Below are 54637 nucleotides of genomic sequence, written 5' to 3'. Positions count from 1 at the left end.
CATCGAACGCGGCTGGAGCAAGCACGCCGAAGGCTCCGTCCTCGTCTCCTTCGGCGACACCAAGGTCCTCTGCACCGCCTCCGTCACCGACGGCGTCCCGCGCTGGCGCAAGGGCAGCGGCGAAGGCTGGGTCACCGCCGAATACGCCATGCTGCCCCGCGCCACCAACACCCGCGGCGACCGCGAATCGGTCAAGGGCCGCATCGGCGGCCGCACCCACGAGATCAGCCGCCTCATCGGCCGCTCCCTGCGCGCCGTCATCGACTACAAGGCACTCGGCGAGAACACCATCGTCCTCGACTGCGACGTCCTCCAGGCCGACGGCGGCACCCGCACCGCGGCCATCACCGGCGCCTACGTCGCCCTGGCCGACGCCATCGGCTGGGCCCAGGGCAAGAAACTGATCAAGCCGGGCCGCAAGCCCCTCACCGGCACCGTCTCCGCCGTCTCCGTCGGCATCGTCGGCGGCACCCCGCTCCTCGACCTCCGCTACGAGGAGGACGTCCGCGCCGACACCGACATGAACGTCGTCTGCACCGGCGACGGCCGCTTCGTCGAGGTCCAGGGCACCGCCGAGGCCGAACCCTTCGCCCGCGACGAACTCAACACCCTCCTCGACCTCGCCACCGCCGGCTGCGCCGAACTCGCCGACCTCCAGCGCAAGGCCCTCGACACCGCCCTCGAACGGTAAAGAGGACACCAAGAAAACGACGCCCGGCGCGCAACTCCACCGCCCGCCGCGGCGTCTTCGGCAGTACGGGCGTACGGTCCCATCGCCGTACGCCCGGCACAGCACCGCACACGGGCCGCCCGGCCCTGTCCCAAGGGGAGGACCGAGACCCATGGCCGCGACCCGACGCCGCCGCCGTCGCCGCACCGCATACGCCGCCGCAGCCCTGGCGACCGCCGCCCTGACCATGGGCCTGACCACCGGCTGCGACGCCGTCGACAAGGCACTCGACTGCGTCCGCACGGCCGACGCGATAGCCGACAGCGTCACCGAACTCCAGCAGGCGGTGGAGAACGCGTCCGACCCGACGCAGCTCGAGGAGTCCCTCGACTCCATCGACAAGAACCTCGACAAGATCGGCGACCAGACCGACAACACCGACGTCAACAAGGCCGTCGACGACCTCGGCAAGGCCGTCGACAACGTCCGCACCTCGGTCCACAACGGCGACAAGACCCCCGACATCAGCCCCGTCACCGACGCCGCGGGCGAACTGACGAAGGTCTGCACGCCGTAAAGGCAGCGCGCGAGGTCCGGGATACTGGGCCCATGACCCGCCTGATCCTCGCCACCCGCAACGCCGGAAAGATCACCGAACTGAGGGCCATCCTCGCCGACGCGGGCCTGCCCCACGACCTCGTCGGCGCGGACGCCTACCCGGAGATCCCCGACGTCAAGGAAACCGGCGTCACCTTCGCCGAGAACGCCCTCCTCAAGGCCCACGCCCTCGCCCAGGCCACCGGCCTGCCCGCCGTCGCCGACGACTCCGGCCTCTGCGTCGACGTCATGAACGGCGCCCCCGGCATCTTCTCCGCCCGCTGGGCCGGCCGCCACGGCGACGACAAGGCCAACCTCGACCTCCTCCTCGCCCAGATCGGCGACATCGCGGACGAACACCGCGCCGCCCACTTCGCCTGCGCGGCGGCCCTGGCCCTGCCCGACGGCACGGAGAGGGTGGTCGAGGGCCAACTCCGCGGCACCCTCCGCCACGCCCCCGCGGGCACGGGCGGCTTCGGCTACGACCCGATCCTCCAGCCGGACGGCGAGACCCGCACCTGCGCGGAACTGACGGCGGAGGAGAAAAACGCGATCAGCCACCGAGGCAAGGCCTTCCGGGCGCTGGTGCCGGTGGTGCGGGAACTGCTGGGCTGAAGGCACAGGAAAAGTCCCCGGACCCAAGAACGAGGTACGGGGACTTCTCGCGGTGCGCCCGGTCGGATTCGAACCGACAAACACAACCACCTAAAGATTGCCGCTCGGCCGTTGGCGTACGGGCGCCCGATCGGCCCTACTCTACTGGGGAGGAAGGGTGCGCCGCTGCCCACCTCGGCACCAGGTGTCTGTCGAGGCATGGCAGTTCGGACAGAGCAGCTGCAAATTTTCCCGTCGGTCGTCACTCCAGTCGCCGTTGACGTGATCGATCTCCAGCGTCATGGGCTTCCCCAGCCACTCGGGGCCGGTGCCGCAGCCTACGCATTTCTCCGGCACTCCCAGGGCGCGGAGCGCCCGACGCAGCAGAGCAGTCCTCGTGCGGCGTTTACCGCCGTGCTTGACCAGTATGTCCTCGGGTTGCCTGAGCGGGGTGACGCCTGGCCTGCCGCGCTGGTGGGCCTGTCCCAGGAAATGTGCTGTTGACAAGCCTTCCTCGGTGATCCACCGGCGCAGCAGGGCGCGCTGCGTGCCGTTGTCCGGCCGCTCCAGTCGACGCAAGGCCTCGGCAATCGAGACCGAGCCGGTAACCGCCGCGTGGAGTTCTGCGGACGTGGGTCGGGTGCGGGCATACCGCATGTAGTCGCTCATGTGCCGGTACGCCCTTTGCCACGTCCTCGGTAACTGTCCGTCGTGGAGTGGCAGTTGGGGCAGAGCAGACGGAGGTTCTCGATGCGGTTGTCCCGCCAGTTGCCGTCGACATGGTCGACTTCCAGGGGGAGCGGCCGCCCCCGCCAGACAGCCCCGGTACCGCAGAGCGCGCACCGCTCCGGCACGCCGACATGCATCATGGCCCACTTGATCCGGTCGCTCGGGATACGCCTGGCCTGCCCGGGCACCTGCTCGACGAGCAGGCCTTCCGGCGTTCGGGGGCGCCACGACTTGCCCTTCCGGGTCGGCACCTGAAAGTGGGAGATGTCGATGCCGTACGCCTTGACCCGGCGACTGATGTGCGTGTGATGTCCGCCGACCACTTCCAGCCCGAGATGCCGCAGAACCTCGCACATGTTCGTCGAGGCCGACACGGCCTCCTGGAGGACTTCTCTGGTCCACTTCACGCCCTCGCGTTGGAAGTGCGACACGTCCACCCCGAGCCTCTTCATCCGGCCCAGCACGTATCGCCGTGTCGGACTCTTCGGATCCACCCCCAACCGCACCAACGCCTCGGACAGCGTCCGAGCCCCCCGAGCAGCCTCCTCCAGCCGTTCCCGGCTGTACGCACTGGCCCCCATCGAGCCCCTCCGTTCTCGGCCACTCGTTCGTGGCCTCGTACGGAGTAACGAACCGTTTATCGGACCGTCACGCGCGGCATGCGGAAGGGCCCGTACCGGACAGCGCCGGTACGGGCCCCGCAAGGAATCCTCAGATGCCCAGGTCCTTGATGATCTTGGCCACGTGGCCCGTCGCGCGGACGTTGTACAGGGCCCGTTCGACCTTGCCCTGCTCGTCCACGACGATCGTGGAGCGGATGACGCCCATGTAGGTCTTGCCGTAGTTCTTCTTCTCGCCGAAGGCGCCGTACGCGTCGAGGACCTTCTTGTCGGGGTCGGCGAGGAGCGTGACCTTGAGGGACTCCGTGTCGCGGAACTTGGCGAGCTTCTCCGGCTTGTCGGGGGAGATGCCCAGCACGTCGTACCCGGCGGCGGCCAGCAGCTCCAGGTTGTCCGTGAAGTCGCACGCCTGCTTGGTGCAGCCGGGGGTAAGCGCGGCAGGGTAGAAGTAGACGATGACCTTGCGGCCCTTGTGGTCGGCCAGGGACACCTCGTTGCCGTCGGCGTCCGGGAGGGTGAAGGCGGGGGCGGGGTCCCCCGGCTGCAGTCGCTCGCTCATCGGCACAGCGTAACCGGGGGTCCTGACAGTGCAGAGCAGTGAGTAGCTGACAGACTGTCCCGAACAGCGTCAGCAGACTTCGGAGGCCGTACGGTGGCGGACACGTCGGACATCAGAACCCCGGCGCAGATCGAGGCGGACATCAAGCGCCGCCGCGAGGTGCTGGCCGAGACGCTCGACGAGATCGGGGTGCGGGTGCACCCGAAGACGATCATGGGCGATGCGAAGGCCAAGGTCGCTTCCAGCGTCGACCACACACTCGGACGGGCGTACGTCCAGGTCAATCGTGTGGTCAGCGATGTGAAGGCGCAGTTCGTGGACGAGGAGGGCTCGCCGCGGCTGGAGCGCGTCGTGCCGGTGGCCCTCGTCGTGGTGGGAGTGGTGGGCCTGCTCACCCTCGGCACCCGGCGGCGCAGGGACTGAGGCGGGGCAGGTAGGTTTCAGGGCGTGAGCGCCAAGAGAAACGACAACGCTTCCCCGGACGACAAGCTGCCCATCCGGATGCTGCACGACCGTGTGCTCGTGCGGCAGGACACCGGTGAGGGCGAGCGGCGTTCCGGGGGCGGCATCCTGATCCCCGCCACGGCGGCGGTCGGCAAGCGGCTGGCCTGGGCCGAGGTCGTCGCGGTGGGGCAGAACGTGCGGACGGTGGAGCCCGGCGACCGGGTGCTGTACGACCCGGAGGACCGCGCGGAGGTCGAGGTGCGGGGCACCGCGTACGTGCTCATGCGCGAGCGTGACCTGCACGCCGTGGCCGCGGACCGCTTCGAGGGTTCCGAGGACTCGACCGGGCTGTACCTGTAGGACGGTCGGCCAGGACGGTCGGCGAAGGGGCTGGTGACCACTGTCACCAGCCCCTTCGTGCTGTCTTTGCTACCTTGGAGGCATCCCGACGAGACGCGCCGTACCGGGTTGAAGGAAAAGACGACGCACCCCGTTCAGTTCGCTCCACGGAGGTGCCTGTCATGGCGTGGGTTCTGCTTGTCGTCGCCGGTCTGCTCGAGGTCGGCTGGTCGATCGGGATGAAGTACACCGAGGGTTTCACCCGGCTCGTGCCGAGTCTGTTCACCGGTGCCGGGATCGTGGCCAGCATGATGCTGCTGTCGTACGCCGCCCGGACCCTGCCCATCGGTACCGCCTACGGCGTGTGGGTGGGGATCGGAGCGGCCGGTGCGGCGGTGCTCGGCATGGTGGTGCTGGGTGAGCCGGCGACCGCCGCCCGGATCTTCTTCATCTGTCTGCTGCTGGTCGCCGTGGTGGGGCTGAAGGCGACCTCGGGTCACTGACCCGGCGCGGGGGTCATTCGTCCCGCGGGGTGGCGGGGAGGCCGCCGACGAATCCGCCGTTGTCCGGCTCGCCGCCGCCCGCTCCGCCCGGTTCGCCGTCGTCGGTGCCGCCGTCGCCGTTGTCCCCGTCTCCGGTCCCGCCGCCGGTGGGGCCGGGTTCGGTGCTCGGGCCGCCGATGGTGGGGCCGCCGGTCGAGGGGTCGCCGTCGCCGCCGGTGTCGCCGGGTTCGGTGCTGGCGCCGCCGTTGTCGCCGGGGGTGGCGCTGCCGGTCTCCTCGTCGTCGGTGCCGTCCTCGTCGCCCGTGCCGCCGTCGGACTCGTCGCCGGTGCCGGTGTCGTCGGAGGGGTCGGCGGAGGGGGGCGCGGTGACGTCGGCGCCCGCCTGGAGCTGGAGGTCGAAGTCGGTGACCGGCTCGCCCTTGAGGGCGTTGCGGGTGTACTGGGCCCAGATCTCGGCGGGTGCGCCGCCCCCGTTGATGCGGTCGAGGCCCATGACGCCGTAGAGGGGCTTGTGGGCGGCCGTGACGGGGTCCTGGCCCATGACGGCGACGACGGTGGCGAGGTCGGGGGTGTAGCCGGCGAACCAGGCGGCCGTGTCCTCCTCGGCGGTGCCGGTCTTGCCTGCGGCGGGGCGGCCTGCGGCCTGGGCGGCGGTGGCGGTGCCGTTCTGGACGACGCTGCGGAGCACGGACGTGGTGGTGTCGGCGGCCTCGCGGCTGACGGCCTGGCTCTCGCGCCGCTCGGGCAGTTCCACCGCGTGCTTGCCGTCCTTCATGACCTTCTCGACCAGGGTGTAGGTGCCGTGCCGGCCGTGGTTGGCGAGGGTGGCGTAGGCCTGGGCCATGTCGAGGGGGCTGGCGGTGGCGGTGCCGAGGGCGATGGCGGGGCCTTCCGGCATCTCCGGGGTGTCGGCGGCCAGTCCGAGGTCGACCGCGGTCTTCTTGACCGTGCCGGGGCCGACGTCGACGGCCATCTGCGCGTACACGGCGTTCACGGACTTGTCGGTGGCCTCGCGGACGGTGATGTTGCCGTAGTCGTGGTGGTCCTCGTTCTCGGGGGCGTAGTGGGTGCCGCTCCAGCCGTCCACGGGGCGTTCGCTGTCGCCTTCGTAGACCGTGTTCGGGTTGATCATGCGGCCGTCCTGGGTGTCGGCGTGGTTCTCGACGGCCGCGGTGAAGACGAAGGGCTTGAAGGTGGAGCCGACCTGGAAGTCGCGGCGGGTGGCGTTGGGCGTGTACTGCTTGACGTAGTCGATGCCGTTGTACATCGCGACGACCTTGCCGGTCTTCGGGTCGACGGAGGCGCCGCCGGCGCGGACGTAGGTGTCGACCTTGCGGTCCTTGTCCAGTTCGGACATGAGCTGGTCGTCGACGGCCTTGACGAAGGCGTCCTGCTTGTCCTTCTGGAGTGTGGTGGTGATGCGGTAGCCGCCGCGGTCGAGGTCTTCCTCGTCGACGACGCCGTTCTTGATCAGGTAGTCCTTGACGATGCGGACGACGTAGCCGCGCTGTCCGGACATGCCGGTGGAGACGGTGGTCTGCTTGGGGGCGGGGAACGTCAGCCCGGCGCGTTCGGCCTGGTCGAGCCACTTCATCTTGACCATGCCGTCGAGCACGTAGTTCCAGCGGGCCTCGGCGGCGCCCTTGTTCTCCGGGTGGGCGACGACGTCGTACTGGCTGGGTGCGTTGAGCAGGGAGGCGAGGTAGGCGCCCTGGGCGGCGGTGAGCTCGGTGGCGTCGACGCCGTAGTAGGCCTGGGCGGCGGCCTGGATGCCGTAGGCGCCGCGGCCGAAGAAGCTGGTGTTGAGGTAGCCCTCGAGGATCTCGTCCTTGCTCTTCTCCCGGTCGAGCTTGATCGAGATGAAGAACTCCTTCACCTTGCGGGTGACGGTCTGCTCCTGTGCCAGGTAGTAGTTCTTGACGTACTGCTGGGTGATCGTGGAGCCGGACTGCTTGCCCTTGCCGGTGGCGGTGTTCCAGCCGGCCCGGATCATCGCCATGGGGTCGATGGCGGACTCGGTGTAGAAGTCGCGGTCCTCGGCGGCGAGGACGGCGTGCTGGGCGTCCTTGGAGATCCGGGCGAGGCCGACGTTCTCCCGGTTGATCTCGCCGTCGCGGGCGAGGACGCTGCCGTCGGCGTACAGGTAGACGTTGCTCTGCTGGGTGGCGAGGGCGTTGGCCGACGTCGGGATCTGCACCAGCGAGTAGCCGAGGAAGAAGCCGCCGATCACCAGCAGGACGCCGACGACGAAGGCGCCCAGCGTCATGCGCCAGGTGGGGATCAGCCGGCGCCATCCGGTCCGCTTGGGCCTCTTCGGCTTCTTCGGCGTCGCCGTTCCCGGTTGCGAGCCCTGGTCAGGCTGCTGCGGCTCGTCGCTCATCTCGTGCACGGACTCCTGTTTCGCGTCGTACGGTCTGGTCTCGTACGGCCTTGTACGCTTCTGCGTCCTCTGTTGAAGACTCTCGCACCGGGCGTTCCGTTCCCGCTTTGCGGCACACCCGTGAAATCGGGTGCCGCCGTCCGGGACTCCGGACGGTGCCCCGGTAATTCCGTGGTGTGCCCCGTCGCCGTCGTACTAGGCTCCTGCGCTTTGCTGCCGGGCGGAGGTGGAGGCCTTGGGCGTGGGTTCGGGACGGTTGTACGCGGCCGTCGCGGTGGGGGGATTCAGACGGTACGCGACGTATCGGGCGGCCACCGCCGCCGGGGTGTTCACCAACACGGTCTTCGGGCTGATCCTGGTGTACACCTATCTGGCCCTGTGGGACGAGAAACCGCAGCTCGGGGGCTACGACCAGGCGCAGGCGGTCACTTTCGTGTGGCTGGGGCAGGCGCTGCTGGCGGCGCTGGCGATCGGTGGCGGCGGTGTCGAGGCCGAGTTGATGGAGCGCATCCGTTCGGGTGACATCGCCGTGGATCTGTACCGGCCGGCCGATCTTCAGCTGTGGTGGCTGGCGGCGGACGCGGGGCGGGCGCTGTTCCAGCTGCTGGGGCGCGGGGTGGTGCCGTTCGTGTTCGGGGCGCTGTTCTTTCCGGTGGCGTTGCCGGGGGAGGTGTCCAGGTGGCTGGCGTTCCTGGTGGCGGTGGGGCTGGCGATGCTGGTGGGTTTCGGGTTGCGCTATCTGGTGGCGCTCTCCGCGTTCTGGCTGCTGGACGGCACGGGGGTGGCGCAGATGGCGTGGATCGCGGGGCTGTTCTGCTCGGGGATGCTGCTGCCGTTGAACGTGTTCCCGGGCGCGCTCGGCGAGGTGGTCCGGGCCCTGCCGTGGTCGTCGCTGCTGCAGGCGCCGGCCGATGTGCTGCTGGGGGAGGCGGATCCGCTGCGGACCTTCGCCTTCCAGGCGGGGTGGGCGGTGGCGCTGCTGGCGGTGGGGCGGCTGGTGCAGTCGGCGGCGACGCGGCGGGTGGTGGTGCAGGGTGGCTGAGACGACCGCGGGCACGGACACGGACACGGGCGCGGGCGCGGGCGTGGAGGCGTGGGAGGGCCGGGGCGGCCGGGTCGGGGCGGGGCTGCGGGCGTACGGGCTGATCGCGGGCATGTGGATCCGGTCGACGATGGCCTACCGGGCGTCCTTCGCGCTGACGACGCTCGCGAACTTCGCGGTGACCGTGCTGGATTTCGTGGCGATCCTGCTGATGTTCTCCCGGGTCGACGCGCTGGGCGGTTACACGCTGCCCGAGGTGGCGTTCCTGTACGGGCTGTCCGCGGTCTCCTTCGGACTGGCCGACCTGGCGATCGGCTCGATGGAGCGGCTGGGGCGGCGGGTGCGGGACGGCACGCTGGACACGCTGCTGGTGCGTCCGGTGCCGGTGCTGGCCCAGGTGGCCGCGGACCGGTTCGCGCTGCGCCGGCTGGGCCGGGTGACGCAGGGCGCGCTGGTGCTGGGTTACGCGCTGGTGGTGCTGGACATCGACTGGTCGGCGGCGAAGCTGCTGCTGATGCCGGTGATGCTGGTCAGCGACGCGGGGATCTTCGGCGCGGTGTTCGTGGCGGCGGCGGCCTTCCAGTTCGTGGCGCAGGACGCCTCCGAGGTGTCGAACGCCTTCACGTACGGCGGTACGACGATGCTGCAGTACCCGCCGACGGTGTTCGCGCAGGAGCTGGTGCGGGGGGTGACGTTCGTGGTGCCGCTGGCGTTCGTGAACTGGCTGCCGGCGAGCCGTGTGCTGGAGCGGCCGTATCCGCTGGCGCTGCCCGGGTGGGTGGCGTTCACGCCGCCGCTGGTGGCCGTGGCCTGCTGCGCCCTCGCGGGGCTGGCGTGGCGGGCGGGGCTTCGTTCGTACCGGAGTACAGGGAGTTAGCGGATGGACATCAGCGGCGGCGCCGGGGAGACCGGTGCGGGCTTCATCGAGCTGGAGGGCGTCGAGAAGGTCTTCGACGTGCGCCGGAAGACCGGGTTCCTGAAGCGGGAGCGGCGTGAGGTGCGGGCGGTGGACGGGCTGTCGTTCACCGTGGCCCGGGGCGAGATGGTCGGCTACATCGGCCCGAACGGCGCCGGGAAGTCGACGACGATCAAGATGCTCACCGGCATCCTCACGCCGAGCGGCGGACGGCTGCGGGTCGCGGGCATCGACCCGTCACGGGAGCGGACGCGGCTGGCGCACCGCATCGGGGTGGTGTTCGGGCAGCGGACGACGCTGTGGTGGGACCTGCCGCTGATCGACTCCTACCGGCTGATGCACCGCATGTACCGGATTCCGGACGCGCGCTACCGGGCGAACCTAGAGCGCTGTGTGGAGCTCCTGCGGCTCGGGTCCCTGCTGGACGTTCCGGTGCGGCAGCTGTCGCTGGGGCAGCGGATGCGCGGCGACATCGCGGCGGCGCTGCTGCACGACCCGGACGTGCTGTACCTGGACGAGCCGACGATCGGCCTGGACGTGGTGTCGAAGGCCAAGGTGCGGGGGTTCCTGCGGGAGCTGAACGCGGAGCGGGGCACGACGGTGCTGCTGACCACGCACGACCTGCAGGACATCGAGCAGTTGTGTTCCCGGGTGATGGTGATCGACCACGGGCGGCTGATGTACGACGGGCCGCTGGCGGGGCTGCACGAGGCGGGGGAGAGCGAGCGGACCCTGGTGGTGGACCTGGAGCGGGAGGTGCCGCCGATCGAGGCGCCGGCGCCCGCGCGGGTGGTGCGGGTGGAGGGGCCCCGGCAGTGGCTGGCGTTCCCCGCGTCGGCGTCGGCCGCGGGGCTGGTGGCGGACATCGCGGCCCGGTACCCGCTGGTGGACCTCTCGGTGCGGGAGCCGGACATCGAAGCGGTGATCGCCAGGATCTATGCGGAACGGGCGAGCGCGTAGTGCCCGGCGGGGTGAGCTCGTAGGCTGCTGCACATGACCGACGACCACGCCCCGGACCTCCGCGCGTCCGACGCCGACCGTGAACGAGTCGCCGAGGTCCTGCGGGACGCCCTCGCCGAAGGCCGCCTGGACATGGCCGAGTTCGAGGAGCGACTGGAGACCACCTACCGCGCGCGGACCTACGGGGACCTGGCGCCGATCACCCGGGACCTGCCGGCCGGGGAGGGCGGCGCGGCGCCGGTGGCGAGGGTGTCGATGACCAAGGAGCCCGCGGGGAGCGGGGGCTGGGCGGGGCGGATCACCGGCGGTGAGGGGTCGTCGACGTGGGCGGTCGCCGTGATGTCCGGCTTCGAGCGCAAGGGCCGCTGGACGGTGCCGAAGCGGTTCAACTGCTTCGCGTTCTGGGGCGGCGGTGAGCTGGACCTGCGGGAGGCGAACTTCGCGGACGGCGAGGTGGTGATCAACTGCGTCGCGATCATGGGGGGCATGAACGTGGTCGTGCCGCCCGGGGTCGAGGTGGTCGTGCGCGGCATCGGGGTCATGGGCGGTTTCGACCACAGCGAGGAGGGCGTCCCCGCCGAGCCGGGCGCGCCGCGCGTGGTCGTCACGGGCTTCGCCTTCTGGGGCGGGGTCGGGGTGGAGCGCAAGGTGACGCGGGCGGAGCGGCTGCGGCTGAAGGAGGAGCGGCGGCGGGAGAAGCTGGAGCGGAAGGCCGCGCGGCGGGAGCTGCACGCGTCGTACCGGGAGGACGTGGAGGACGCCCACCGGGCGATGCTGGACGGGCATCGGGGGCTGATGCGGGAGCACCGGGAGGAGCTGCGGGAGCGGCGGCGGGAGGAGCGGGAGCGGCGGCGGGGGGACGCGGACTGACCGCGGGCCGGCGCACGTCCGTGAGCGCCTGTCGGTGGTGGCCGGGAGGGGGTCGTCGCGGCCCGGCGTTGCGGGGTGCCGCTGCGCCCACCCGTGCCGCCCCAGCGGCACGACTGCCCGCAGCCATGGCCGGTCCGACCCCGGTCACAGGGTCGCCGGGGACGTGGTCCTCAGGTCGTTCAGGTTCAGGGCCGTCGCCATCCGCGCGTACCCCCTGTCGCTGGGGTGGAGGTGGTCGCCGCTGTCGTACTGCGGGCTCAGGCGGCGCGGGTCGTAGGGGTCGCGCAGGGCCGCGTCGAAGTCGGTGACCGCGTCGAAGACCCGGCCCTCGCGGATCTCCTCGTTGATCTCCTGCCGCATGGTCTCGCGCGCGTCGGTGTAGCCGCTGTGCCCGCCGAACGGCATCACCGTCGCGCCGACGACCTTGAGCCCGTGGGCGTGGGCCATGTCGACCAGCGTGCGCAGGCCCGCGAGGACGGAGTCCCGGTCGGCGAGTTCCGGGCTGTGCAGGATGTCGTTGACGCCGACGGCGACGACGACCACCCTGGCGTTGGTGCGGCCCAGCACGTCCCGCGGGAACCGGGACAGCGTGCTGGGGTTGGCGGGCGGCGTGCCCGTGCCGCTGGTCAGCAGCCGGTTGCCGCTGATGCCCTGGTTGACGACGCTGTAGCGGGGCACGTTCCGCCCGGTCCCGGCGGCCGTGCGCAGCCGCTCGGTGAGGACGTCGGTCCAGCGGTGGTTGGCGTCCATGGCGGAGCCGTAGCCGTCGGTGATCGAGTCGCCGAGCGCGACGACGGTGCCGACGGCCTCGTGGCTCAGCACGTCCAGCGCCGTCACGTAGCGCCAGTACGAGGTCCGGCCCGTGTACGCGGCGGCGGTGGCGTCCTCGGCGCGGTCGCCCTCGGCGACGTAGCTGGTCTGCCGTGCGTGCGGGTGGTAGGTGACCGGGCCGGAGGCCACGGGGGAGTACGTCGTGATCAGGACGTCGCCGCCGCGGGGCACGGCGATGCGGGCGGCGTCGCTCATCACCTGCCCGCCCGCCGGGACGACCACCCGGGGGCTGCCGCCGAAGGTGAGCCGGCGCATGCTGCCGGGGGCCGCGGCGGCGGTGCCGTCGCCGGTGGCCAGGGCGATGGACGCGTGGGTGACGGTCAGCGGCGAGCGGCCGTACAGGTTGGACAGGGTGATCCGGGCGCCGTTGCCGCCGACGCCGGCGTGCACGACGTTGCGTACCGAGCGGCCGGCCATGCCCCGCGCCGCGGTGCCCGGTTCCGGGCCGGCGGGCGAGGTGGACCAGGCGCCTACCCAGGTGCCGGTGGAGGCGGGCGCGGCGTCGTTGTACGGGGGCCGGCCGCCGGCGGCCGGGGTGCGGTCCGGCGTGCCGTCGACGGAGGTCACCGTGGCGTATATGGCGGCGCAGATCGCCACCGTCAGGGCGACGATCGCGGCCAGCAGGGCACGCTGCTTGCGGGGAGGCGCCCCCGCGTCTCCGTCACGACCCTGGGTCATGCTGTGTTGTTCTCCTCGGACGAGGGGAGCTTCGAGGCTCCGGTCCCATGAACCCATGATGCGGCATGGGGCGGGCAGAGGACGCGTGACCCCCCGGCTTCCCGCCTCCCTGTCGGACGCCGGGAACTTGTGTTCCGTTCCGGGAGTCGGTCAGGAAGGGACAATGGGTGCGGGACGGATCGTCGAACGGTGGAGCGGATGGCACGCACGAAGACAGAACGTCCGGAGGGTTCCATGGGTGGCGGGCAGGGCGCCGAGGCGGGTGAGAGCCCGTCCTCCGCCACCTCGGCCGGGGCCGTCCGCAACCGGGCGATGACGGCGTTCAGTCCGGCCGACGAGGAGAAGCGGCGCGGCGTGCGCCGCATGAAGCTGACCGCCACCGGCCTGCTGCTGTTCGTGGCCCTGGTCTACGTCCTGGCCGAGTGGGCCTCCCACCGGGGCGCGGGCGCCTGGGCGGGCTATGTGTCCGCGGCCGCCGAGGCCGGCATGGTCGGCGCGCTCGCCGACTGGTTCGCGGTCACCGCCCTCTTCCGCCACCCCCTCGGGCTGCCCATTCCGCACACCGCGATCATCCCGAGGAAGAAGGACCAGCTGGGCGTCTCGCTGGGCGAGTTCGTCGGTGAGAACTTCCTCTCCGAGGACGTCGTACGGCAGCGGCTGCGCGCCGTCGGCATCGGCAGCCGGCTCGGTGCGTGGCTGGCGGTGCCCGAGCACGCCGACCGGGTGACGGCCGAGCTGTCCGCGGCCCTGCGCGGCGCCCTGACCGTGCTGCGCGACTCCGACGTGCAGGCGGTGGTCGGCGAGGCCATCACGCGGCGGGCCGACGCCCAGGAGATCGCGCCGGGGATCGGCAAGATGCTGGACCGGGTCGTCGCCGACGGGGGGCACCGCCGGGTCGTCGACCTGATCGTCTCCCGCGCCCACGACTGGCTGGTGCTGCACGGCGACTCCGTGATGGACGCCGTGCAGGGCGGGGCGCCCGGGTGGACGCCCCGGTTCGTGGACAAGAAGGTCGGCGAACGGGTCTACAAGGAGCTGCTGCGCTTCGTCACCGAGATGCGCGACATGCCCGCCCACCCCGCGCGCGGCGCCCTCGACCGCTTCCTCACCGACTTCGCCTCCGACCTGCAGTCCGACACCGAGACCCGGGCGCGCGTGGAGCGGCTGAAGACGGATGTGCTGGGCCGCGGCGAGGTGCAGGACCTGATCGCCTCCGCCTGGACCGCCGTACGCTCCATGATCGTCTCGGCGGCGGAGGACGAGCGCAGCGAGCTGCGGCTGCGGGTCCGGGCGTCGCTGCTGTCGCTGGGTGCCCGGATGGCCTCGGACCCGAAGGTGCAGGGCAAGGTCGACTCGTGGGTCGAGGACGCCGCGGTGTACGTCGTCACCACCTACCGGCGGGAGATCACGTCCCTGATCACCGACACGGTGGCGGGCTGGGACGCCGAGCACACCACGAAGAAGATCGAGGCGAACATCGGCCGGGACCTGCAGTTCATCCGGATCAACGGCACGGTCGTCGGCTCGCTGGCCGGGCTGCTGATCTACACGCTCTCCCGCGTCCTGGGGGCGTAGCCCGCAGGGCCCCGCCGTGAGGTTCCCGCCCGCGCGCGGAGACGGGACCTGACCGGCCGAGCGTGCCCGCCCCGGTTGGGGGCACACGGGTTCCGATCGCTCGGTCCGACGGCGTCGCACGGCACCTTCGGGACCGGGCGGCGTCGTCCCACGGTCCTCAAGGGAGAGGGAGCCATGTCAGCGGAATCGTCGTCGCCGGACTCCGTACCCGCCTCCACGGGAACCGTCACCACAGCGGTCCCCGCCCGCCTCGACCGGCTGCCCTGGTCCCGGTGGCACTGGATGATCGTGATCGGCCTCGGCACCGTCTGGATCCTGGACGGTCTGGAGGTCACGATCGTCGGCAACGTGGCCGGCCGGATCGCCGAGGACGGCAGCGGCCTGGACATCAGCTCCGCCCAGATCACCGGCCTGGCCGCCGCCCTCTACGTGGCCGGTGCCTGCTCGGGCGCCCTGTTCTTCGGCTGGCTGACCGACCGCCACGGCCGCAAGAAGCTGTTCATGGTGACGCTGGTCGTGTACCTGCTGGCGACCGCGCTGACCGCGGTGTCGTTCGAGTCCTGGTGGTTCTTCCTGTTCCGGTTCCTCACCGGTTTCGGCATCGGTGGCGAGTACGCGGCCATCAACTCGGCGATCGACGAGCTGATCCCGTCCCAGTACCGGGGCCGGGTCGACCTCATCATCAACGGCAGCTACTGGCTGGGCGCCATCGGCGGTTCCCTGCTGTCCATCGTCATGCTGGACACCGACATCTTCCCGAAGGACCTCGGCTGGCGGCTCAGCTTCGCCCTCGGTGTGGTCCTCGGCCTGGTCATCCTGCTGGTGCGCCGGCACGTCCCGGAGAGCCCGCGCTGGCAGTTCATCCACGGCTACGGCGACGAAGCGGAGCGACTCGTCTCCTCCGTCGAACGGGAGATCGAGCAGGAGAAGGGGGAACGGCTGCCGCGGCCGGCCGGCGAGATCACCATCCACCAGCGCAAGAGCATCGGCTTCGGCCTGATCGCCAAGACCGTCTTCGGCAAGTACCCGCGCCGCGCGGTCCTCGGCCTGTCCCTCTTCATCGGCCAGGCGTTCCTCTACAACGCCATCACCTTCGGCTTCGGCACCATCCTCATCACCTTCTTCGACGTGCCGACCGGCCAGACCGGCTACTACTTCGCCGTCATCGCGGCCGGCAACTTCCTCGGCCCGCTGCTGCTCGGCAAGCTCTTCGACACCGTCGGCCGCCGGATCATGATCTCGGGCACCTACCTGCTGTCGGGCGTTCTGCTGTTCGTCACGGCGTGGCTCTTCGACCGGGGCTCGCTGAACGCCGACACCATGACGGCCTGCTGGTGCGTGGTGCTGTTCTTCGCCTCCGCGGGCGCCTCCAGCGCCTATCTGACCGTCTCCGAGATCTTCCCCATGGAGACCCGGGCGATGGCCATCGCCTTCTTCTACGCCCTCGGCACCGCCGCCGGCGGTATCAGCGGCCCGCTGCTCTTCGCCGACCTCACGGAGTCCGGCGTCGTCGGCGACACGGTGCTCGCCTTCCAGATCGGCGCCGGGCTGATGTGCGCGGCCGGCCTGGTGGCGGCGTTCCTGGCGGTGAAGGCGGAACGCCGGTCCCTGGAGGACATCGCGGAGCCGCTGTCGGCCGCGGGGACGGGCGCGGGAACGGAGAACGCGCCGGGCACGGGCACCGCGACGGCGTAGAGTCCGGGCCGACCGCCTCCCGACCGGCCGACCGCGAGGAGCCTTCGATGACCGTCCGCAGGATCGTCCCCAACATCCACTCCGGGTCCGAGGAGGAACAGGCCGCCGGCCGCGACTTCTACGGCCTGCTGGGTTTCGAGGAGGTCATGGACATGGGCTGGGTGACGACCCTGGCGTCACCGTCCGTCCCCACCGCGCAGATCAGCTTCTTCACCGAGGAACGCACCGGGCCCGTCGTCCCCGACCTCAGCGTGGAGGTCGAGGACGTCGACGCGGTCCACGCGCAGGTCGTCGCGTCCGGCGCGGAGATCGTGCGGGAGCTGCGGGACGAGGAGTGGGGCGTCCGGCGCTTCTTCGTGCGGGACCCGAGCGGGCGCGTGGTGAACGTCCTGACGCACCGCTCCTAGGCCGGCCGGGGCTGGACCGGCGGGGTCAGGCCCGCCGGTCGGCGAGCGCCCAGGAGGCCAGCGCGACGGCACCGGCGACCCCGAACACGGCGGGCCAGGCGCCGACCTTCTTGGCCAGCGGGTGGGACCCCGCGAAACCGGCGACGTACGCGGCCGTCAGCGCCCCGGCGGTCTTCCCGCCGGCCTGCCGGCGCCACTGCTGCGCGGCGGCGGCCCCGGCGACGGCGAGCACGGCCCCGCCGAGCTGCCGCTTCTTGGTCCAGCGGGCCACGCCGTACCCGCCGACGAGACCGCCCGCCGCGACGACCGCGCTGGGAACCTTCGCCATGCCTGCCTCCTGCCCGTGCCGCGGCTCCTGCCGCGCCGATCACTTCCGACCGAGGCTAATCCTCACCGGGCACGGCGCACGCGCCGGGGTGCGCGCCGCCCCGCCGCACACCGACGCCGGTGCGCCGCTCGAGGCGATGCCGGACGACGCGGGCCACCGGGTGATGGACGAGCGCCCGGCCGCCGTGACGGCGGCGGCCCTGACCCGGCTGACGGCACGCAGCACGCCGGACGGATGAGACGCAGGTCACAGGCATCCCGGGCGCCGGCCTGTCACAACTCCTCGCCGGCATCCGTCGTAGCTGTGTACGGCCGAAGAGCACGGCCGACAGCAACGACCAACGACGGAGGAACCCACCATGGACGCTCGCCTCGCCCTCTTCGGCAACCCGATCGCCGGCAAGATCCTTCGGCACATCAACTCGGCGGGCAAGGTCGTGACGGACTCGACGCTGCCGGCCGCCACCCAGGAACTGGTGAAGATCCGCGCGAGCCAGATCAACGGCTGCGGCTTCTGCCTCGACATGCACACCAAGGACGCCGCGAAGGCGGGCGAGACCTCGCTGCGCCTCAACCTGATCGCGGCCTGGCGGGAGGCCAAGGTCTTCACCGACGCCGAGCGCGCCGCCCTGGAGCTGACCGAGCAGGGCACCCGCATCGCCGACGGCGGCGGCGTCAGCGACGAGGCCTGGGCGAACGCGGCGCGGCACTACGACGAGGAGCAGCTGGCCGCGCTGGTCGGGCTGATCGCCGTCATCAACACCTACAACCGGCTGAACGTCATCACCCAGCAGCCGGCGGGCGACTACGAGCCGGGCATGTTCGGCTGACGCCCCCGCGAGACCGCGACGGCCCGCCCCGGCACCGGGGGGCGGGCCGTCGCGCCGCTCAGCCGGCGTGCAGCAGCACCGGGAGCCGCTGGTGGCCGTTGCTGATCAGGGAGGGCACGGACCCGAGGTCGGCCGAGGGGTCGGCGAGGCGGATCCCGGGGAAGCGGTCGAACAGCTTCCGCAGGGCGAGGGTGACCTCCATGCGGGCGAGGGGCGCGCCGAGGCAGAAGTGGACGCCGTGCCCGAACGCCAGGTGGTCCTTGACCGTGCGGGCCGCGTCGAACGTGTCGGCGTTCTCGTGCCAGCCGGGGTGACGGTTGGCAGCGGCGTAGGACGCGAGGATCGCCTCGCCGCGGGCGATGGTCCGCCCGTCGGGCAGGGGGATGTCCGTGACGGCGAACCGCAGCGGCAGGTGCTTGACCGCCGGTTCGTGGCGCAGGGTCTCCTCGACGACGTCGTCCCAGGTGACGGCGCCCTTGCGGACCAGTTCGAGCTGGTCGGGGCGGGTCAGCAGGGTGTGGACGGCCTGGTCGATGACGTTGACCGTGGTCTCGTAGCCGGCGCTGATCATCAGCAGCAGCGTGTCACGCAGTTCGTCGTGCGTCAGGCCCGTGCCGTCGCTCTCGTCGTCCCGTGCGGCGATGAGCAGGGACGTCATGTCGTCGCCGGGAGCGCCGCGCTTGGCCGCGATGAGCTGGTCCAGGACCTCGTACAGCCGCACGGTGTTGGCCTGGGCCTCGTCCTGGCTCAGCGTGGTGTCGAAGACGCCGTCCACGAGGGCCCGGAAGCCCTCCCGCCGGTCCTCGGGCACGCCCATGAGGTGGCCGATCACCGCGATGGGCAGCGGGTAGGCCAGCTCCTGGCGCAGATCGACCGGCTCACCCGCGGGCAGGCCCGCGAGACGGCCGACGAGCCCGTCCACCATGCCCTCGACGGCCGGCCGCATGTGGGCGATGCGGCGGGCGCTGAAGGCGGGCGCCACCAGCCGCCGCAGCTTGCGGTGGTTGGGGCCGTACGCGGTGAACATGTTCTCCACCGCCACCCACAGGGCGAGCGGCCACGTGCCGACCACCTCCCCGAAGGCGGGCCAGTGCGCCCGGGCGTCCTTGGAGACGTCGGGGCCGGTCAGGAGCTGCTTGAGCAGGGCGGGGTCGGAGACCGACCAGGCCTCCACGCCGAGCACGTCCACCCGGGTGGCCGGACCGCGGGCGCGCAGCGCACGGTGCTCGGCGTGGTGGTCGGCACCGGCGGGATCGAGGACGAGCGGAGACTGCTGGTCGGGCATGGCGGGCTCCTCAGACGACGGCGGGAATGGCGGGAAAGGTGACGGGCAGGGATTCCAGGGCGCGGTGGAACGGGCCGGGGCGCCAGACGAGTTCACCGACGGGCACGGCGAGGTCCGTCTCCGGCAGCGCGTCGAGGAGATGGGTGACCGCGGTCTCCGCGATGAGGTAGGCGTGCGAGCGGGCCGGGCAGGTGTGCGGGCCGGTGCTCCAGGCCAGATGGGCGCGGTTGCCCGTGCGGCGGCCCTCGGACACTCCGTCGGTGAGGGCCGGGTCGTTGTTGGCGGCCGACATGGAGATCACGACCGGCTGGTCGGCGGGCAGGAGCACCCCGTCCACGTCGATCGGGTACGGCGGGTACGAGATGCAGTAGTTCGCCATGGGCGGGTCGGTGTACAGGACGGCGTCGAGCGCGTCGCGCACCGTGGACAGCCCGGCGTGCAGGTCGGCGGAGAACTCCTCGTCGGTGAGGATCTTCAGCACGGTGTTGCTGATCAGGTTGGTCAGCGGCTCGATCCCGGCGCCGTAGAGCGTGACGAGCTGGTGGCCCATCTCCTCGTCGCTCAGCCGGGCGGAGTGGCCGATCAGCCGGGACGTGATGTCGTCGCCGGGGTGCTGCCGGCGCAGGCTCACCAGGTCGGCGACGGCCTGCCCGAGGATCTGGTTGCCCTGCTCGGCGTGGGTGGTGTCGAAGATCTTCGCCATGCCGTCGGCGATGCGCACGCCGATCTCGTCCGGGCAGCCCAGCAGCGCGCTCAGGACGCGGAAGGCGATCGGGAACGCGTACTGGGAGAGCAGGTCCGCCTCGCCCCGCTCGCGGAAGTCGCCGATGGCGCCGGAGGCGACCTTCTCGACGAGGGTCCGCAGCCCGTGCTGGTCGACCCCGCCGATCGCGGCGGTGTTCGCGCCGCGGTAGCGGGCGTGCTCGGCGCCCCCGGAGCGCAGCGCGTTGGGCCGCCACTCCATCATCGGCCTGACCGGGCAGGTCGCCGGGATCAGCTTCTCCCACGCGCGCGGGTCGGCGGGGAAGTGCAGCGGGTCGTTGAGGATGCGGCGGGCCTGGTAGTAGCCGATGACCAGCGTCGCCGGGACCCCGGGCGCCAGGTCCACCGGGACGAGGGGGCCGTGGGTGCGGCGCATGCGCCGGTACGCGGCGTGCGGGTCGGCGGCGAACTCCGCGGTGTACAGGGCGATCCGCCCCGGTGGGCTCGCCGGCGCGGACGCGGCGGACGGCATCGTCATCGGCGGGACTCCAGGAGGGCGGCCGAGCGGTGCTCGGAGAGGTACTCGGTGAGCGTGATCAGGGCGTGCAGCGAGGACGTGCGGTCGCGGGCGTCGCAGGTCGTCAGCGGGGTGAAGGCGTCGAGGGCCAGGGCCTCGCGCAGCTCCGCCTCGGGGTAACGCGGCGCGCCGGGGAAGGTGTTCACGGCGACGGCGTACGGTATGCCCCCGCTGTCCAGCAGGCCGAGGGCGTCGTGGGAGGCGTCGAGGTCGCGGGTGTCGGCCAGGACGAGACAGCCGAGCGCCCCCTCGGCCAGGTCCTCCCACAGCGGCTGGAACCGGGCCTGCCCCGGCAGCCCGAACAGGTACAGCGCGATGCGGCCGCCGGCCATGTGGATGCGGCCGAAGTCCATCGCCACCGTGGTCGTGGTCTTGTGCGGGGTGCCCCGCAGATCGTCCACGCCCGCGCTCTCCTGCGTGATGGGTTCCTCCATCCGCAGGGGCTTCACCTCCGAGACGCTGCCGATCAGCGTCGTCTTGCCGACGCCGAAACCCCCCGCGACCACGATCTTGGCCGACCGCGTCACCGTGGCCGGGACGTAGGTGACGGGCGGGTCAGACCATGGAGCGCAGTCCACGCAGTACCTCCTGCAACAGGTCGGATTCGGGCTGATGGTCGCTCGCGGCGACGGGGCTGGCCAGGTGGCCGGAGTCCATCAGCGAGGAGACGAGGATGCGCACCGTGGAGGGCGGCAGCTCCAGCGCGGCGGCGATGTCCGCGACGGCCAGACCGCCCTCCGCGCCGGTGAACAGCCGCATCACCCGCCGGGCGTCCGGGCCGAGGGACTCCACGGGCCCGGACGCGGCGATGAGCACGCTCTCCGGGCGCACGTCGTCACGCGCCCGGACCTGACCGCCGGTGCGGACGTAGGGCCTGACCATGTCGGGGTCACGCCGCGGCCCCGTCATGCCGGCGAGCCGCCTTCCGCGGCCGGCACGCGCTCCTGGGTGCCCAGCTCGTGCCCCACCCGGGTGGCGAGCCGCACCATGTGATGGGAGATCAGCCCGACGTCGGCGTCCGGACCGGTCGTGCACACCGACAGCATGGTGTTCCTCGCGGCGGTCGTCGTCAGGCCGATGCAGCCGACCGACTCGATCAGCAGCTGCCGCATGCCCTGGCCGCCGGTGAACTCGTCCCACGCCTTGCCCGCGGCCCGCAGCGCCGCCGTCAGCGCGGCGAACTTCTCACCGTCGTCCTGGCCGATCGTCTCGGTCCGGGCCTTCAGCAGGCCGTCGCTGCTCATCAGCACGGCGTAGCGGACGCCCTCGACGGTGCCGAGCTCCTGGTCGAGCAGCCAGCCCAGGCTGTTGGTGTGTGTGTCTCGCACGATCAGTGTCCTTCTTCGGGTGCGGCGTCGTGTGCGGGGTCGGGTCCGGGGCCGGGTGCCGTGCGGTGCGCCGCGTCGGTTCCCGCGGGCGCCGGGGCGGGCTCGTCCTGCCGGCCGCGGCGGGTGCCCGCCGCCCAGGCGGCCGCGACGGCGGGACGGCCGGGCCCGGCGGCGGGCTCGGCGGCGCGGCGCGCGGCGACGGGAGCCTTGGTGCGCCGGCGGACGGTCAGGCCGCTGGCGGTGGTGGCGGGCGGGGCGGTCTGCGGTTCCGGATCGGTCTGCGATTCCCGGGCGGCCCGGGGTTCCTGGGCGGTCCGGGATTCCTGGGCGGTCCGGGATTCCTGGGCGGTTCGGGATGCCTGGGCGGTCTGCGGGCCGGGCCCGGCCCCGGGGGTCTGCGCCGCTACGGTCGCCACCGCCGCCGGTACGGCCAGCGGCACCGACTCGGTCCCGGGAACCGGCCGGGCGGCGGGCGGCTCCGGCTGCGTCGCGGGCGCCGACGGCGCGGAGGTGACGGCGGGGCCGGCCGGTCCCGGTGTGACGAGCAGGTTCTTCGGCAGCACGATCATGGCCCGGGTGCCCTGGTAGATGTTCGGCGCGGTCAGTTCGACCCGGAAGCCGTAGTTCTCCGCCAGCAGCGACGCCACACGCAGCCCGGTCTGGGGGTGGGCGCCCAGGCGGGTGATGTCGTCGCGCTGCTCGCCGGACATGACGTCGCTGGCCCACAGCAGCCGCTCGTCGTCCATCCGCAGTCCGGCGTCGTCCACGACCAGGAAGAACGCGTGATGGCCCTGCTCGAGCGACACGTGGACGCTGGCGGCGGGCGGGGAGTAGCGCAGCGCGTTGTCCAGCAGCACCGCGAGGGCGTGCACGACCGCCTCCACCGCGCGTCCCTCGACCGCGACGGTCCCCATCTCGGGGTGCTTGATCCGCTCGTACCCCTCGATCCGGCCCATCGCCGCCCGCACGATGTCGGTCAGCGAGGTGGCGGGCCAGCGCCGCGAGAGCTTGTCCCCGGCGAGCACGGCGTACCCCGACGCGGTGAGCAGCATCTGCTGCGTGAGGTGGTCGATCTCCACCAGCGTTGCGTACGCCTCGTCCGAGATGTGCCGCCGCACACCCTGGCTGACGGACCGGCCGAGTCGCGCCGCGCGGGCCACGACGTTGTTGGCGAAGCCGCGCACGGCGGCCCGGGCGACGCCCAGGGACTCCTGCCGCACCTGCGCGATCTGCCGTTCCGTGTCCTGCCGGAACTGATCGGCGGTCCGGGCGGCCGCCGCCCGCTCCTGCGTCCGTATCTCGCCCACCGCCGAGGCCAGCGCCCCGGGGAGAGCGAGCAGCCGCTCGGCGAGCGGGGTGCCGTCGAGGTTCGGCGGGACGGTGAGCGCGCCCTTGCGGACGTCGCCGCCCCCTCCGGCGCCGGCCGCCGCGGGGATCACGGTGGTCGCGAAGTGGCCCACGCACTGCTCGGCCGCGAGGAGCTGCAGGGTGAGCCGGTCGGCGTGCCGGCGCAGCAGTTCGGCCTGGCGCTGGGCCTGATCGCGTGCGCGCCGGAAGTACCAGGCGGCCCCGGCTCCGGCCACCGCCAGCAACAGGGCGACGGTCAACAGCAGTTCAGTCATCGGGTCCTCACGGATGGGGAAGCCGTCGGTGTGGGGTGGGCGCCGGTCCCGGCGGCGGCGGTGGGGCCGGAGCGGCGGTCGCCGCTGAGGCGTCCGGGAGCCGGGCTGCCGGGCCGGTGCCGCGGCTGTCGGGGACGCACTGAAGCCGCCCCACGACGGCGAGGGTCCTCAACAAGCCAGAAGCAGCCGGGATCTGTCGATCCGCGGCAAAGGGACGCGGCGGCCCCCGACGCTCTCCCGCGGCACCACCCGGGACCGCGCCCCCGTCACGCCTCCACGTGCCGAGGACTCAGCGATGCCGACAACGGTGGGTGTGCACGACATGGATCTCCAGGGGGCGAGCGCAGGGCCTGCACGAGCGGTGGGGGCCGACGACGGAGCGGGCTCGCGACAGCGCAGGTTCGTTCCTGCAGGACCTGAACTGCCGTGCCCGCCATGGGCGTTCGGCAGGGACCATACCGCTTGTGCTCACGCGTTGTGGCAGCTCAGTGACTACGGATGGCCGGTCCTGGAAGTATGAGGCGAAAAATGCACGGTTGGCGGTCAACTGGCGTTGGCCGAAAACCAGTTGGTCTTCGAGCGGGCGTCCTGCTAGTCAGCGGCCGGACTCGGAGTCGTAGGCCATCCGGGCCCGTTCGACCTTGACCAGGTTCTCGGTGGCCCACTCGGAAAGATGCGCGAAGAGCGGGGCGAGGCTGCGGCCGAGCTCGCTGATCTCGTACTCGACCCGGGGCGGCACCTCGGGGTGGTACGTGCGCACGACCAGACCGTCCCGCTCCAACTGCCGCAGCCGCTGGGTCAGCACCTTCGGCGTGATGCGGGCGATCCGCCGTTCCAGCTCCACGAACCGCTGACGCCCGTACGTGTGCAGGGACCACAGGATCGGCGTGGTCCACCGGCTGAACACGATGTCCACGACGGGACTGACCGGACAAGCCAGCTCGGGGTCGGTCACAGGGACGGCCTGGGCCGCCGTCCGGGCGGTTTCACGGGCCACGTGTACATCCCTCCCGGAGAGTCACTTTCCTCTGGGTACCTACTATACCGACGCTGTTAGCGTCTCCTCGTGCCCATCACCGGGCGCTCAACTGGCCCAACTTGCATGAGGAGTTACGCATGATCATCGTCACGGGGGCTACCGGCAACGTCGGCCGTTCACTGGTCGGGATTCTCGCCGCGGCCGGCGAGGCGGTCACCGCCACGTCCCGTGGGATCACCGAGGCGGTCGTGCCGCGAGGCGTCCGGCACCGGCAGGCGGACCTCACCGACGCCGAGACCCTGCGACCGCTCCTCGACGGCGCCGACGCGCTGTTCCTGCAGAACGGCGGCCCCAGCGCGCACCTGATCGACCCGCACCGGATCCTGGACGCGGCGAAGGCCGGGGGAGTGGAACGGGTCGTCCTCCTGTCCTCCCAGGGCGTGGCCACCCGCCCGGAGTCGCCGTCCCACGGCCAGGTCGGCCGCGCGATCGAGGAGGCCGTCGAGCAATCGGGCCTGAACTGGACGATCCTGCGCCCCGGCGGCTTCCACTCCAACGCGTACGCCTGGGCCGAGCCGGTCCGCGCCCACCGGACCGTCCCCGCGCCCTTCGGAGACGTCGGCCTGCCGACCGTCGACCCGGCCGACATCGCCGAGGTCGCGGCGGTGATCCTGCGGCAGGGCGGCGCCGGGGCGGGCGGCCACGCGGGCCGGACGTACGAGCTGACGGGGCCCGCACTCATCACACCTCGCCGGCAGACGCAGGCGATCGCCGAGGCCCTGGGCGAACCGGTCCGCTTCGAGGAGCTCACCCGCGAGGAGGCCGCCGCACGGTTCCTCCGCTTCATGCCCGAGCCGGTGGTGGAGACGACCCTGTCCATCCTGGGCGAACCGACCCCGGCCGAGCAGCGCGTCAGCCCCGACATCGAGCGCGTCCTCGGCCGAGCCCCACGCGACTTCGCCGACTGGGCGGCCCGCAACGCGGCGGCGTTCCGCTAGCCCTCGCCGGACCGCGTGCCCCGCCTACGGGATGGGCCGCACGCGATCCCGGGGGCTGCGGGTCCGCTCACTGGGCGCTCCAGCGATGCGGATGCCCGGGGTCGGCGGGGCAGGCGAAGACGTTCAGCTCACCGTGGTTGCCGACGACGACCTCGGTGGGCCTGGCGAAGGGGTGCGGCGGCAGGTCCCGGTCCTCGACGGGCTTCCAGCTGCGGCTGCCGCCGTCCCATTCGGAGGTGTCGACGGTGAGCAGCAGCTCCATGGGAGCCGCGCACGCCCGGCAGTCCATGGCGTACGGATCGGTCCGGTGCCAGGACGCGTAGCCGCCCGCGCGCCATCCGGGCGGTATGGAGAGGTCGTACTGGTAGCCGATCGGGTCGACCGCGTCGCAACCGCAGCTGGAGTCGGCCGCTTCCTCGGCCTCCTCCTCCAGCGCCTCGTCCCAGGCGTCGAGCCGGTCGCACAGCTCCTGGGGGAGCAGACCGGCGAAGGGATAGGTGACGACCTGCTCGGGGTGCAGCACACAGGGCTCGGGCACGTACCCGGCGTAGCCGACCACCTCCGGCAGCGGCGGCGCGGCCAGCACCTCACCGACCTCCGCCGACCTGCGCCACCGCAGGTGCAGGTACGGTCCGTACCCCGTGGCGCCGTGCGCGTCGAAGGGACACCAGAACACCTGGAGCAGGTCGCAGCCGTCGGGCCCGGGGCGGAGGTCGGGAACGTCCCGCCGGTACAGCTGGGCGAGGCCGATCATCGGCACCGGAGCCGTCTCGGAGACGTCGGGCACCCGGTGCTTGCGCTTGAGCTCGTCCAGGAGGCCGCGCTCGGCATCCGTGAGCCCGGTCCCCCGCTCCTGCGCCGCCGCCCACACCTCCCGCTCCCGACGGATGTCCGCGAGCCGCCGCCCCCGGTCCCGCCCGTGCGGCTCGACACACACGGGCCAGTCCTCGTCCACGGGCCACAGCAGGGGCCCGCCCACGGAACTGTCCGTCGTGTCCGGGCTGCCCGCCCGTGGGTGCAGCCGGGTGGTGGTGCCCCGGTGCCCGGCGAGCTCGGGGAAGAGCGCCTCGATGTCGACCGGGCGGGGCGGGGTGGTCCTCGTCATGGCGCCGACTCTCTCACCAGCGCGGACGGGATGGTGCGCCGGTCCCCCGCCGACTGCCCAGGCCCACCGCCCGATATCCGATACCGCGCGACCGGCGGCGGCACTAGGTTGATCGGTCGACGCCCCGACCACCACCACCCGCAGGAGCCTCCGCCGTGACGCACCCCGTCGACCACGAACTGATCCGGGCCGCGGCCGACGTCGCCCGCACGCGCAGCCACGGCGACAACCACACCATGGCCGCCGCGGCCCGCACCCGGGACGGCCGCATCGTCACCGCGATGAACGCGTACCACTTCACCGGCGGCCCCTGCGCCGAGCTGGTCGTCGTCGGCGCGGCGGCGGCGCAGGGCGCGTACGAGCTGGACACGATGGTCGCCGTGGGCGACCGCGACCGGGGCGTGGTCCCCCCGTGCGGCCGGTGCCGGCAGGTCCTGGCCGACTACTTCCCCGACCTCAGGATCATCGTGGGCAGGGCCGCGGAGCTCCGGACGGTACCCATCACCGACCTCCTGCCGGAGACGTACGTCTGGGCGGAGCACCAGGTGGAGGTGGACGGGGCGGGGACGGTGTCCTGAGCGTCCTTCGGGGAAGCGTTTCGTCGGGGGCAGCAGCGGGGCTTAGGCATCCATCTCGTCGATGTGTGCCTGCAGCACGCTCGTGATCTCTTCCAGCCCGCCGTCCGGCGGAATCTGCGCGTAATCGGTGACACCGATCTCGAGTGCCATCTCGCTGGTGAAATGCACGAGATCCGGGGTGGGAGCGTAGTGGTCGCGCAAGAACCGGGCCAGCACAGCCGCCTCCGGGGCGGCTGCGTCCAGGGCCATGACGCTGCCTACATTCGGGTACGGGGCACTGACGAGCCCTTCCAGGCGGCTGCCCCCGCCCAGCGGCATGTCGAAGGAAAGGGAGTTGGCCTGCTGAGGGCCCAGCGCGCCGACGGGCTCGATCTCGGTACCGGGGAAGGCCTGCATGAGACGGTTGGCGAAGTCGTCGAGATCGATGTCCCAGGCCGTCGCGTTGTCCACGGGCGGCGCGAAACTGTAGGTGGTGCGTCGGGCGTTGGGGTCCGTCATGTCTGCCTTTGCTAGGGGACGTAGCGTGCGGTGCCATTGACTCCGCTCATGGCCATCATGCTCTGCCAGTACGGAGCTGCCCGCTTGTCGTTCGTGACGATTTCAAATCCGCGGATTTCGTCGTTGCGAGGGTCCTCGAGTGCGGCCCTGTACCGGGCCATCTCGTTGGCGTCCTTCACATACATGCCATCGCGGTGAGGGTCGAAGACGATTCGCTGGGTCTCGGGGTCGATCTTCGGTGGGGTGCCAAGGGTCTGGTTGACCTTGCTTATGCTCCGGAACGACTTGCAGCTTTCGGGATCACGAACGTGCTTTGCATCGATGGCATAGCCGTCGACCTTCCGCATGCCGTCGATCTTGAGGCCGGCGCGGCTTTTTCCGACCCCGGGAGGGAGCGGCACCTCACGCTCTGGGTACCCGGCAACGCGCAACTGGTAGGCGTTGTCGGGGTGTGCTGCGCCTCCGCCGCCGGCGAAGCCGTGGGCCGGGAGAGTGTGAACCCAACTGTCGAAGCGTTGCTGCTCCGGCAAGCTGAGTATTCGGGTACTGCCGGGCGCCGGTGGGATCGGCTCCCGGTCCAGGTTCGGATCGTACGTACTGCCCATCGGCAGGATGCTCGGTGCCTGACCGTGGTAGGACGCCACGACGACGGGTACCGGGGCACCCCAGGGGACTGGAAGCAATGGCAGGCCGGGTATCAACGGTCTGTCAGGCTTACTGCCTGGTGGCAGCTTGGTGCGCTTCTCCGAGGAATCCAAGGCATGTGCCACATCGCCCAGGTCGCGTATGTACGAGTCGTTGAGGACTACGTCCTTGAGTCCGCCGTCGTAACCGTTGCCGCCGAACATGGGGGAGTCCCACGGAAGGTCGAATGAGAACGGTTCCGTCTTGTGGCGGAGGATGTTTTCCTTGGCGTTTTCCACGTGGTCGGCGTACCGATCGCAGGCCTTTGACAACTGCGTACAAGCAGCGACAAGGTTTGCGAACAGCGGTTCGTCCGGGTTGGCCTGGTCATTAGGGCAGACGAAGCCGACGTTGTTCGCAAAATAGCGACGGAAGGCTTTCGCGGCCTCCCCGGAATGAGCCTTGTTCGCTGTGTCCGCGTAGGTCTGTGCATCGGTGAGAAGCCGATTGATCAGCCGACCGCCGGCGCGCCACGACCCCGCCACATCACGGAGTTTCTCCGGTGAACCACGGAAACGATCGCTCATCCCGCCGGGTGCGTACTGGTCCCATGACGACGTCTCGCCCACCACTTCGGGGAGCTCTTGACCCAAGCCCAGGAATCGCTGGTCACATGATTGACCCGGGTCGCCCATTGTGTAGGTCAAGTCAACCTGCTTCTGCAGGATGGCCGAGGCCACTTCACTCTCGCGAGCCATGAACTCGCGGACGGTCCGCATCAAACCTTTGCCGGATTCGCCGATGATATAGGCGCTGTGACCAAGAAAGTCCAAAGTCTTCGATGCCGCCTGCTTATACACCTTCGCAAACTCGGCCCCGGCGTCATCGTCACCGGCCATGCCGTGCTGTCTTTCGAGTTCCACGGACAAGGCCACCGTTGCTTCCACTGTGGCTACCATGACGGTGTCGGCCAGCCCCATCGAAGCCTTGATCATGTTGTCCGTGATGACCTGCAGGTCGGGCGGCAGCCTCACGTGTAACCTCCCCTTACCTACCTCACGTGACGTCGCGCAACGACGGACCTTTCTATCGCGATCGAGACTGCCGGGCGACGGTGGGGCCTTGTGGTGGCTGAAATACGGCTGTTGGGGTGTGCAGGTCACGGCCGGCGCACAGGCGGTTACGTGGTGGCGGATGCCTGCCATCGTGCGAAACGGCCGGCGAGGTGGCAGGTGTCGGAAGGGGCGGTGGGACCGTGTGGCCACGGGTGAACGGCATGCGAGCACTGGAGCTCGGCACGCCGGGAGGGATGCGGGAGCGGCTCAACGCTCTCGTCCTGGCAGGGCAGAAGACCGCCACCACCGGGCTGCTGGCCGAGTACGTGGAGGAGACGGAGGGTCTGGAATTCGAGGGTGAGCGCTTGGCGCTGCTCGGCAACGACGGGGACTGCGTCGCCACCATCGAGATCACCGGCGTCGAGCTGGCTCCCTTCGGCGCAGTGACGTGGGAACACGCCGCCGCCGAGGGGGAGGGCGACCGTTCCCTGGACGAGTGGCGGACCGGTCACAGACGCTTCTGGGAAGCCATCGGCACACCGGTGGACGAGGACACGCCGCTGGTGTGTCTGCGGTTCCGGGTGGTTGCGGCTTCGTAGTGGGGTGACCGCGTGGGTTTCACGGCTGCCGCATCGGCAGCCTCGTCCCTGTCGTCGGTCACGGCCACATGGCCGCGCCCGGAACACCGGCCTTGAGTCTCCCCGGGCGTTGAAGCCCGAGCCGTCGAAAGCCCGCCACAGCGGTGGGTGCGACGGACGATCGCCCGTCACGTGTGCTTCCCTCAGCCCCGGACCGGGCATCAGCCACGCTTGATCGTTGATGGCGGGTGCGCCACGCCGACCTGGCGGCCGGACGCGCAGGCCCGCCCCGTGCCTGAAGGGGTGGAGGTACGGCGGGAACCTTCGCCTATAAAGACACCCGACAGCGCTCACGCCACTGACGTGCAGGAACGCGAGGAATGTGATTCAGATCTGGATATAGCCATCCTGTACTGAATGAATCGCCTAGGCTATCCAGTCCCGAATCGCAGGTGTCAGCACTGGAACAGATCAGTCAGTGCTGCACGCCGTCCATTCACCCTTGGGAGTACTCTGTGCGTGCGGCCCGGCGAGTGACCCGGATCGAGACCGTGAACAAGCGGACCGGTGAGGTGAGCGACTTCACCGTCCACTCCTCGGTCCCGGCCGCGCACGGTCTCTGGTTCAGGGGAGGTGGCTTCACCACGATGGGATACGCGGCCCACAATGCCCTGGCCGACGCCGACCTCAGCGTCAGCGCGTACAAGCTGTTCCACAAGATGTGCGCCCTCCAGAACCGCAAGGACCACGGCCTGGTCCTCATCGAGAGCCAGGCGAAGTTCGCCGAGCAAGTGGGCATGTCGCAGGCTTCGGTGTCCCGCAGCCTCAAGCAGCTCGCAGCCCAGGGCTTCATCTACCCCGACGGCCGCAACTGGCGCATCCGGCCCGACTTCGTGTTCAACGGCAACGGTGCGGCACAGGGCGAGGCCGTGCAGAACATCCCCGCCGGCGCTCCCGACCCGTACGCCGTTGGGCGCACGGACCTGACGGTCATCGAGGGCGGAAACGAGGGACAGACCGACGACCGGGCGTGACGTGCCCCGCTCACGCGGGTTTCGCGGCCATCGTTCACGGGCGGCGATGCGACGGCAGGGTCGGCTCGGGCGAAAGCGGCGTCCAGTCTCGGTGAATAGGTAGTCCACTGGCATGATCACCTCATGTCAGTGGAGAATCCTCTATCCCTTGCCAAGCATCTCGAACCCACAGCCGACTTCAATCGGAAGAGCCGCACTGTGGCCATCCTGGCGACGTTGTTCTCCGTTGCAGCGTTGGCCGCGACCCTCTACGCATGGGAACCATGGGTAGACAGATCACCCTTCACCGCTCGCGATTACAATGCTGTGGGCTCAGCCTTGTTCACGGTGGCGGAGGGCGGTACATGCGTGCCCAATGACGCAGGGAAGAAAGTGGAGCTACTCGGCGAAGACAAGCGCGTCCTCGCCGTAACCACCTTCCCCGCTCAGGGGGAGATTCTGGCAGAGGAGTACGGCGAGAGCGCTGGCACCTGCTTCTTCTACGTCGAGTTCCCCGAGGTCCCTGGCGGCGAGGACGGCTACTACATACGAGGTGGCACGGAGTTCTTTCTGCCGGACGGCACGCCGGCGTCGTTGATACCTCAGAGTCAAGATGACTTGTCCAAGAGCCCGGAGTCGGCGCAGAAGGATTTCCGCAACGCCCGTCCCGTTTCCGACTAGAAGTTGCTCGCCTCGCACTGATCCTGTGGCCAGCCGTGCCGCGTCGCGCGCGTGAAGGAGAGCCATGCTCGGGCGCCCATTCGCGTCACCAGTGCGTCACCGACCTTGGTGTCGCGTACGAAGACCAGATCGCCGACGTGGGCGCACTCGACGCATTCACCGCCGGCGCCGTTGCTGTAGGAGGACTTGACCCACGAGCTGGGAAGCTCGGCGTTGCCGAGGTCATTGTTCACCGTATGTGTTCCTTCACGACATTTTTGATCATCTGTGCGGTTCGTCGCGGGCTCAGGGCAGATGCCCTCAGTTCGTCGAACGCCCGGGTGTACTCGCGGACATGAGGTTCGCCCTCCAAGTACATCGCATCGGTGATGCCGTCGCGGTACACGATGTCCGGGTCTTCCGGATCGGGGAACCCCAGCATGGTGAACGGTCCCGTCGTAGGGCAGGTACCGGCGTCGAAGGGGAGTATCTGAAGCGTCACGCTCGGTTGCTCCATGGCCTCCAGTACGTGTTCGAGCTGAGCCCGCATCAATGCTCGATCGCCGATGACTCGGCGCACGGCACCCTCGCTCACGATGAACCAGCAGTCCGGGGCCCCTGGGCCACTGAGCATCGCCTGACGCTCCCTCCTCACCCGTACGGCCCGGTCGATGTCGTCCAGGGACATGTACGAGCCGCAGGTGTGGAGTTCGCGGATGTAGGGCTCGGTCTGCAGGAGTCCGGGCAGGACTTCGCACTGGTACTGGCGGAGTGTGGACGCGTCCTGTTCGAGGCCGATGTAGATGGAGAACCACTCGGGCACTCCCGATCCGTGGACCTGCCACCAGCCGCGTGTCTTGGCCTGCCGGGCCAACGACTTGAGGAACTCCCGCAGCTCGTCGGTGGTCTCGTAGAAGCGACACAGCGCTTCCACATCGGACGGCTGGACGCGTCCGCTGCCGGTCTCCATGCGATTGACCTTGGAACCGCTCCAGTCGAGAGCCGCTCCCACCTGGGCGCAGGTCAGGGAGTTCTTCTCCCGCAGCTTCTTCAACTCGATGGAGAGGCGACGGCGACGTGCCGTCGGCGATCCGGCCATCAGGGCCTCCTTCGTCCGAACGGCGTTCAGTCTCCGTGCCAAGAGGTCCGTCCGCCAATCACCCGAAGGTGGGATTCTCTTCGTGCACATTGCACGACGGGATGCGTGCCGGCCATGCTGGCAAGCAGGACGACCGGTGCGGGACCGGTACGGCGCACTGGCGTCTGCACGGACCCACGAACCTGGAAGGTCGGAAGTGATCCCAACCGCATGCATGACGCAGCCGTCGTGGGTCGTGGAGTTCGCTGCTCTGGAGGAGGAGGTGGCGGGGCTACGACGCGACGTGCGGGCGCACCTCGGAGCGTGGGGACTGCAGGACCTCGTGGACGAGGCACAGCTCTGTGTGAGCGAACTCGTGGCCAATGTCATCACCCACGTGGGCACCGGCACCCCGACGACGCTGGCGGTCCGGCTGGACGGCACCTCCCTGCGCATCGAGGTCCACGACCCCGACACCCGCGCCCTGCCCACGCTCGTGGCCGCGGACTTCGAGTCGGAAGGGGGTCGCGGAATGGCGCTCGTCGGGGCGGTCACGGATCGGTGGGGCGTCCAACTCGGTGCCGACCGGAAGGTCACCTGGTGCGAACTCGCCACGGGGCTGCCGCCGGTGAGCGGCCATGACGGCTGTCTCAGGATGACCCGGGTCGAGGCGATGATCGGTCTGTACGGTGCCCATGGATCCAGGCCCGGACCGCGGCCCGGCAGGCTCGGCATCACCGAGGGGGAGGAGGCGGCGATCTGCGTGATCACCGACCTCCTCCACTGGCTCAGCGCGCACGGCCGCGACGCGGACGACGTGCTGGACCGTGCCCAGGTGCGGTTCGAGGCCGAGGTCTTCGAGGCGCGCTGGTGAGCCGAGGTGCCGGGTGTCAGCCCCCGATGAGAGGCGCGAAGAATCCCAGAGAGGGTTCCTCCGGCGTGCCCACCAGCAGTGCGCGGTCCAGCAGGATGTTGTTGTGCTCGCAGCTCGTCTCCGGGAGCATCACGCAGGCGTGGCAGGCGGCGAGATTCGTCCCGGTCGAACCGCCCACCTCGGCCTCCATGCAGAGAGGGTCGGAGGAGCACCACTCGGCCCGTCGGATCGCCGAACGCACCGTGCGGTCGAGAACGTCCGGTTCGCCTTGAGCGACGAGTCCGCCGAGGCTGCCCGCCGAGTCGCTCGTCGCCGTGTAGACGAGTACTCCGGCCATGTCGTCCGCGGAGTACAGGCGCTCGCGCAAGGAGGCGGACGGGTAGCCCGCCTCCAGGCTCCACTCGTTGACGAGGACGTGGGCCAAGGTGTGCAACAGCACCATGCGAGGCGTCGCCGGGGACGACACGGCCTGGCTCGGGTCGTCGGCCCGCTGCTCGAGAACCCGCTGGTGAGCGGTACGCATGCGCTCGACCCGGGCCGCCACGGCCGGCGCCTTCTCCCAGGCCTCCAAGCGGCTCTCGTCCAGGCGCAGGAAGACCCCTTCGCCCTGGACCTCCATGGCCGGCAGCCAGCGCAGGGGCTTCCCGGCTAGCGGCATCTCCTTCGCATCGGTCGTCGACTCGGCGTCGACGAGGCGGGTGAACGCCTTCAGGGCCCGCACCTCGCGGAGCTTCTTCACCAGCATCGGGCCGGTGATCCCGAGCGGCTGGAGCACGCTCGGATCACCGAGCGGCGTCTCGCAGACGAACTGCTCGTCACGGGACTGCTCGCTCTCGTCGTTGCCCGAGCGCAGGCGTTCGTACTCCTTGTTACGGAGGGCGTGGTAACGGTGATCGAAGGTGGGCGTCTTGTCGTCCTCCGGGTCCTCCTCGCGTTCCGCTTCGAGCAGGGCCATGACCTCGTCCAGCGGGACCGGGCACTTGCCCTGGAACGCGCCTTGGAGGTAGATCCGGATGTGCTCGCGATCGTCGAACTGGCGCAGTGCGGCCCAGTGTTCCGCGAGCGGATCCGCACGGCCGCTGCTCCACGGGGGGATGGAGAGCGCCGACTTCAGCACCGGCTGCCACACCGACGAGGAGCCGCGCTGCAGGGTGCGCAAGGGGAGCCCGCACCCCTCCGGGGCCGTGGCGGAGGCGCCGAGCCACGGGCGGGCGCCTTGGCAGGTGAGGCGAAGGTCCTTCAACGCGTTCCTGCGGAAGGAACCCTCCATCGATACCTCGGGCACCTGATTGCAGGTGCAGGAGATGACGATGGAGCGGAGCGAGGAGGTGCGTCCGGTCGTGCGCATCCTGAGCTTGCCGCCGCACTTCCCGAACCGCGGGGAATCACGGTCGGGCGAGCGGTGCACCCACTGCCAGTAGGGGAACTCGTCGAGGTGCCCGGCCTCGCAGGCGACGACGAAACGGGAGGGGACGAGGTCCACCTCGCACGTGCCGCAGACGCTTCGTCCGGCCGGTGGGGAGAAGTCGCGGTGCGGCTGCAGGTCGTTGCACTCGGGACACGAGTGCATCAAGGGGAAGCGGCGGACCCGAAGGCCGTCCTTGCTGGTGTCGTCGGAAGCCGGCGGCAGCCGGAAGTAGTCGACGTCGAGCAGCCGGGCCAGTCGCCGCTCATGGACGACGGGCGACTCGTCCCTGCGCCAGCTGTGGTCGGCCTCGTCCAGGCCCGAGACGACGAAGGACTCGTGGTCGACGGCGATGAGCGACCCGACGCCGTACGTGCTGATCGCCTGGGTCCGGCGGACCGTGCCGCGACGGGGGAGGTTGTGGGCAGGGGTGGCGCCGTTCGCCGCGGTCCGGCGGCAACGGTTGGGGGGCGGGGTCATCGGTTTCCCTCCATGAACAGGGCGGACTCGGCATCGACGTCGCGCAGGCTCCACAAGGTGGGCCACGCCTCGCGGTCCTCGGACTCGTCGTCGTACGACTTCAGGATCGAAGGGGCACGGTTGCCCCGCTTCGGCTCGAAGAGCAACCCGCTGTGAATGTCGGCCTCCCGACACCACCAGTCGACGAACTTGTCGAAGCCCTGTTCCACTGCCTCGGCCTCCGAGGGAGTGACCGCGTGGACGCGGTCGAGGAGCAGAGACCTGATGCGGCCCTTGAGGACGTGCTCGTAGGACTCGACCTGTCCGGCGCCCTCGTTCGGGCGGGCGGCCGGGATCAGGATGCGGGCCAGAGCGACGATCACCGCGTGCAGTCCCCGTTCACGCGCGCGGGCGGAGAACGGGGTCACGGAGGTGGACTCGACCTCGCGGTAGAGGGCCGAGTGGTAGTGCTGGAAGTTCTCGTAGTGCGAACGGTCCCGCGCACGAGCCGAGTTGAGCATGACCGCGACCAGGCCGGGGTGGGCACGACCGACGCGGCTCGTGGCCTGGATGTACTCGGCCGTCGTCTGCGGCTGGCCCATCACGGCCATCAGTCCAAGCCGGTCCACGTCCACGCCGACCGCGATCATGTTGGTGGCGAGCAGGACGTCCACGGTGTCCTCGTCCGGGAGCCTCTTCTCGATGCCCTTGAGGCGCGTGGGGATCTCGCTGGCGTCGATCCGGCTGGTCAGCTCCGAGTAGTTGGACACCGAGCGCACGTCCACGCCCTCGCGTTCGGCGAGCAGCTCCAGATACGCCACCACGTCGTCGTGGACCTGGAGCTCGGCTGCGGAGAGCAGCCGCAGGCTGTTGAAGTAGCCGATGAGGCTCCAGTACGCGTCGCGCACCTTGTCGTCGGTGTCCGCGTGCATGGCCCGGTGCAGCAACGTGGCGTACGTGCGGATCAACAGAGTGGACTGACTGGTGCCGGGAGCCAGGAGGCCGACGTAGCGGCGGCTCGCCTTCTCCTCGCGCGGGGTCTCCACGGCGAACCACGAATCACGGGAGTCCAGGCCGGCGGGCGGGAACTGCCGCACCTCGCGGGCGAAGAGGTGGCGGCCCTGGTCGGCGGCGCGGCGGATGGTCGCCGTGGAGGCGATCACCTTGGGCCGGTCGGCCAGCGCGTCGACGGCGGTCTCGTAGAGGCCGGTGAGGGTGCCCAGGGGGCCGGAGATCAGGTGGAGTTCGTCCTGGACGATCAGCTCCGGGGGAGGTGTGCCGTCGGTCGGGTCGTCCAGGTTGAACAGCGCAGAGGTCGCCGGACGCCACGGCATGGACGCGAACTTGTCGACGGTGGCGATCACCAGTGTCGGACGCGCGTCGTACACCGCCTCGTCGATCAGGTGGACGGGAAGGCCGCCGGTGAAGTCGCAGTCCGCGCCGGGGCAGCGGACGTACATCCGCTTGGCGTCCTCGTCGACCTCGTAGTTCCGGGCGTCGAGCCGGGTTCCGCACCAGGGGCAGGCGTGCAACTGGACGGGGTTCTCGGTGGCGAGTCGCTTGTCGAGGTCGGCGCGCAGCTCGTCGAGCTTGGCGGCGGCTTCGGCCAGCATGTTGGGGGTGGCCGAGCGTCCCACCCACATGCCGACGGAGAACGGCTCGTCGCCCAGCTCGGGCGTGTGGCGCCTCATGTGTTCCATGGCGCAGAGCAGGATCGCCGCACGTTCGAACTGCTGCAGGGTGAGCAGCCGCAGCGTGTAGCGCATGAGGACGGTGACACCGCCACCGTTCGCGCCCTTGCGGATGCGGCGCAGGAAGGACGTCAGGGCGATCAGACCGAGGTAGGCCTCGGTCTTGCCTCCACCGGTCGGGAACCAGAGCAGGTCGGAGATCTTTCGATCGTCGTGCTTCGGGTCGTCGATGCCGGCCATGCAGAGCAGCAGGAAGGCGATCTGGAAGGGACGCCAGCGGCCGGCGGCCGGATCGGGGCTGCCGACGCGTCCGCCCTTCACCCAGGCGCTGCGGGCGCGCTGGTCGGCCATGGCACGGTTGGCGAGTCGGAACGCCCGCATCAGGTCGGGCTTGGTCCTCAGCAGCTCGATGCCCTCGCGAATCCGGCCGAGCGCCTCGCGACAGGCGTCCACCTGGTCCCGCGCGGGCTGTTCGTGAGGGCCGCCCGCCAGGGCGTCGGCTTCGGCCGATTTACGGGCGATCCAGTCCTCGTATCCCGTCGCGAGTGCCTCCAGGGCGGTCAGCACCTCGGTGTCGGGCTTCTCGGCCAGCCCCAGCATCGACAACGACGAGCTGTCGATCTCCGGATTGGAGTCGGTCAGCAGCACCTCCACGCTGGGTACGAACTCGCTGCGTACCTCGGGCACGGCGGCCGGGATGCTGTCGGTCACGCCGATCGGCGACGGAACCCAGTCCCAGGCGGCGGCGCAGCCGTGACCGATGGCGAAGGTCGGGGCATGGCGGTGCAGCAGCCGACTGGTGGCGATCTCCGGGTCGTGTGCGGCGTCCGGTGCGGGACGCTCGACGAAGGCGCTGGAGCCGTCGGCGGCCCAGACCACCAGGCCGCACTGGAACAGGGCGAAGGCGTCCTGAAGGTCCCGCTCACCGACCTTCTGCCTGTTGATCAGCGTGACCGTGACGGTGACCGTGCCGCTGATCGGATCGGCTCGGCGGACGATGACATGCAGGGCGACCTTGTCGGGCACGAGGTCGATCAGCTCGCCCGGGGTGGGGGCGGTCACGGTGATGGTCTTCTCGGGAAGTTCGAGTTCCTTGCGCCGCCACCGTTCCCGCTGCTCCGCGACGGTCCGGGCCTCGGCGCGGCGGGCCGGGACCGGGTTGCCGTCCGCGTCGGTGGGTTCGTAGACCGCCGCGCGCGTCGAGACCACGATCGTGTCGCTCACGGCCGGATCTACCGCGAAGGTCAGACCCATCGAGGACGGGCGCTTGTCGCCCGAGACACCGGCTTCCTGCGCGGCACCGGACTCCTCGGCGTCCTCTCGGGCGAGAACGGGCGCGGCGTCCAGGCCGTCCTGCTCGGCGGCGTTCTCGACCCTTCGCTCCCGCGAGGCACGCGGATACAGTACGCCGGTCAGGTAACGGTCGATCGGCGCGTCGTGAGGGAGTACCTCGGCCCGGTCCTCCGGGGCGGACTCCTCGGTGGGACCGAAGAGTTCCCTGCGCAGTCCCACGAGAAGTTCCTCGTCCCGCACCCGGTAGTGCTCGGAGTGCCGACCTGCCACGTGCGTCATGCGCCCTGCTCCTCTTCGTTGTCAGACCGTCGGAACCTGCCGATGCCGGTGATCCGCGGCGCGATCCACACGCCTCGGTCGCCCAGGCCGGCGTTGGCGCCGGCCGCGACGCTGCCCGTCACCGTCTCCAAGGTGTCGATCCGCAGGCCGTGGATCTCGTCGGGCCACCACGGGTCCCAGGTCCGGTTCACCTTCTGCACCCGGAACAGTTCCTGCCGGAACCACTCCGACGCCTCGCCTATCTCCCGCCCCTGGTGCAGCAGGGCGTACGGCGGGCTCTGGGCATCACCCGCCGGCAGATCGTGGAGCTTGCGCAGCAGCACCTCCTGGCCGGGGCCGACCTCGTGCAGGAGGTAGGCCTGGGTCGCCACGGCGTCGGTCGCGTGACCGGGAGGGTTGTTCCGGCAGACATCACCGGCCTCGGCCACCACGCCGAGTCTCTCCCATGACCGCCAGCCGCCGACGAACCGCCGACCGTTCTTGCGGTTCCCCGCCCTCTTGATGATCGGCAGCTCGGGGGAGAAGACGTGGTAGAGGTCCTGCCGGACGCGGGTCATCGCCACGTACAGGGCGCGGGCCTCCGCAGGGAGGTCCGCCTCGGTGCCGTACTGCTTGTGGAGTTCGGCGACGGTCGGCGGTGTCAGGACGATGACCCGGTCGAACTCCAGCCCCTTCGCCCGGTGCACGGTGGAGACGACGATCCGCGCGGTCTCCGGGTCGGCCGCCTCGTCGGGGAAGCGGCCGTCGGCGACCAGGCGGCGCAGCCGATCCAGATCGAGCGCGGTGCGCCCGGGCGAGCGGGTCGCGCGTCGCAGCACCGTCCACAGGGCGCCCACGTTCGGTTCGTGGGGCAGCGGTATCTCTTCCAGCAGGGCACGGAACCGCTCCTCGGACAGGCCGGTCGCCTCGGTACGGCGCAGCAGCTCGGCCACCCAGTAGGGCACCGGTCGCTCCTCGAGGCGGCGGCGCAGCCGGTGCCCGATGCCGTGTTCGTGGAGCAGCCGGGAGACGACCAGGGCCTGCCGGTTGTCGCGGGTGAGGACGGCACAGGTGTCGTCGAGGTCCCGCAGACCCTGCAACGTGTACTCGTCGGCGAGGTCGCCCAGAGAGTTCACTGGGTCCAGGAGGAGGTCGCGCAGCTCCTCGTAGAGCGTGGCGGCCTCGTCCGCGTCCCGGACCTGCTGGAGCCGGGGGCCGTGCGCCAACGCGACGCGCGCCTCCGGGGTGACGGCCCGGAAGTTCTCGGTGAGACGCAGCTCCACCAGGTCGTCGGGGTACGAGCGGCGCAGCCACTCGAAGAACCGGCCGGTCTCCGCGTTGCGTTCCGCCGGGTCCTCGATCTGGAAGCCGTACACGGACTGGGCTGCGTCACCGACCACCGTGAAACCGCAGCTGTCCTGGTAGCGGTCGAGGAGGGACTCCACCAGTTCCCGACGATCGCCCAGCAGGTCCTGCACTTCGTCGATCACCACATGGGACGGAGGGACGGAGTCGCCGGATTCCAGCGCGCCGTCCTCGACGGCCTCCGCCGCGGCCCTGATCCGCTCGTCGAAGGAGGTCGTGGCCCAGTCCCGGTCCGGGTACGCCTGGACGAGCACCCCGTACGCCCAGGCGTCGAAGGTCTGGGCGCGCACCCGCCGGGCCCGGTCGCCTTGCCGGGTGATGCGCTCACGCAGCTCCCGGGCGGCCGCTCGCGAGAACGTGAGCACGAGGATGTCGGTGGCCTCCAGGGCCTCCTCGGGGTCCTCGTGCCCGCACAACGCGTCGAGCCGACGTACCAGCGTGTGCGTCTTTCCGGCGCCGGCCCCGGCGGTGACCAGGACCCGGGCGTCCCAGGGCTGTTCGACGACGGCCTGCTGCTCGGCGGTGAGCGGCGGGCTGTCGAGGTAGACGTCGGTCACGGACGGCTCCAGAGGTGCTCGAACTGGGTGAAGGCCAGCGCGGTGTCGAAGTTGGCGATGTTGTCGTCGACGTTGAGGATCAGGCAGGTGTCCTTGCCGCCGTTCCTGGGACCGCGCAGGCCGCGGCCGATCATCTGCTGGTACACGTTGGTGCTGTAGACCGGCCGTGCCACCACCACGACCCGCGTCGCGGGAGCGTCGAACCCCTGGGTCAGCACACCGTAGTTGGTGAGCACACGGATGCGGCCGTTCCTGAAGTTCTCGATCCGCGTACGACGGTCCTGCGTACTGGTCGTCGAGTCCACGGCGGCGGACGGGATGTCTCGGTCGTTGAGCATGGCGGCCAGGTACTTGGCGTGGTCGACGGAGGTGGCGAAGAGCAGCGTCGGCCAGTCCGACGGCAGGTCGGCCACCGAGTCCACGATGCGCAGACTGCGCTCGTGGTCGTCGGCGAGCCGCTGCTCGGCGGCACGGGACAGCATCGCCATGCGTTCGGCGTGCGTCTTCTCGTCCTGGCTCAGTTCGATCCGACCACCCGTGAGCGTGCGGTGCTCGACCTGGGCGAGCATGCCCCACTCCTGCAGGTCCCGGTACGGGTCGCCGGACGGGAACACGCCTTCGTCGAGTCGCCGGTTGCCGAAGCGGGTGATCAGCCGGCGGGTCTCGTCCTCGTTGGTGTTGCGGAACGGGGTGGCGGTCAGGCCGAGCAGATGCCGATGGGTCTCGTACTGGGTCAGGCCCATCAGGCCGAGGATCTCCGTGTACCTCTTGGAGATGGCGGTGTGCGCCTCGTCCACGATCACGAGCGCGGGCTCACGCAGCCACGCGTACTGGTCGGTGCCCAGGCATCGATCCAGTTTCGCGTCCGTGGCGACCACCAGGTGGGGGTGGTCGACGACGTTGCCGACCTCGTTGCTGCTCCACAGCCGGCTGATGGTCAGCGGTCGCTCGGCACCGACCTTGCCCCACACGAACTTCCAGCTCTGTACAGCCTGTTCGCACAGCTCCTCGGTCTGCGCGATCCACAGCAAGGGGCCCTTGAGGTCGCCGATCCGCTTCACCCAGCGGATCACGGCCTCGGCGGTGACCCGTGTCTTGCCGGCGCCCGTGGGCAGGGACAGCATGCCGCGCTGCGGGGCGAGCCGATCGAGCAGGGTGGAGATGTTCCGGACCAGATCCTCCTGGTAGTCGTGGAGCCTGGGGAAGTCCCGGGGCCCCTCGATCGTCTCGGAGGAAGGCGGCGAGGGAGTCCTGGAACCGGCGAACGTCACGGGCAGGCGCAGGTCGGATACGAACGCGATGGCGGCCGACGAACCCCCGTATCCCACCGGGGCGTTGGGGAAGCGCGCCTGGATGTCCCGGGCGTGCTGCTGGAGAACCCCGTCGCCGTGCGCGTTGAACGCCATCTGCGCGATGCGGCGCCCGGACGGCTCCACGCCGCCGGTCGCCTGCAGCTCGGCGTCCATCAACCCTTCGGGCAGGCCGGCCCTGAGCGCGTCGGCGCCGATCAGCAGCTCCAGTTTGGTCACGACGTCGTCGGCGTCGCGCACGGCCTTGTGGGCCGCCTTCAGGGCACTGTCCTTGGCCATGCGGTCCTGGTGCTCCAGCACCGCGCGGCAGCCGGCCGAGCCCAGGCCGAGGCCGAGCTCGCGGTCGATCAGCCGCAGCATGGGCTCGGGCTCCCGCGGCACGCGGATCTTGACCGTGCCGTCCTGACGCACGGCGTCCAGGGGAGAGGCATGCGTGCCGTTGGGCGTACGCGTGACCTCCTCCAGCTCGGTGCAGCGCTGCACCATGCTGTTCCGGTTGCCGGTGCTCAGGCGCTGCCGCAGGGCGGGGAACAGCTCGACGAGGGGAACGGGGTCGCCCTCGGGCACCTCGCGGGTCTCCCGGCTGATCACATCGGCGTAGCGGAGCATGCCCCACTTCTCGACCATCAGCTCGGCGTCCTCGGCGGTCGGCACGAGCAGGGCGGGGAGCTGCTCGGCACGCAGGGCCCGGTACTCGGCGGTGCCGACGGCGAGGGTGATCTCGTCATCAGGGCGGGTGCCCCAGGTGTCACCGATCCGGCAGCGGGTGAGGGAGTCCTCGGGGAAGTCCGCCCCGAACCGGGTCAGCATCACGTAGGTGGCGCCGACGAAGGAGTCGTCCTCGCTGCGGGACACCTCGTCGAGGAGCGCGTCCCAACGGTCGGCGGGGACCTCGTCGACGGTGATCGGCAGCCGCAGCTTGCGGGCCTTCTCGGGGGAGATGTCGGCGACCGGCAGCACGTCGCGGTAGGCGGCGAGCTGGGGGCCGACGGCCTCCGTCAACGGCATGAGCCCCTGGGATGTGGCGACCCTGCCGTACTTGCGCAGCATCCAGCGGATCGGGGACATCACCGCCTGCCGAGTGCTGGTCTGGGCGCCGAACTGACGTGTCCAGTTGTCCACCACGGCGTCGTCGGGCAGCGCCTTGAGGAAGGCGGCGCGGGATTCCTCGGACAGATCGCGGAAGAGATGGAGAGGGCCACCGATCGCGGCGCCCTCGACCTTCATCCGGTCCAGCTTCGGGCGCGGGGCGCCGCTGTCCAGGTTGCGCAGGGAGGCCGCGTGCACGGTGGCGCGGTACTCCTCGAACCAAGCCTCGCTCGCCTGCGGCTGCACGCCACCGGTCGGCCGCTCCCGCAGACCGATCAGGGAGAAGAAGGACGCGTCGTCGGAGTGGAACTCCATGTCGACGGCGACGCTCGGATCGCGCTCGGCGTCGACCACGACACCAGGAAGCATGCAGTCCCCGACCGGCCGGAAGTGCTTGTCGGCCGTCCGTACCCGGAGCGTCGTGCGCGGATCGGGCACGCGCTCCAGGACCTTGTGGGCCGACCGACGGATGCCGGCCTGGCGGAACAGCTCCCAGAAGCGCTCCCAGTCGGACTCCCCGTAGTGGTCGAAGCCCTGGTCGAGGACGCTGGCGAACCGACCCTCGACGTCGGCCTCCCGGATGCTGAGGACGTTCAGCGCGTGCGCCAGCGACGGGTCCTGGGCGAGCTCGTCCACGACGTAGACCGTGGACTCGCGCAGTCCGTCCTGGTGCTCGGCCCGACGGAACACCTTGCCGTGGACCGGGGCGACCAGCCCGTGCTCCTCGGTCAGCACGACGCGTGCCTTGCGTGCCTCGTCAGCGGAGGGGGAGCGCTTCTCGACCATGTCGGCCAGGATGCGGACGGCCACCGCCGACGCCTCGGCGGTGCCGTTCGCGACGAGGGCCTCCAGCCAGTCGCGGACCCCGGCCCGCTCGTGTCCGGCTGCGGTGAGGATGTGCTCGACCTTGCCCGAGCGCAGGGCGTCGGCTTCCACGCTCGGGTGCAGCCAGTCCGAAGGCCGTCCAGGGCACTCGTGCCACATCCGCAGCCACCGCTTGAGCTGCTTCACGTCCCTGTCCAGTCGCGGGTGGATGCGCAGTTGCGTGGGGACGCGCAGGATGCCGTCCTGGTCGGGCAGTGAGGGACACGTGGCGACACAGGCCCAGATCTCCCGGGTCAGGAACTCGTCGGCCCAGCTGATCGCTTCCTTGACACGGCCGGGCAGTAGGGGAAGGTAAGCGGCCGGGTCCTCGGCCGGGGCCAGCCCGGGGAGGGAGTCGACGACCAGCTTCGCCGACACTCTGATCATCTCCTGGTTGAACGGGGATGAGTCGAGCAGGTTCTGCCGGTCCTCGTTGGTCTTCCACGCCCCGTTGAGGATGCCGCTCAGCGACATCTCGTACTTGGTGGGGAAGAAGGACCAGAACTTGCCGCGACCACGAGAGCGAGGGCTGATGTACAGGCCGCTCTCGGCGTCCCGTTCCAGCGCGGGGACGGCCCAGGACAGGTCGAGCGCGACCCGGTCGTGCAACTCTCCGGCGTCCGCGCGAGCCGCGGGGCCCGGTTCGTGCGTGGTGGTGAACACGCGCCACCGCTCCGTGGAGAGGGCCTTCCCGGTGCGCTCCTCGGTCACGGTGTGCAGATCGCCGGACTGCTGGGCGGTCAGCGTACGGCGCGCCATGGGCCTGGGGCGGTGGTCCTCCAGCACGACCTTGGCGACGTGCGGCGAGAAGAGTTGGAACCCGACCGGGAACTCCTCGCGGGGCTCACCGTGGTCCTTGCCACGGTTGCCGTGCATGTCCTTGCCCAGCCGGTCGTCGGCCTTCGGGAGCAGCGGGAGCCGGACGACCGTGGTCGCCCAGGTCAACAGCTTGTCCAGCACCGGGTCGGAGGCACGCTCGGCCTGCATGTCGAGCGGGCGGGCTATCCGCAGCACGGGGGCGTCGAACTCCGGGCCGTAGCGTCCGGTCACACCGGGCACGGCCTTGATCTGCTCGTAGGACCAGGCGCGGTCGAATCCGAAACACCCGGTACGGCTGAAGAATTCCGGCGCGTCGGTCACCACGAGGACCGACTTCACTCCGACCCCGAAACGGCCGATCTGTCCACCGCGCTTTTTCGACATGCTCATTCGAAGGATGGTCTCGGCCCCTTCCGGGGTGACCGGACTTCCTTCGTTGGCGCAGTACAGGCGCTTCTCCGTGAGGACCACGTGGACCCGTCCGCCGGGTTCGTTCGCGATTTCGTCGGCGGCGTTCTGGACGAGTTCGAAAAGCTGACGGTCTCCGTATCCGCCCTGCGTGATACGACGCTCACCATTGGCGTGTTCGGCGACGAGGCCGGGGTCCACGGCATACGTCTGCAGAACACGGGAGGACTGTTCGAGGACGGTTTCGATCACCGCTGAGGACGAGGACGGCACGGTTGCGGCGCTCCTGATGTCGAAGGATGGGTGAAAGTCTGGGTGACGGGCCGGCTCGCCGACTGGGTGCGAGCCGGCCCGTGATTCATCGCGCACCGATGGTCGGATCGTCTCTCCGATGGGAAAGTGCGCAGGTCATGCGGGTCGGGTGCGCGAAGTCAGGCGGCAGGAGGGCTCTCGTCCAGCGCTACCGGAATCGTTTCGGGCAAGTCTGGAAATCCCGCGAGGAAAGCACCCTCGGACAGATCATGAGGGTTCGGGAAGTCCGCGACTTCAGCCGTGCTCACCGCCCGTTGAATACCCAGCTCAAGCGCGCTGCGCTCCCGCTGGGAGAGCAGTAACGGAAAACAGTCGTCCTCGTTCATCAAGTCCCCACCCCTGTCGATTGATCTCCTGGAATTCGCACAGGGGTGTAATCGGGTAACGCCCCATGAAGCGAATGGTTCCTGCTGCGGGATTCACTCCCGCCGATCACGGTAGCGGCTGGTTCCCCCCGGCCGCCAGAACTTTCCAAAAACGTTCCCTCATGCGTTCGTTGAGTCGTTCATCGAGTACATGAGGACACACCGGTGGCCAGATCGATCGGCCCCCGGATAAAGCGGTTCGCGAGCGAGTCGGCTTTTCCGACACGATGAACGTAGCGAGGTTTTGAGGTGTAGGCAAGCCCCAACTTCTGCTCGTTCGAAAGGAGTTGGGGACCTCCGCTTGTGCGGATCGGGCAAGAGTGGGCGAAGAGTGCTGAACGGATGTTTCGGGCAGGCTGATCGAACAGGTCGTGCCCTCGCTCGGTTAACTATTGGTTGACATGATCGCGATCGTCAACTTAGCCTCTTCCTACGACCCGAGGAAGAGCAGGTGGCGTGTGGAGACAGGTGAGGAGTTCGGGCCGTGGCTGGCCCGGCAGCTCAAGCTCGCAGGGAAGACGCAGGCCGAACTGGCCAAGGAGCTCGGGTTGACCCGAGCCGCCGTCTCCGCGTGGATCGCCGGGCGGTCGACCCCGCGTCCGACCGTCATGACGGACATCGCCAATGCGCTCGGTACAGACGTCGGCACGGTGCACACCCGCACCACCGACACCCAAGCCGGCCTCCCGGTCACCTGGTACCACCGCCCCGGTTATCCCGACGGCGGCCGTGACCTGGGCAATGCTGCCGCCTTCGCCTTCGACGCCGACGTCCAGGTCCTCGCGCGCGAGACGTGTCAGAACAGCCTCGACGAGCGCCTCGTGGAGAACGGCCGTCCGGTGCAGGTCCGCTACACCCTGCACGAGCTGACGGGTGAGCACTTGGACGCCTTCCGCGAGGCAATTCTCTGGAACGATCTCTTCCCGCACTATTCAGCCGTCTCGGAGCTGGCCGGTAACCAGAAGGTCGGCCGAGTCGTCGACGCCGGTGTACGCGACATGTACGAGAAGGGCCGCCTGGTCCTTCTGCGGGTGGATGACTACAACGCCTCCGGGCTCACCGGCGACGACTACGCGGACGGCAAGTTCGCCGCCGTCGTCCGACGCCAGCTCGAAAGCCTCAAGTCCGGCCCTGCCGCCGGTGGTTCGTACGGCCTGGGCAAGGCCACGCTGTGGGCGACCAGTGCTCTCGGCCTCGTGTTGATCAACTCCACTCTGTCCGTGCCGCACGAGGGGCGTACCGAGCGACGCGTGATCGGCCGTCTCGAACTGCCCTGGCGGGAGGTCAACGGAGTTCCGTGCGCTGGTCCCGCCTGGTTCGGGCGTCCTGACCCAGAATCGCTGCGCGGTGAAGTCACCCGTTCCTGGTGGGCGGACGAGGAGACCGTTGCCCGGCTCCATCTGAGCCGGGAGAGCGATGAACCCGGTACTTCCTTCCTGATCGTAGGCGCGCACGACGTGGCCAGCCTCGAAGGGGAGTCGTCGGACCAGGACGGCAGGCATCGCGACGAAGAAGGTCCCGAAGACACACGCGGCATCGAAAGGATGCACGGCCGCCTGGTCGAGGCTCTGGGCCGTGACTTCTGGGCCGCCATGGTCGGCGGAGGCGGCCGCCTCCCGTTGCTGGAGGCCTCGGTCCGCGCTCTGCGCAACGGCAAGGAAGTCGTGGCGGAGACGAAGGTGGACCCGTCCGTCGAGCAGCCCTCCCGCACCCGTGCCCTGCGGGCCCACTACGAGGGCACCACGGTGGGCCGGCTCACCGAGTCCGGTCAGGTGGCCTCGAAGAACGTGCCTCTGAAACTGCCCCTGGCTGGCGGTGCCAGGGGGGCTTCGCTCGGCACCCATCAAGCGGTCCTGCTGGTCACCGAGGCCGCGGGGGACCGGGACACCCCCGTGAACCAGGTGCACTCGCTGCGTGGGAACCGAATGACGGTGAGGAAGGCCACGGTCCCGAATCTGCCACTCGGTACCAACCCCTTCCAGGCCGTGGTCCTGGTCGGAGAGGCCGCCGGTGCGTCGGCCCCGTTCGCGAAGGAGGCCGAGGAGTTCCTGCGTGCGGCGGAACCGCCGGAGCACGACCGCTGGGGACAGACGGAGGAGCTGACCCTGCGCTGGTCCCCTTCCGCGTATCGACGGATCCAGAACATGACCACCGAGGTCAACAGCGCGGTCAGGGAACTCGTCGCCCGCCCGAAGCGCGGCAGAGGCGAAGGCGGTGAGGCCCTTCGCAAGGCGTTGACCGTCAAGAGCCGGCCCAAGGCCAAGGTGCCCTCCGGCCCGGTGGTGCCGGTGCTGGACGAGCTTGAGGCGACGATCGGTGATCAGGGGGAGTGGCTGATCACGGCCGAGGTGAAGATCCCGCGCGGTGACGAGATCGTCCCGATGGTGCCGGTCGCCCAGTTGGACGTCCGCTCTGGAGGACGCCCGCGCCTCGACTGGGCGGAACTCGTCGCCGTGGAGGGCTGCGAGGTGGAGAACGGGACCCTGCGCTTCCCGCCCGGCACACGCCGCGCGAAGTTCCGGGGAGCCACCGATGCCTCCAGCCACCCGGTGAAGACCACGCTCACCCGCCTCGTCGTCGAACTGCGCGCCGGCAAGGGGGAGTGACGCGTGAAGATCTACCCGTACAAGCGACTCAGCCGTCCGATCACGCTCAGGGTGACGTCGGTCTCCCTCAAGCTGTCCGACGGCACCCGTGATCCACTCGACACCAGCGCCTACTCGGTCCAGGAGCAGGCCGTCGCCCTCGGCGTCGCGGGCCACACGGACTGGGTGAGCGCCACGATCGGCGTCTCGGTCACGCTGCCGCCCGGTGCCGATGCTCCGGATGCGGCCTGGTCCGATCTGTGTGTCCTCGTCGTGTTGACCGACGGGGAGACCAACGTCCGCACCTCGACCGTCCTCACGCGGGACACGGAGGACAGCCGTGACTGGTCGGGCTCCCTGGAACTGCTCCGCGATGACCACCTGGGACGAGCCTCCCTCAGCGCGTACGCCGTCGGGACGGTCGATGGAGTACGCGGACGGTCGATCACCGAGGCCGACCGGAGCTGGGTCGTCGACACCGTCTCCGACGAGCCGGTCAGAGGTCTGCGACTGGACGTCCGGAGGGCGTCGTTCAGCAAGAGCTCCAGGGAATGGCTGCACGCCTACGCCGACGTTCCCTGGCTCGTGGACACCACGGCACGGGTCCCCACGGTGTACGTCAACACCGACGTCGACGGCATCATCGGGCTGTTGGACAGCAACGGCTCCGGCGTGGAGAGCAAGGTGCGTGACCTCCTCGTCGCCCAGATGGCCACGGACGTCTGGACGGCGGTGTTCCACGGCGCCATCGGCGGCCTGGAGGTGGAACCGGGCGGCGGCCCGGTCTTCCCGACCGACTGGCAGGGCGAGGTGCTGCGGGAGATGCTCCCGGACGTCGTCCCCGGAGTGCACGTCGAGGAGGCCTTGCGCCAGGTCCATCGCCGACGCACCGGCGAGTCGGGCTGGGGCGAGCTGCAGACACGCATCCATTACGCGGCGGCCCGGCGTGCCGATGCCGCCAAGGCGGTGGGCTACGTCATCCGTGGTCTGGAACGGACGAACAGGGAGAGCGAGTCGTGATCACCCAGCCCCACCACGTGCCGGAGCGTCTGGCTCGGCTTTCCGGCTCGGCCGTCGACACCTTCCTCACGGAGGGATTGCTCAGGGGGGAAGAGGTCCACAGCGGCCTCGACCTCGCCAAGGTCGTCGAGCCTCTCCCCGAGGACGACGCCAGGTGGTGGGTCGAGCCGATCCGCAGTCTGGTGGACGATGCGATGTTCGCCTTCGACAAGGACCGCACGAGGGCCGACGCCTGGCTCGCGCCACGGTTCCACGCCACGCTGCGGCTGACGCGGCGGGAAGCGGCGGACAGTCGGCTGTGGAACCACCTGGCGCTGGCTGTCGCCCCTGACTATGTCGTGTGGCGTCACCTGTCGGAGGCGTCTCGACGCGTGGCCGCAGAACGCTTCCGGGGCCCTGCGGACCGGCAGTGCTTCTCCCGGCTGTGGTGGGCAGCCGAACTCTTCCGGAACGGGCCGGACTACGGGCCGGTCGAGGTCGCCTGTGGCAATCAGGACCTCATTCACACCGTGCTCCGCAAGGACCTGATCGACCACCGTCCCACCGCTCAGGCGCTGGTCCGCCTCCTGAAGGACGGGAAGGTCACCACCGGGCGGGAGATCAACGGACTCAGTGTCGCCATCAACGCGGTCGGAGCGACCTTGATCTACGACATCCTCGCGCCCGACGGGCCCCGGGACCCCGCCCGTCTGCGGGACTGGATCGAGGAGGCGCAGACGGCCCCGCCGGTCTCGCGCCACGTCCTCCCTGAGGGACCCGACGAGGATCCCGCTCCGGAGAAGTCCGTGACAGCCCTCGCCGACTACTTCACCGAGCTGTTCGAGACCGCTCCGGTCAGGGGGCGGAAGAGCGAGGACTGATACGGCGGCGTCGAGCTACTCGGGACGCGGGCAGCGGGCGGTGCAGTCGTCCGCTGTTCCGCAGCCGTGGCTCCGCAGCTTGGCCCGCTGCTCCTCCGTGGCCGGCACCCACGGCTCGCGCATCGCCTTCGGGGTCGGTGCGGGAAGACCGAGCGCGGCGCTCAGCAGGTGTGCCCCGAACAGCGGGGGAACAGCGTTGCCCACCTGCTGGGCCTTGGCCGTGCCCGACCACGGGTAGTCCGGGGGGAAACTCTGCAGCATCCCCGCCTCGTTCATGCTGAACCTCGGACCCTCACAGACGACGTGGGGGTGGTGGTCGCCGACAGGTTCGAAAACCACGAAGCGCGAGATACGGCCGGTGACGGTGGTGGCGGGCTGTCGATCGGTCCGTACTCCGCGTCGCTTCGGATCTCCGGAACTGCCGTAGTTCGACCGGACCCAGAAGGGTGTCCTGCGCCCCGGATGCGTGCCGATCGGCTCGGCGAGGGCGTCGCCCATCGACATCCAGCGCTCCAGACCGTCGTCCTCCGTGGGGCCCTGTCCAGGCTCGGGGATCTCCATGTCGTAGAGAGTCGGCTGAGCCGTGGAGGCGGCGGTGTCGCTGTTCCTGCGGTTCCACCCCTTCGCCTCGTAGGCGCGGTGGGTCGGTGCGGGCAGCGAGGGCTTGCCGAGTCCCTCACGACGGGCGATCAGCACGGCGCGGGACCGGGTCTGCGGCACTCCGTAGGTCTCGGTGGCCAAGACGCCGACGACGACCTGGTACTTGGTGCCGTCAGGAAGACCGACCTTCTGCAGGGCCTCGGCGTAGCTCTCCCAGAGCGCCCTCACGGCGGGGACCTGCTCCAGGACGATGACGTCGTACGGTCGGCATCCCCGGTTCGGACTCCTGGTGGCCTGGATCGCGTACCGGAGGGGTTCGAGGACCAACGCGGTGCGCAGGTCGCTGAGCTTCTTCAGATCCTCGTCGATCTCCGTGTCGGAAACGCCCGCCATGAGCCGCTTGATGTAGCCCTTGACCTCTTCGAGCGCCTTACGGCCGGCGCCGTGGCCCGCCACCGAGTACGTCTGGCACGGCGGGCCGCCGGCGAGCACGTTGATCTCCGGCGGGAGCGACTCGAAGGAGTCCCTGCGGACAGCGCTCACATCGGCGTGGAGGGTGTCCAGGCCGGCCGCGTAGCGCGTCAGACACGCGCTCCTGTCCCACTCGATGCCCAGACTCGGGATGCCCAGCTTGTGGCCGGCGACGTCCAGCCCACCGGGTCCGGCGAAGAGGTCCAGGACAAAGGGCTTGTCGAGGACGGACTGGTGAGGCGGCGTGCTGGTCATGTGGCGGAATTCTAGCCGGCAGCGGAGGCCGCCGGCTCCGAGAGAAGCGCTTCGGCAACGGCCCGGCCCAGCGCCTGGCCGACGGGCGGCGGTGTCGCGTGCCCGACCTGGCGGTACCGGGCGGTCTTCAGCCCCCTGACCTCCCACGATTCGGGGAACCCCTGGAGCAGCGCCGCCTGCTCGACTGTGATTTTCACCATGTTGTCCCTGCCGAGCTGGGGGTCCCACACGAAGTTGGAGTCGGGAACCTCGTTACCGACCGTGTGGGCGTTGACGCCCATGGTGGCCCACTTTCGTTTGGCTCCGGTCGGCCCGAGGTCGGCGCCACCTCGGTTCTTCGAGCCGCCCACCAGTGTCGGGGCCGGTTGATCAGCCTGGGCGGCCCAGCGGGCGGCGTCCCGCCAACCGCGAGCTCCCATGGACGGCCCCAGGACGGCTCCGACCGTCTTCGGTTGCCGCACCGTAGGTGTCGGCGGCCGGAAGGCCTCGGCCCAACGCCGTTCGACGGCCACCAGGACGCCCTGCTTCCGATTCTGCGGCACCCCGAAGTCGACGGCGTTCACGACGAACCAACGGAACTCGTAACCCAGATGGGCGAGTTCGGCACGCGCGAAGTCGCGGAAGCGCTGATACCTGTCCGAGTGGGCGAGATCGGGAACGTTCTCGATGATCACCGCTCGCGGCCTGATGGCGTGGGCCAGGAGGACCGTGGCCTCCAACAGGCCTTCCTCCACCCCCGATTCGGCCCGCCGGGCGGTCGCACTCGACTTCACCCGCGGCAAGCCGGCCGAGAGGAGATCCACGTCGTGACTCACGGGGTGCTCGGCCGGGTCGAAGTCGAGCAGGTCGGTGCGGAGCACGTTCCAGTGCGGCCTGTTGGCCCGCAGGGTCGTGACGGCGTCATCGTCGTCGTCCAGGAGCAGACGCGGTTCGAATCCGGCTCGCTCCAGGCCGAGGGCGAGTCCCCCTGCCCCGGAGCACACGTCCACGAAGGTCAGTCCCCCCACGCCTCCCACTTTCCCGCCTGTTCCGCCAGGCGCCGCTTCACAACCGCTGTCACCTGAGCGGCCACCTCTACCGGATGCTCATGCTCCCAGAACCGCAGCACTGTCCACCCCAAAGCGGTCAGATGCTCAGTCGTCTCCCGGTCGCGCGCCATGTTCCGGTCCAATTTCCTGCGCCACCACTCAGCGTTGGACTTCGGATGTGTGGCGTGCTGGGGGCAGCCGTGCCAGAAGCACCCGTCGATCAGAACGGCCACCTTGGCACGGGTGAACGCCACGTCGATGCGCCGTCGCGCCATCCCCGGCACCGGGTACTCCACGCGATAGCGAAGTCCGGCTGCGTGCAGCAGACGTCGAACGGCGAGCTCGGCGCTCGTGTCCTTGCTGGCCTGGCGTGACATTCGTGCCGAGACGGCGGGGGAGGAGGGCCTCACAATGTCCAATGGTGTCGCGCCTCAGGAAGGTATGTCGTCTCAGTCGGTGGAGACCGCATCCTGCCGGCTCGCGCCGACCGCACGGAAGCAGACCGACGGGCGACCTCCAGCGGCAGGCCGGGAAACATGGTGGCGCTGGTCCGGCCATGCCGGACTGCGCGAACCGTCGCCGCTGCCTCTCAGCGGGCGACCAGTTCCTGCGGAAGCCCTGTCGATCCCTGATGCCGTCGGGTTCAATGGGGCCCGCGATCAGACCACGTCTGAAGGGGGCAGAGCGTGAGTGGAGCGCCGCCGGCGGGTGGGGTGCCGCCGATGCCGGGGGAGCCGCCGGCCCCGGGGCCGGGTGCACCGGTTCCGCCGTTACCCGCGCCGGGTCCGCCGCCCGGCCCGGCGCCGGATCCCACGCCCGGACCGGCACCGGACCCCACGCCCCCCTCGCCCCCGCCGCCTCCCGGCCGCAGGCTCGGGGACGTTGCCGCGCTGGTTTCGGCGCTCGCGGCCGTGGTCGGTCTGCTGCTCGGGTTCTTCGGATTGCCGACCGTCGTCGACTCGCCCACCGCGCAGTCGGCGGCGGCCACCGCCACGGTGACGGCGACCGCGACAGCGACCGTCACGGCCGCCGCGGAGCAGCCCGGCGCGGATGCCGACGCGTCGGCGGAGCCCTCGGCCGCGTTGCCGACGGGGGACGTGCCGTTGACCGACCTCACGCCGCTCAGCGGGATGTACACCAACTGGGAGCTCAAGCCCGTGGTCCTGGGCGGGCGGCGCTTCGACAACGCCCTGACCACCGAACCCGGCTGGTTCGAGAGCGTCGGCTGGAGCATCAACGAGCACTACAAGAGCCTCACCGTCACCGTCGGCCTGGACGACAACAGCGCGGCCTACCCGGTCACGGTGGCCTTCAAGGCCGGCGCGGACGGCGAGAAGACGCTCAAGACGGCGACCGCGCAGATCAACCGGCCCGTGCAGGTGACCGTGGATCTGACCGGCGTCGCCATCCTCCACATCGAGGCGGTCCAGAGCGACAACGAGTCCGCGACCCTCGCGCTCGGTGACGCGATGCTGCACAGTTCCTGAGGGCGGGGGCGGAGGGAGGGGATCAACCCCGCGTCCCCTCCGCCAGATACCCCGCCAGCCCGTCCAGCAGCATCCCGCTGCCCTGCTCCGCCATGTCCCGTTCCTCCGCCGTGTCGCAGGTCTGGCTGAGGACGATCTCCGTGCGGCCGGGGCCCCGTTCCGTGAGGTCCAGGGTCATCGTCACCTGGTCCGGGCGGCCGGGGACGTCCATGCCGAGGACCAGGCGGCGGGGCTCGGCCACCTCCACGTAGGAGCCGGTCAGCGGGAACGCGTTGCCGTCGGGGGTGAGCATCGTGGCCTTCCAGGCGCCGCCCGGGCGTACGTCCATCTCGACGGAGCCGGGGGCGGCGTGGGCCCACTGGGCGTACGGCTCGGGGGTGGTCCACGCCTGCCAGACCCGGGCGGCCGGGGCGTCCAGGGTGCGGGTCAGGGTGTAGGAGAAGCCGGTGGCCGCGGAGGTCTGCTCGGTGCTCATGTGATGACTCCCTTCTCGGGCCCTCACGCCTCGCATGAGGTGGTCGCACAGGTAGACCTCCGCCGCCGACGAACCTCATCGGTCAGCCGGAAGGCTCTCCTCGGCCCCGTCCCGTCAGGCGTTGGTGCCGTGGCACTCCCCGTACGTCCGCCCCGAGCCGCACCAGCACGCCGCGCCCCGCTGCGGGGGCCACGCCACCGCGCGGCCCCGGGCCGCCAGCGTCGTCGCGTACTGCGGCAGCAGCGTCACGTCGGACGGGGACGCGCCCTCCGAGGCCGCGAACGCCTCGTACGACGGCACCGTGCCCGGGACGACGCCCAGGTTCGGGGTGCCGGACGAGGCGAGTTCGCGCAGCGCCCCCTCTATCGTCGTCAGGTGCTCCTCGTAGGACGGGTACTCCGCGGACAGGGAGGGGTAAGCCTCCAGCAGCTCCGCCAGCTCGCCCGCCGGCCAGTGGAGCATGGCCACAGGGAAGGGGCGCGACAGGGCCTCGCGGTACGCGCCCAGCTCGGCGCGCAGGCGGGAGATCTCCGCCTGCAGG

The 54637-nt window shown here is 70.3% G+C and carries 53 protein-coding genes, 1 tRNA gene and 1 riboswitch (2 of these 55 running past the window's edge); of the genes, 25 read left to right on the top strand and 29 right to left on the bottom strand.

Annotated elements, in window-relative coordinates; genetic code table 11:
• The 3 genes from rph to rdgB form a co-directional block, all read left to right on the top strand.
• Nucleotides 1-691, top strand: partial view of a ribonuclease PH gene (gene rph, locus ACGF3H_RS05360; protein WP_362499054.1) — the 3' portion only. The gene continues 47 nt to the left of window position 1, outside the view; the window shows 691 of its 738 coding nt (coding positions 48-738); its start codon lies beyond the left edge, outside the window; the stop codon is at nucleotides 689-691.
• Nucleotides 692-842: 151 nt separating this feature from the next.
• Nucleotides 843-1247, top strand: a complete 405-nt coding sequence (locus ACGF3H_RS05355; RefSeq protein ID WP_362499051.1) for a hypothetical protein — start codon at nucleotides 843-845, stop codon at nucleotides 1245-1247.
• Between the two features lie 32 nt (nucleotides 1248-1279).
• On the top strand, nucleotides 1280-1882 hold the full coding sequence (gene rdgB, locus ACGF3H_RS05350; protein ID WP_362499049.1) for an RdgB/HAM1 family non-canonical purine NTP pyrophosphatase: 603 nt from the start codon (nucleotides 1280-1282) through the stop codon (nucleotides 1880-1882).
• A gap of 53 nt (nucleotides 1883-1935) precedes the next feature.
• Here the strand turns inward: rdgB and ACGF3H_RS05345 are convergent.
• The 4 genes from ACGF3H_RS05345 to bcp form a co-directional block, all read right to left on the bottom strand.
• Nucleotides 1936-2008 (bottom strand) — tRNA-Leu (locus tag ACGF3H_RS05345).
• A 15-nt stretch (nucleotides 2009-2023) separates the two neighbouring features.
• Complete coding sequence (locus tag ACGF3H_RS05340) at nucleotides 2024-2530, bottom strand: HNH endonuclease (RefSeq protein ID WP_393816456.1); 507 nt, start codon at nucleotides 2528-2530, stop codon at nucleotides 2024-2026.
• Nucleotides 2527-3171: an HNH endonuclease signature motif containing protein gene (locus ACGF3H_RS05335; protein WP_362499046.1), complete on the bottom strand. Its 645-nt coding sequence runs from the start codon at nucleotides 3169-3171 to the stop codon at nucleotides 2527-2529. Before ACGF3H_RS05335 ends, ACGF3H_RS05340 begins: the two co-directional genes overlap by 4 nt.
• A gap of 130 nt (nucleotides 3172-3301) precedes the next feature.
• Entirely contained in the window at nucleotides 3302-3769 is a 468-nt protein-coding gene (bcp, locus tag ACGF3H_RS05330; RefSeq protein ID WP_362499043.1) for a thioredoxin-dependent thiol peroxidase, read from the bottom strand.
• Between the two features lie 93 nt (nucleotides 3770-3862).
• On the opposite strand from bcp, the gene ACGF3H_RS05325 reads away from it, so the two are divergent.
• The 3 genes from ACGF3H_RS05325 (at nucleotide 3863) to ACGF3H_RS05315 (ending at nucleotide 5055) form a co-directional block, all read left to right on the top strand.
• Nucleotides 3863-4192: a DUF3618 domain-containing protein gene (locus ACGF3H_RS05325; RefSeq protein ID WP_362499041.1), complete on the top strand. Its 330-nt coding sequence runs from the start codon at nucleotides 3863-3865 to the stop codon at nucleotides 4190-4192.
• Nucleotides 4193-4216: 24 nt separating this feature from the next.
• Complete coding sequence (locus tag ACGF3H_RS05320) at nucleotides 4217-4573, top strand: co-chaperone GroES (RefSeq protein ID WP_362499039.1); 357 nt, start codon at nucleotides 4217-4219, stop codon at nucleotides 4571-4573.
• 63 nt (nucleotides 4574-4636) lie between these two features.
• Nucleotides 4637-4703, top strand: a riboswitch (guanidine-III (ykkC-III) riboswitch).
• A gap of 31 nt (nucleotides 4704-4734) precedes the next feature.
• Nucleotides 4735-5055: an SMR family transporter gene (locus tag ACGF3H_RS05315; protein WP_362499036.1), complete on the top strand. Its 321-nt coding sequence runs from the start codon at nucleotides 4735-4737 to the stop codon at nucleotides 5053-5055.
• Nucleotides 5056-5068: 13 nt separating this feature from the next.
• Here the strand turns inward: ACGF3H_RS05315 and ACGF3H_RS05310 are convergent, their stop codons facing one another.
• Nucleotides 5069-7435 (bottom strand): transglycosylase domain-containing protein, encoded by a 2367-nt coding sequence (locus tag ACGF3H_RS05310; RefSeq protein ID WP_362499034.1) that lies wholly within the window; start codon nucleotides 7433-7435, stop codon nucleotides 5069-5071.
• Nucleotides 7436-7670: 235 nt separating this feature from the next.
• Here ACGF3H_RS05310 and ACGF3H_RS05305 point away from each other — a divergent pair, with 235 nt between their 5' ends.
• From ACGF3H_RS05305 to ACGF3H_RS05290, 4 genes are read left to right on the top strand one after another with little or no spacing between them, the layout of a single operon-like run.
• On the top strand, nucleotides 7671-8477 hold the full coding sequence (locus tag ACGF3H_RS05305; RefSeq protein ID WP_362499032.1) for an ABC-2 family transporter protein: 807 nt from the start codon (nucleotides 7671-7673) through the stop codon (nucleotides 8475-8477).
• Nucleotides 8470-9354 carry an ABC transporter permease gene (locus ACGF3H_RS05300; protein WP_393816455.1) on the top strand — a complete coding sequence of 295 codons (885 nt, stop codon included), beginning with the start codon at nucleotides 8470-8472 and terminating at the stop codon, nucleotides 9352-9354. The genes ACGF3H_RS05305 and ACGF3H_RS05300 overlap by 8 nt, the downstream gene beginning before the upstream one ends.
• 3 nt (nucleotides 9355-9357) lie before the next feature.
• Complete coding sequence (locus ACGF3H_RS05295) at nucleotides 9358-10353, top strand: ABC transporter ATP-binding protein (RefSeq protein ID WP_362499030.1); 996 nt, start codon at nucleotides 9358-9360, stop codon at nucleotides 10351-10353.
• A 33-nt stretch (nucleotides 10354-10386) separates the two neighbouring features.
• Nucleotides 10387-11223, top strand: coding sequence for a DUF1707 domain-containing protein (locus tag ACGF3H_RS05290; protein WP_362499028.1), 837 nt, complete (start codon nucleotides 10387-10389; stop codon nucleotides 11221-11223).
• A 144-nt stretch (nucleotides 11224-11367) separates the two neighbouring features.
• Here the strand turns inward: ACGF3H_RS05290 and ACGF3H_RS05285 are convergent, their stop codons facing one another.
• Nucleotides 11368-12732, bottom strand: coding sequence for an SGNH/GDSL hydrolase family protein (locus ACGF3H_RS05285; RefSeq protein WP_362499025.1), 1365 nt, complete (start codon nucleotides 12730-12732; stop codon nucleotides 11368-11370).
• Nucleotides 12733-12930: 198 nt separating this feature from the next.
• Here ACGF3H_RS05285 and ACGF3H_RS05280 point away from each other — a divergent pair, with 198 nt between their 5' ends.
• The 3 genes from ACGF3H_RS05280 (at nucleotide 12931) to ACGF3H_RS05270 (ending at nucleotide 16409) form a co-directional block, all read left to right on the top strand.
• Nucleotides 12931-14307 (top strand): DUF445 domain-containing protein, encoded by a 1377-nt coding sequence (locus tag ACGF3H_RS05280; protein WP_362499021.1) that lies wholly within the window; start codon nucleotides 12931-12933, stop codon nucleotides 14305-14307.
• A 174-nt stretch (nucleotides 14308-14481) separates the two neighbouring features.
• Nucleotides 14482-16002 carry an MFS transporter gene (locus tag ACGF3H_RS05275; protein ID WP_362499018.1) on the top strand — a complete coding sequence of 507 codons (1521 nt, stop codon included), beginning with the start codon at nucleotides 14482-14484 and terminating at the stop codon, nucleotides 16000-16002.
• A 47-nt stretch (nucleotides 16003-16049) separates the two neighbouring features.
• Nucleotides 16050-16409: a VOC family protein gene (locus tag ACGF3H_RS05270; protein ID WP_362499015.1), complete on the top strand. Its 360-nt coding sequence runs from the start codon at nucleotides 16050-16052 to the stop codon at nucleotides 16407-16409.
• A 25-nt stretch (nucleotides 16410-16434) separates the two neighbouring features.
• Here ACGF3H_RS05270 and ACGF3H_RS05265 read toward each other — a convergent pair whose 3' ends face one another.
• Nucleotides 16435-16737: a hypothetical protein gene (locus ACGF3H_RS05265; protein WP_362499012.1), complete on the bottom strand. Its 303-nt coding sequence runs from the start codon at nucleotides 16735-16737 to the stop codon at nucleotides 16435-16437.
• Nucleotides 16738-16825: 88 nt separating this feature from the next.
• On the opposite strand from ACGF3H_RS05265, the gene ACGF3H_RS05260 reads away from it, so the two are divergent.
• Both ACGF3H_RS05260 and ACGF3H_RS05255 read left to right on the top strand, forming a co-directional pair.
• The gene (locus ACGF3H_RS05260) at nucleotides 16826-16975 is read left to right on the top strand and encodes a hypothetical protein (protein WP_362499009.1); all 150 of its coding nucleotides are present in this window, start codon (nucleotides 16826-16828) and stop codon (nucleotides 16973-16975) included.
• Between the two features lie 120 nt (nucleotides 16976-17095).
• Nucleotides 17096-17566 (top strand): carboxymuconolactone decarboxylase family protein, encoded by a 471-nt coding sequence (locus tag ACGF3H_RS05255; protein ID WP_362499006.1) that lies wholly within the window; start codon nucleotides 17096-17098, stop codon nucleotides 17564-17566.
• A 58-nt stretch (nucleotides 17567-17624) separates the two neighbouring features.
• On the opposite strand, the gene ACGF3H_RS05250 is transcribed toward ACGF3H_RS05255, so the two are convergent.
• From ACGF3H_RS05250 to ACGF3H_RS05220, 7 genes are all read right to left on the bottom strand, one after another.
• Complete coding sequence (locus ACGF3H_RS05250) at nucleotides 17625-18851, bottom strand: cytochrome P450 (RefSeq protein WP_362499003.1); 1227 nt, start codon at nucleotides 18849-18851, stop codon at nucleotides 17625-17627.
• Between the two features lie 10 nt (nucleotides 18852-18861).
• Nucleotides 18862-20091, bottom strand: a complete 1230-nt coding sequence (locus tag ACGF3H_RS05245) for a cytochrome P450 (RefSeq protein ID WP_362499000.1) — start codon at nucleotides 20089-20091, stop codon at nucleotides 18862-18864.
• Entirely contained in the window at nucleotides 20088-20708 is a 621-nt protein-coding gene (locus tag ACGF3H_RS05240; RefSeq protein ID WP_362498998.1) for an ATP/GTP-binding protein, read from the bottom strand. The genes ACGF3H_RS05245 and ACGF3H_RS05240 overlap by 4 nt, the downstream gene beginning before the upstream one ends.
• Entirely contained in the window at nucleotides 20686-21039 is a 354-nt protein-coding gene (locus tag ACGF3H_RS05235) for a DUF742 domain-containing protein (RefSeq protein ID WP_362498996.1), read from the bottom strand. The genes ACGF3H_RS05240 and ACGF3H_RS05235 overlap by 23 nt, the downstream gene beginning before the upstream one ends.
• Entirely contained in the window at nucleotides 21036-21458 is a 423-nt protein-coding gene (locus tag ACGF3H_RS05230) for a roadblock/LC7 domain-containing protein (protein ID WP_362498994.1), read from the bottom strand. The genes ACGF3H_RS05235 and ACGF3H_RS05230 overlap by 4 nt, the downstream gene beginning before the upstream one ends.
• Before the next feature lie 2 nt (nucleotides 21459-21460).
• Nucleotides 21461-23080 carry an ATP-binding protein gene (locus ACGF3H_RS05225; RefSeq protein ID WP_362498992.1) on the bottom strand — a complete coding sequence of 540 codons (1620 nt, stop codon included), beginning with the start codon at nucleotides 23078-23080 and terminating at the stop codon, nucleotides 21461-21463.
• A gap of 595 nt (nucleotides 23081-23675) precedes the next feature.
• Entirely contained in the window at nucleotides 23676-24077 is a 402-nt protein-coding gene (locus tag ACGF3H_RS05220) for a helix-turn-helix domain-containing protein (protein WP_362498989.1), read from the bottom strand.
• Between the two features lie 119 nt (nucleotides 24078-24196).
• On the opposite strand from ACGF3H_RS05220, the gene ACGF3H_RS05215 reads away from it, so the two are divergent.
• Nucleotides 24197-25057: an NAD(P)H-binding protein gene (locus ACGF3H_RS05215; protein ID WP_362498987.1), complete on the top strand. Its 861-nt coding sequence runs from the start codon at nucleotides 24197-24199 to the stop codon at nucleotides 25055-25057.
• A 67-nt stretch (nucleotides 25058-25124) separates the two neighbouring features.
• Here the strand turns inward: ACGF3H_RS05215 and ACGF3H_RS05210 are convergent, their stop codons facing one another.
• Nucleotides 25125-26162: a hypothetical protein gene (locus ACGF3H_RS05210; protein ID WP_362498984.1), complete on the bottom strand. Its 1038-nt coding sequence runs from the start codon at nucleotides 26160-26162 to the stop codon at nucleotides 25125-25127.
• 155 nt (nucleotides 26163-26317) lie between these two features.
• Here ACGF3H_RS05210 and ACGF3H_RS05205 point away from each other — a divergent pair, with 155 nt between their 5' ends.
• Nucleotides 26318-26740 carry a cytidine deaminase gene (locus tag ACGF3H_RS05205; protein ID WP_362498981.1) on the top strand — a complete coding sequence of 141 codons (423 nt, stop codon included), beginning with the start codon at nucleotides 26318-26320 and terminating at the stop codon, nucleotides 26738-26740.
• A 42-nt stretch (nucleotides 26741-26782) separates the two neighbouring features.
• On the opposite strand, the gene ACGF3H_RS05200 is transcribed toward ACGF3H_RS05205, so the two are convergent.
• The gene (locus tag ACGF3H_RS05200; protein WP_362498979.1) at nucleotides 26783-27238 is read right to left on the bottom strand and encodes a hypothetical protein; all 456 of its coding nucleotides are present in this window, start codon (nucleotides 27236-27238) and stop codon (nucleotides 26783-26785) included.
• An 11-nt stretch (nucleotides 27239-27249) separates the two neighbouring features.
• Nucleotides 27250-28896, bottom strand: coding sequence for a restriction endonuclease fold toxin-2 domain-containing protein (locus tag ACGF3H_RS05195; RefSeq protein ID WP_362498976.1), 1647 nt, complete (start codon nucleotides 28894-28896; stop codon nucleotides 27250-27252).
• 242 nt (nucleotides 28897-29138) lie between these two features.
• Here ACGF3H_RS05195 and ACGF3H_RS05190 point away from each other — a divergent pair, with 242 nt between their 5' ends.
• The 3 genes from ACGF3H_RS05190 to ACGF3H_RS05180 all read left to right on the top strand — a co-directional run bounded on the left by ACGF3H_RS05190 (nucleotide 29139) and on the right by ACGF3H_RS05180 (nucleotide 31189).
• Nucleotides 29139-29516 carry an ASCH domain-containing protein gene (locus ACGF3H_RS05190; protein ID WP_362498974.1) on the top strand — a complete coding sequence of 126 codons (378 nt, stop codon included), beginning with the start codon at nucleotides 29139-29141 and terminating at the stop codon, nucleotides 29514-29516.
• Between the two features lie 530 nt (nucleotides 29517-30046).
• Nucleotides 30047-30529: a helix-turn-helix domain-containing protein gene (locus ACGF3H_RS05185; protein WP_362498971.1), complete on the top strand. Its 483-nt coding sequence runs from the start codon at nucleotides 30047-30049 to the stop codon at nucleotides 30527-30529.
• Nucleotides 30530-30652: 123 nt separating this feature from the next.
• Nucleotides 30653-31189, top strand: a complete 537-nt coding sequence (locus tag ACGF3H_RS05180; RefSeq protein ID WP_362498968.1) for a hypothetical protein — start codon at nucleotides 30653-30655, stop codon at nucleotides 31187-31189.
• On the opposite strand, the gene ACGF3H_RS05175 is transcribed toward ACGF3H_RS05180, so the two are convergent.
• Nucleotides 31186-31422, bottom strand: a complete 237-nt coding sequence (locus tag ACGF3H_RS05175) for a DUF397 domain-containing protein (RefSeq protein ID WP_362498965.1) — start codon at nucleotides 31420-31422, stop codon at nucleotides 31186-31188. The two genes, ACGF3H_RS05180 and ACGF3H_RS05175, sit on opposite strands and share 4 nt — an antisense overlap.
• Nucleotides 31419-32267, bottom strand: coding sequence for a helix-turn-helix transcriptional regulator (locus tag ACGF3H_RS05170; protein ID WP_362498962.1), 849 nt, complete (start codon nucleotides 32265-32267; stop codon nucleotides 31419-31421). Before ACGF3H_RS05170 ends, ACGF3H_RS05175 begins: the two co-directional genes overlap by 4 nt.
• Nucleotides 32268-32481: 214 nt before the next feature.
• On the opposite strand from ACGF3H_RS05170, the gene ACGF3H_RS05165 reads away from it, so the two are divergent.
• Nucleotides 32482-33120 carry an ATP-binding protein gene (locus ACGF3H_RS05165; protein ID WP_362498959.1) on the top strand — a complete coding sequence of 213 codons (639 nt, stop codon included), beginning with the start codon at nucleotides 32482-32484 and terminating at the stop codon, nucleotides 33118-33120.
• A 16-nt stretch (nucleotides 33121-33136) separates the two neighbouring features.
• On the opposite strand, the gene ACGF3H_RS05160 is transcribed toward ACGF3H_RS05165, so the two are convergent.
• The 5 genes from ACGF3H_RS05160 to ACGF3H_RS05140 all read right to left on the bottom strand — a co-directional run bounded on the left by ACGF3H_RS05160 (nucleotide 33137) and on the right by ACGF3H_RS05140 (nucleotide 45276).
• The gene (locus ACGF3H_RS05160) at nucleotides 33137-35005 is read right to left on the bottom strand and encodes a DUF1998 domain-containing protein (protein WP_362498956.1); all 1869 of its coding nucleotides are present in this window, start codon (nucleotides 35003-35005) and stop codon (nucleotides 33137-33139) included.
• A complete protein-coding gene (locus ACGF3H_RS05155) occupies nucleotides 35002-38247 on the bottom strand; it encodes a helicase-related protein (protein WP_362498954.1) in 3246 nt (1081 codons plus the stop codon). The genes ACGF3H_RS05160 and ACGF3H_RS05155 overlap by 4 nt, the downstream gene beginning before the upstream one ends.
• Entirely contained in the window at nucleotides 38244-40148 is a 1905-nt protein-coding gene (locus tag ACGF3H_RS05150; protein ID WP_362498951.1) for a UvrD-helicase domain-containing protein, read from the bottom strand. Before ACGF3H_RS05150 ends, ACGF3H_RS05155 begins: the two co-directional genes overlap by 4 nt.
• Nucleotides 40145-44911, bottom strand: a complete 4767-nt coding sequence (locus tag ACGF3H_RS05145) for a DEAD/DEAH box helicase (protein ID WP_393816454.1) — start codon at nucleotides 44909-44911, stop codon at nucleotides 40145-40147. The genes ACGF3H_RS05150 and ACGF3H_RS05145 overlap by 4 nt, the downstream gene beginning before the upstream one ends.
• Before the next feature lie 158 nt (nucleotides 44912-45069).
• On the bottom strand, nucleotides 45070-45276 hold the full coding sequence (locus ACGF3H_RS05140) for a hypothetical protein (protein WP_362498946.1): 207 nt from the start codon (nucleotides 45274-45276) through the stop codon (nucleotides 45070-45072).
• A 440-nt stretch (nucleotides 45277-45716) separates the two neighbouring features.
• Between ACGF3H_RS05140 and ACGF3H_RS05135 the strand changes: the two genes are divergently transcribed.
• Genes ACGF3H_RS05135 through ACGF3H_RS05125 form a run of 3 tightly spaced genes read left to right on the top strand, consistent with a single transcriptional unit; the run spans nucleotide 45717 to nucleotide 49780 of the window.
• Nucleotides 45717-47921: a helix-turn-helix transcriptional regulator gene (locus tag ACGF3H_RS05135; protein WP_362498943.1), complete on the top strand. Its 2205-nt coding sequence runs from the start codon at nucleotides 45717-45719 to the stop codon at nucleotides 47919-47921.
• 3 nt (nucleotides 47922-47924) lie between these two features.
• Nucleotides 47925-48920: a hypothetical protein gene (locus tag ACGF3H_RS05130; RefSeq protein ID WP_362498940.1), complete on the top strand. Its 996-nt coding sequence runs from the start codon at nucleotides 47925-47927 to the stop codon at nucleotides 48918-48920.
• Nucleotides 48917-49780, top strand: coding sequence for a DUF6339 family protein (locus tag ACGF3H_RS05125; protein WP_362498937.1), 864 nt, complete (start codon nucleotides 48917-48919; stop codon nucleotides 49778-49780). The genes ACGF3H_RS05130 and ACGF3H_RS05125 overlap by 4 nt, the downstream gene beginning before the upstream one ends.
• Nucleotides 49781-49795: 15 nt before the next feature.
• Here ACGF3H_RS05125 and ACGF3H_RS05120 read toward each other — a convergent pair whose 3' ends face one another.
• The 3 genes from ACGF3H_RS05120 to ACGF3H_RS05110 are packed head-to-tail and all read right to left on the bottom strand — an operon-like array spanning nucleotide 49796 to nucleotide 52511.
• Nucleotides 49796-51106, bottom strand: coding sequence for a DNA cytosine methyltransferase (locus tag ACGF3H_RS05120; RefSeq protein ID WP_362498931.1), 1311 nt, complete (start codon nucleotides 51104-51106; stop codon nucleotides 49796-49798).
• An 11-nt stretch (nucleotides 51107-51117) separates the two neighbouring features.
• Complete coding sequence (locus ACGF3H_RS05115; RefSeq protein ID WP_362498928.1) at nucleotides 51118-52113, bottom strand: DNA cytosine methyltransferase; 996 nt, start codon at nucleotides 52111-52113, stop codon at nucleotides 51118-51120.
• On the bottom strand, nucleotides 52101-52511 hold the full coding sequence (locus ACGF3H_RS05110; protein ID WP_362498925.1) for a very short patch repair endonuclease: 411 nt from the start codon (nucleotides 52509-52511) through the stop codon (nucleotides 52101-52103). Before ACGF3H_RS05110 ends, ACGF3H_RS05115 begins: the two co-directional genes overlap by 13 nt.
• Nucleotides 52512-53045: 534 nt before the next feature.
• Between ACGF3H_RS05110 and ACGF3H_RS05105 the strand changes: the two genes are divergently transcribed.
• Complete coding sequence (locus ACGF3H_RS05105; RefSeq protein WP_362498922.1) at nucleotides 53046-53621, top strand: NPCBM/NEW2 domain-containing protein; 576 nt, start codon at nucleotides 53046-53048, stop codon at nucleotides 53619-53621.
• A 22-nt stretch (nucleotides 53622-53643) separates the two neighbouring features.
• Here the strand turns inward: ACGF3H_RS05105 and ACGF3H_RS05100 are convergent, their stop codons facing one another.
• Together ACGF3H_RS05100 and ACGF3H_RS05095 are read right to left on the bottom strand one after the other, a co-directional pair.
• Entirely contained in the window at nucleotides 53644-54096 is a 453-nt protein-coding gene (locus ACGF3H_RS05100; protein ID WP_362498919.1) for an SRPBCC domain-containing protein, read from the bottom strand.
• A 114-nt stretch (nucleotides 54097-54210) separates the two neighbouring features.
• On the bottom strand, nucleotides 54211-54637 hold the 3' portion of the coding sequence (locus ACGF3H_RS05095) for an SEC-C domain-containing protein (protein ID WP_362498916.1). The gene runs 590 nt beyond the window's last position; 427 of the gene's 1017 nt are visible here — the last part of the coding sequence; the start codon falls outside the window, past its right edge; it ends in the stop codon at nucleotides 54211-54213.

The sequence above is a fragment of the Streptomyces sp. NPDC048185 genome, assembly GCF_043202495.1.
Taxonomy (GTDB): Bacteria; Actinomycetota; Actinomycetes; order Streptomycetales; family Streptomycetaceae; genus Streptomyces.
The sequence above is the reverse complement of the archived record's forward strand: the minus strand, read 5'-3'. Positions and strand labels throughout refer to the sequence as shown.

What these genes read in the sequence shown, in the direction of transcription:
- ACGF3H_RS05355 (WP_362499051.1), top strand. Translation starts at nt 843, where the DNA reads ATGGCCGCGACCCGACGCCGCCGCCGTCGCCGCACCGCATACGCCGCC.
- rdgB (WP_362499049.1), top strand. Translation starts at nt 1,280, where the DNA reads ATGACCCGCCTGATCCTCGCCACCCGCAACGCCGGAAAGATCACCGAA.
- ACGF3H_RS05340 (WP_393816456.1), bottom strand. Translation starts at nt 2,530, where the DNA reads ATGAGCGACTACATGCGGTATGCCCGCACCCGACCCACGTCCGCAGAA.
- ACGF3H_RS05335 (WP_362499046.1), bottom strand. Translation starts at nt 3,171, where the DNA reads ATGGGGGCCAGTGCGTACAGCCGGGAACGGCTGGAGGAGGCTGCTCGG.
- bcp (WP_362499043.1), bottom strand. Translation starts at nt 3,769, where the DNA reads ATGAGCGAGCGACTGCAGCCGGGGGACCCCGCCCCCGCCTTCACCCTC.
- ACGF3H_RS05315 (WP_362499036.1), top strand. Translation starts at nt 4,735, where the DNA reads ATGGCGTGGGTTCTGCTTGTCGTCGCCGGTCTGCTCGAGGTCGGCTGG.
- ACGF3H_RS05310 (WP_362499034.1), bottom strand. Translation starts at nt 7,435, where the DNA reads ATGAGCGACGAGCCGCAGCAGCCTGACCAGGGCTCGCAACCGGGAACG.
- ACGF3H_RS05295 (WP_362499030.1), top strand. Translation starts at nt 9,358, where the DNA reads ATGGACATCAGCGGCGGCGCCGGGGAGACCGGTGCGGGCTTCATCGAG.
- ACGF3H_RS05290 (WP_362499028.1), top strand. Translation starts at nt 10,387, where the DNA reads ATGACCGACGACCACGCCCCGGACCTCCGCGCGTCCGACGCCGACCGT.
- ACGF3H_RS05285 (WP_362499025.1), bottom strand. Translation starts at nt 12,732, where the DNA reads ATGACCCAGGGTCGTGACGGAGACGCGGGGGCGCCTCCCCGCAAGCAG.
- ACGF3H_RS05280 (WP_362499021.1), top strand. Translation starts at nt 12,931, where the DNA reads ATGGCACGCACGAAGACAGAACGTCCGGAGGGTTCCATGGGTGGCGGG.
- ACGF3H_RS05275 (WP_362499018.1), top strand. Translation starts at nt 14,482, where the DNA reads ATGTCAGCGGAATCGTCGTCGCCGGACTCCGTACCCGCCTCCACGGGA.
- ACGF3H_RS05270 (WP_362499015.1), top strand. Translation starts at nt 16,050, where the DNA reads ATGACCGTCCGCAGGATCGTCCCCAACATCCACTCCGGGTCCGAGGAG.
- ACGF3H_RS05265 (WP_362499012.1), bottom strand. Translation starts at nt 16,737, where the DNA reads ATGGCGAAGGTTCCCAGCGCGGTCGTCGCGGCGGGCGGTCTCGTCGGC.
- ACGF3H_RS05255 (WP_362499006.1), top strand. Translation starts at nt 17,096, where the DNA reads ATGGACGCTCGCCTCGCCCTCTTCGGCAACCCGATCGCCGGCAAGATC.
- ACGF3H_RS05250 (WP_362499003.1), bottom strand. Translation starts at nt 18,851, where the DNA reads ATGCCCGACCAGCAGTCTCCGCTCGTCCTCGATCCCGCCGGTGCCGAC.
- ACGF3H_RS05245 (WP_362499000.1), bottom strand. Translation starts at nt 20,091, where the DNA reads ATGACGATGCCGTCCGCCGCGTCCGCGCCGGCGAGCCCACCGGGGCGG.
- ACGF3H_RS05235 (WP_362498996.1), bottom strand. Translation starts at nt 21,039, where the DNA reads ATGACGGGGCCGCGGCGTGACCCCGACATGGTCAGGCCCTACGTCCGC.
- ACGF3H_RS05225 (WP_362498992.1), bottom strand. Translation starts at nt 23,080, where the DNA reads ATGACTGAACTGCTGTTGACCGTCGCCCTGTTGCTGGCGGTGGCCGGA.
- ACGF3H_RS05215 (WP_362498987.1), top strand. Translation starts at nt 24,197, where the DNA reads ATGATCATCGTCACGGGGGCTACCGGCAACGTCGGCCGTTCACTGGTC.
- ACGF3H_RS05210 (WP_362498984.1), bottom strand. Translation starts at nt 26,162, where the DNA reads ATGACGAGGACCACCCCGCCCCGCCCGGTCGACATCGAGGCGCTCTTC.
- ACGF3H_RS05200 (WP_362498979.1), bottom strand. Translation starts at nt 27,238, where the DNA reads ATGACGGACCCCAACGCCCGACGCACCACCTACAGTTTCGCGCCGCCC.
- ACGF3H_RS05190 (WP_362498974.1), top strand. Translation starts at nt 29,139, where the DNA reads ATGCGAGCACTGGAGCTCGGCACGCCGGGAGGGATGCGGGAGCGGCTC.
- ACGF3H_RS05180 (WP_362498968.1), top strand. Translation starts at nt 30,653, where the DNA reads ATGTCAGTGGAGAATCCTCTATCCCTTGCCAAGCATCTCGAACCCACA.
- ACGF3H_RS05170 (WP_362498962.1), bottom strand. Translation starts at nt 32,267, where the DNA reads ATGGCCGGATCGCCGACGGCACGTCGCCGTCGCCTCTCCATCGAGTTG.
- ACGF3H_RS05165 (WP_362498959.1), top strand. Translation starts at nt 32,482, where the DNA reads ATGACGCAGCCGTCGTGGGTCGTGGAGTTCGCTGCTCTGGAGGAGGAG.
- ACGF3H_RS05160 (WP_362498956.1), bottom strand. Translation starts at nt 35,005, where the DNA reads ATGACCCCGCCCCCCAACCGTTGCCGCCGGACCGCGGCGAACGGCGCC.
- ACGF3H_RS05155 (WP_362498954.1), bottom strand. Translation starts at nt 38,247, where the DNA reads ATGACGCACGTGGCAGGTCGGCACTCCGAGCACTACCGGGTGCGGGAC.
- ACGF3H_RS05140 (WP_362498946.1), bottom strand. Translation starts at nt 45,276, where the DNA reads ATGAACGAGGACGACTGTTTTCCGTTACTGCTCTCCCAGCGGGAGCGC.
- ACGF3H_RS05135 (WP_362498943.1), top strand. Translation starts at nt 45,717, where the DNA reads ATGATCGCGATCGTCAACTTAGCCTCTTCCTACGACCCGAGGAAGAGC.
- ACGF3H_RS05120 (WP_362498931.1), bottom strand. Translation starts at nt 51,106, where the DNA reads ATGACCAGCACGCCGCCTCACCAGTCCGTCCTCGACAAGCCCTTTGTC.
- ACGF3H_RS05110 (WP_362498925.1), bottom strand. Translation starts at nt 52,511, where the DNA reads ATGTCACGCCAGGCCAGCAAGGACACGAGCGCCGAGCTCGCCGTTCGA.
- ACGF3H_RS05100 (WP_362498919.1), bottom strand. Translation starts at nt 54,096, where the DNA reads ATGAGCACCGAGCAGACCTCCGCGGCCACCGGCTTCTCCTACACCCTG.